Source organism: Pseudenhygromyxa sp. WMMC2535 (assembly GCF_011083025.2).
Genome location: NZ_JABJWV010000001.1, coordinates 6,736,110 through 6,793,780, shown reverse-complemented (window position 1 = coordinate 6,793,780; position 57,671 = coordinate 6,736,110). Strand labels below are relative to the sequence as shown.

The window sequence follows — 57,671 nt, the reverse complement described above, 5'->3', positions numbered from 1 at the left end:
CAGGCCGCCCTCGCGGCCTTCGTCCCAGCAAGGGGAGAGCAGCAGGCCCTGGTACTCGTAGGCCGACAGCCGCGGCGTGCCGTCGGGCCAAAAGCGAGGCGCGAAGGGCTGGGCGTCCGCGGCCCCGTCGAGGCCCGCGACCCCGGGGATCGTGGTCTCGGCGAAGATCGGACGCGAGACCTCGGCGAGGGCGTCGCCGGGGACGAAGCCGTCGCCGTGGGCGAGGATCCCCGCGATATCCCGGCCCACGCGCTGCCCGTGACAGCGGCCACAGATCGCGCTCTCCCGCGCCGGGGCGAGGTCGCCGGGATCGGTGATCGAGCCGTCCTCACCGCGCGCGAGCAGCCGGCGGAAAACGTTCTGGTGGCGGGCGACGTGGGCCGTGGCCGGGCCGTGGCAGGCCTCGCAGCCGATGCCGAGCTCGCCGACCTCGCTGGCGAAGGCGGCCGCGTCCACACGTCCCGGCGAGGGCTCGGTGTTGTGGCAAAACAGGCAGTTGTCGTTCCAGCGGCTCAGGTGGCGCTCGTAGTCGGCCAGCGATCCCTGCTCGCCCTCGGGTTCGACGAAGGCCCCGTTCATGTGGATCCACCGGCCCTCCTCGCGGTGCCAGGCCACCGGCAGGCGCCACAGCTCCCCGGGCCCGCCGCCGCGATCGAGGTAGGCCACATACTGCTGGTAGCGGTGGCTGCCCACGGTCAACGCGACCTCGGCCGTGAGCACCGCCTCGCCCTCCCGCGTCCCTCGCCCTTCCCCGCCCCCGTCCTCGCCCCCGCCCCCGTCCTCGCCCCCACTCCCGTCCTCGCCCCCACTCCCGTCCTCGCCCCCACTCCCGTCCTCGCCCCCACTCCCGTCCTCGCCCCCACTCCCGTCCTCGCCCTCGAGGCGCACGACCCGGATCCGCATGACCCCCTCGGGGCTGCGATCCATGGTCGCGCGAAAGCCCAGGTAGTCGAGCTGCTCGCCGGCGAAGGGCGCGAGCACGACGGGCTGCGCCCCCGGGGCATCCGCTCGCGTGGCGATCGCCAGCGGCCCCGCGGCCGCGGGATCGGGCCGCTGCGTCATCGTCCGGTGCCAGCTACGCTGCCAGCTGCGGTGCTGATCCGGGTGGCAGGCCAGGCACCCGTCCGAGCCCGCGACCGGGTCACCGTGGCGCTCGACCGGCGCCCAGGCGCGCTCGTCGGTAGCCGTCCACACCAGACCTGCGCCAGCCGCCACCGTCCAGGCCAGCGCCGGACCAAAGAGCAGCGCGCTCGCCCCGATCGCCGCCCGCATCGCGCCTCACTCGACGCAGCGGACCAAGACCTCTTGGTCGTAGAGGCGGATCGAGGCCGCGGTCCCGTCTAGGGGCAGCGGCACCGGGACGCCCGGCGTCAGGCTGCGGCCCTGAAAGACCGTCCCGTTTTGGCTGTGCAGATCCGCCAGCCACAGCTGCCCGCGGTGGGAGTAGATGCACGCGTGCAGGCGGCTGAGGCGGCGCGAGGACACCTGGAATTGGCTGGCCTCGTGGCGCCCCAAGACGATCGGCCCGCGCGAGACCACGAAGCGCTCGGTCTTGTCTTCGCGGGTCGCCGTGAGCTCGACCGCCGGCAGCGGGAGCAGCGGGAACAAGGGCTCGGGCTTGGGCGGCGGCGACCACAGGCGATCGGCCATCGCCGCCTGGCGGAAGGCCTCGGACTGCTCGCGGGAGCTCGAGAAGCGCGCGCGCGGATCCTTGGCCATGGCCTTTTGCATGAACGCGTCGACGTGCAGCGCCGACGCGAACTCGCGCTGGCTGCCGTGGAGCGTGGCCTCGTCCTCGCCGGCCTCGACCACCGTGGGGATGCGCAGCGGCGGGACCGGGGCGTTCATGTGCAGGTGCAGGAGGTCCGGCAAGCTGCGCCCGTTGAAGGGCGGGCGCCCGCACAGCAGCTCGTAGGCGACGACAGCGAGGGCGTAGCGATCGGTGGCCGGGCCGACGTGCTTGGTGTCGCGGAACTGCTCGGGGCTCATGTAGTGGGGCGTGCCGAACACCGAGCCGGTGGTCGTGGCCGCCTCCTCCGAGAGCCACTTGGCGATGCCGAGATCGATGATCACCGGCTCCCACCCGTCGGGGCGGTTGCGCAGCAGCACGTTGTCGGGCTTGAGGTCGCGGTGGAGCACGCCCTCGCCGTGGAGCTCGTCGAGGCAGTTGCCGACCCCCTCCATCAAGCGGTGCACGGCCCAGCCGTCACCGGGACGGATCACCGACGAGGGCAGGAGGCCGTCGACGAACTCCATCGCCATCCACGTGCGCCCGTAGTCGTCGACGTTCCAGGTCTCCACGCGGATCAGGCCGTTGGCCCGCATGCCGAGCATCAAGTCGGCCTCGCGCGTGAAACGAATCGCCGCCTCGCTGTCCTCGTGGACCTCGGCGCGCAGCCACTTGACCACGACCAGTCGCCGCTCGAACACGTCGACGCACAGATGCACGTCTCCGACCGCCCCCTCGCCCAGGGGCCGTATGCGCTTGTGCGGGCAGTCGACCATCGTTTGCATGCTATCGCGCGTCCGGCCCTGGCGCGACCGCGACGGCCGCGCGACCATCCCCCACGTGAGCGGGGTCCGACTGCGACGCGCAGGGATCTGCGTGGCCATCAGCGCGGCCGCGATCGCCTGCCTGCTCGCCGTGGTCGCGCTGATCGACTGGCGCTACCCGATCGCCGGCGATGCCCATTACCTTTTTGCGGCCGCTCGAAGCCTGGCCTTCGACGGCGACCTCGACCTGAGTAACCAGTACAGGGTGATGGGTGACCGCTGGGGACTCGGTCGGGATCCGGCCGCCGACGGCTGGCGCCTCCCGCCGCGGGAGCTCGGCCCGAGCCTGCTGATGGTCCCCGGCCTGTGGCTCCACCACGGCCTCGGGCTGGATCCACGCTGGGAGCCCGCCTGCGCCTGCCTGCTCGCCGCCGCCAGCATCGGGCCAAGCTGGCTGGCCTGCGTCCGCGTCGTCGAGCGCAGCGGCGCCAGCAGGCCAGCCCTCGCCGAACTCGTGGCCGCGGCCACCCTCTTCGCCTTCGTCGTCCCCTACTACGCCCTCGGTCGCGCCGGCTACGCTCACGCCCCAGACGCGCTGGCCTGTGCATGGCTGAGCGCGGCCTGCTTCGCCGAGCGCGACGGCCCTGGCGCGGAGCTCACTGCGAGCCGCGTCGGCCCCCTGCTCACCTGTGCGGTGCTCATGCGCCTACAAAACCTGCTGTGGCTGCTGTGGCCGGTGGCCGAGCTGCTCGCGGCCCTGCGCCGACCCACGAGCGCGCGCCCCAGCCGGGCGGCCCGGCGTCTGGGGATCCTCTGCGCCTTCGCCTGCCTGGGCCTCGCCCCTCAGATCTGGCTGGCCTGGGCCCACCCCGGCAGCGTCCGCGGGGCCGTGCGCTGGGACCTGGGCTTCTTCGACCTCGGCGAGCTCCACCTCGATCTCCTGCGCGTGCTCTTTGGCGTCCACGGGCTGATCAGCTGGACAGGGATCGCCGGGCTCGCCCTGCTCGGCCTCGCCTGGGCGGCCTGGCGTGGCGACCTCCGGGCCCGCCGCGGCGCCCTCGTGTTCGCGGCGATGATCCTGCTGATGGCCTGTGTCCGCGACGTCGACGGCGGCGACGCCTTTGGTGCGCGGCGCCTCGCCGGGATGGTCGGCCTGCTCGCCGCCGGCCTCGCGGCCTACCTCGAGCCGCTGCGATCGCGCCGGCCGGCCGCGATCGTCTTCGCCCTGGCCGTGGCGGTGGCGACCCTCGTCAACCTCGGGCGCAGCGTCCACGCCCTCGTCGAGCCCAGCTCCCTGCGCGCCGGGCCAGAGTAACGAGCCGTCAGCGCGTGCCGATCGTCCTGGCGATCTCCTGGATGAACCAGGCCCAGCCCTGGAAGCCCAAAAAGGGGCTGTCGTGGATGGCGTGGCAAAAGAAATTGGGGAAGCCAAAGTGCAGCCGCCCGATCTTCTCTCGCTCGCTACCCTGCCAAGGGTCGGTGTCCTTGGGCACCGGCAGCTCGTGACCGCCAATGATCAGGTCGAGGCCGAGCGAGGCGCAGATCCCCTCGAGCTGTCGCCTGACGACGCTCTGCCCGGGCGCGAAGAGCACCGGCGGCGTCGGTGGGTAGTCGCTGTCGAGGCGAACGCCGTACTCGGGGCGCAGGGCCGGGGCGCTGAGGTGCAGCGGCCGCATGCCGAGCTCGCCGAGGCCCTCGAGCAGCCCGTCGAAGAGGGTCGGATCGCCCGAGAAGGCGACCCGCTTCCGCGCCAGGAAGCTGGGGATCAGCCACTCGAAGCGCGGCACGATCGCCCGAAGCTCGCGCTCGATCACCGCCCGGGCGGCCCGCTCGCGGCCGCTCGCCTCGCCCAGCGCCATCAACATCCGCGCCGTCGCCTGCAGGCCAAAGGGCTGCTCGACCTCGATCACCGTGGCCCCGCTCCGCCGCGCCAGGAGCCGCGCCGCGTCGACGCCGTGGGGGAGCGCGAGCAGATAGCGGGCGGTCAGCGCCCGGCGCAGGTGGGCCAGCGGCCGATCGCTGAGCCAGGTCGAGACCGGCCGCAGGCCCACGTCCGCGACCAGACGCTCGAGCTCGGCGACGTTGCCGAGGTGGTCGGCCTCCGTGCGGTCCATGAGCAGCCCGATGATCGCGACCTCGTCCTCGACCAGGCCCTCGGCTTCGGGCGGCGGCGCCAGGCGGCGGGCCAGGGTCGAGAGCACCTCGGCGTAGCCGCCGAGCCAGTCGGACTCGAGCGAGCGGCTCGGGACCTCGTAGATCGGCAGCGGGAGCTCGCCCTCGACGCTGGCGATGAGCGCGTCGTACTGCGTGCCGATGATCTGCACGTGCGGCATGCTGCAGACCAGGGCGAGCTCGGCCTCGGGCAGCTGCGCGACACGGCGCAGGCGCTTGACCACGGCCTCGCCCTCGGACTTGATGACCTCGCCCGAGTGCATCAGCGTCGACACGACCCGGTGCCGCCCGCCTGCGTCGAGCAGGGTCGAGCGCAGATCGTGGCGACCGTGGATCCACTCGGCCTTGCGATAGATGCAGTCCGGGCCGTCGATGACGACGAAGCAGCCGGGGATGGCGTTGACCGCCATGAACAGCCCGAGCTGGTAGGGGAAGCGGTAGGGAAGATCGAAGCGGTCCTCCCGGCGCGGCTCGAAGAGCGCCGGATCCAGGCCGAGCGCGTGCAAGTTGGCGAGCTCCGTGAGCGCGCGGGCGTCCCCGCGCGAGCGTCCACCGTCGATCATCGCGCCCCCCGATCGCCGGCCTCGAGGAAGGCCGAGCCCAAAAAGCGCGCGTAGCTGCGATAGAAAGGCAGCTCGACGGCGTCGAGCATGGCCTCGAGGCTGTTCAGCGCGCCGCGGGGGCCCATGTTCAGCGCGCGCATGGAGAAGGTGTTGCAGCCCTTGCGCGTCAGCCGGCGGTCGTAGTGCATCTCCGAGTACCAGGCCGCGACCTCGCCCGCCCCGAGCAGGGCGTCGAGCTCGTCGACGTCCCGATACCAGCGGATCCGCAGCTCGTCGTAGCGCTCCTCCGGCGGCGGCTTGGAGCGCGTGCCGGCGTAGGCCAGCACGTCGACGCCAAAGCCCATCTCACCGAGGATCTCGAGCAGCGGCACCCCCAGGCTGCGGCGGGCGCTGAGCACCGAGCGCCAGTGGGCGTGCTCGATCACGAAGCCCACGCGAATCCGCCTGGCCCGGGCCTGGAGCGCGGACCAGCGCTCGCGCAGGCCGGCCTCGACCGGCTCGAGCACCTCGGCCATCTGCGCGCCCCGGCCGAGCGCCCGCGCGATCGTCATCAACCACCGCCGGCTGCCCTCGAGGCCGAAGGGCGCAGGCGGGCGCACGCGACGAGCTGGGACCAGGCGCTCGCCGATCCGCGCCATCGGGACCTCGTAGCGCTCCCAGGGATACTCGACCAGCAGCCCGGCGCGGCACAGCTGGTCGATGCTGTCTTCGTCCATCTCTGGGAGCACCGTGGCGAGCACCGAGATCCCCGCGGCCTCGAGCAGCGCGACCAGCTCGTCGCGGCCGATGAAGGCCGGCATGCCCATGAGCACGACCCCGGTCGCGTCGAGGGGGCGGCTGCTCGAGATCTCCCGGCCCGCGAAGCCCTCGCCCAGGGCCTTTGCGCTCGGATCGTTGTGCTGGCCCACGGCCAACACGGGCAGGCGCAGCTTGCCGCGGGTGCGCGCGGCCGAGGCCTCGAGATCGTCGCCCGTGACCTCGGGCAGGCAGCCGCCCTGGACGACGACCGAGTCCGGGCGCTCGCTCTCGGGCAGCTCGGCGAGCAGCTCGAGGGCCTCGTCGACGAGCCTGTCGGCCCCCTTGATCACGTCGACGTCGCCGATGTCGGTGAACAGCATCCGCGCCCGCCCCTCGACGTGCGCGACCCTGTCTTCGTCCGCGCAGGCCGGCGTATTGAAGAACGAGGGCAGCCAGTCCTCGCTGATCGGCGCGTGGAAGAAGCACTCGATATCCGTGTGATCGACGATCGCGACCTTGCCCTGGCGCGCGCTGCATGTCCCGCGGTAGAGCTCCGTGCCCTCGAAGAAGCGCCGCCAGCCCGAAGCGGGCGCGAAGGCGTAGAAGAGCGACTCTTGGTAGTCGTTGGCCAGCATGTGCTCGTCGCCGGCCTCGGGGCGGATCTGATCGAGGATCTGCTCGAAGGGCACGCCGTCGTAGCGCGCCATGAAGCGCGCCAGCGCCCTGGCGATCACCGGGTCGAGGGCCTTGCCGCGGTAGCTCGCGGTGAAGCTCTTGCCCTCGCGCCAGGCCGGGACCCCGGGCGGGCCGAGCACCCCGCAGGCCAAGCTGCCGCGCTCGTCGACCTCCGCGACGAACTCGACGGTCCCGTCGTCCGTGCGCTTGAGGCTGCGCAGCTTGCCGACCAGGCCAAAGGCCTGCTCGAAGCGGCGCGTGGCCTCGACGCCCGCGGCCAGGCCGGGCCGAGACAGGCGGACCTCGTGCTGCTCGTAGACCGACTCGGGGTTGCTCGGCAGCTCTCCGCGCAGCTCGGCGAAGAGCGCCTCGGTCCGCGGGTCTCGACCTTGGCCAGCGCCTCGATCCGCGTCTCGACCCACGTCATGGTCCGCGCCTGCGGGGCCGCGCCCCTGCCCCGCCCCGCGCCCACGAGCCCCGCGCTCGCTGCCCTCGCCCGGGTGCTGCCCGCCGCGCTTTGCCTGCGCCGATGGCTGCGGCCCGTCCCTGCCCTGCTCCTGCCCCCCACCCTTGCCGTTGCGAGCCAAGGACGCGGGCGAGACCAGAGCCACCGGCGCGAGCACGGCGTCGGCCTGACGCTGCTCGGCCTCGAGCTCGGCCGCCGCGGCCGCCTCTCGCTCGCCGCGAAAGCGCGCCCGCGCGGCGACGTGAAACTCCTGCTCGCTCATCGGCGTGGGCAAGGGACGATCGTCGACCCGCTCGTCGAAGAGCTGCTCGGCGAGGCCCTGCAGCGCGCGGGAGATCGGGGCGCCGGGGAAGGCCTCGACCACGGTCGTGCGCGCGAACTCGGCCTCGCGGATCAGCGGGTCGCGGGGGATCCACGCCAGCACCTGGGTGTTCAAGCGCGCGGCGAAGCGCTCGACGACCTGGCGATCGGCCTGCGGATCCTTGAGGTTGACGACCAGCCCGGCCAAGGCGATGCCGTTTTGCGCGTAGTGGACCACGGCTCGGGCGATGTTGTTGGCCGCGTAGAGGGCCATCAGCTCCTCGGAGGTGACGATCACCACCTTCTCGCCGATCCCCCGACGCAGCGGCGCCGCGAACCCGCCGCAGACCACGTCGCCGAGCACGTCGTAGAGCGCGATGTCGTAGCGCGCCTCGTCGAGCAGGCCGGCCTCACCGAAGATCTCGAGCATCCGCGTGATGCCTCGACCGCCGCAGCCGACCCCCGCCGCCGGGCCACCCGCCTCGACGCAGTCGACCCCCAAGGGGGAGCGCACCACGATGTCCTCGGCGGCCACGCCCCGGACCCGCTCGATGCGATCGACCACGGGGTCGACCAGCTTGCCGCGGAGCAGCGCGGCCGTGGAGTCGTGCTTGGGGTCGCAGCCCACATGCAAGACCCGCTTGCCGGCGGCCGCGAGGCTCGCAGAGATGCCGCAGGAGATCGTCGACTTTCCGATACCCCCCTTACCAAAGATGACTACGCGCTCCAAAACGCGAAGACTATACAGCTAGGTCAAGGCGATTCGGTGATTGTTTTCATTCACCGAATGCCATCAGTGCACGATGCAGAAGTCTAGCCAGGGTTCGACTGGACCCCGACCGAACGCATCCGCCCCGAGCCCACGCCCGGCCGCTCTCGCTGGCCCTTGGACATCAGCTGGACCTCGCTGACATACCAGTCACCCCACTCCAGGCGCATCTGAACGGCGACCTTGCGGCCGCCACCAATGTCCACGGCGGCGACGGCCTGGGGCGCATAGAGGCCGGGGATCAGCTCGACGTCCTCGACCTCGGCGCGGACGCCCGCGAGCGACTCGATGGTGTCGACCAGGACCATGGAGCGCGCCACGTCCAGGCTGTGGACGCGCTGGTAGGCGACCATCAGCGCGTCGTAGCGCTCGAGCTCGCCGAACCACCGCGCCGCGAGGTAGGAGCTGCCGACGGCGAAGAAGAAGGTCTCGACCGCGTCCTCGGACATGGTCCCCTCGACCCCGAGCTCTCGCATGAATTCCCGGCTGCCCGTGTGGGCAACCATGCGCTCGAACTTGGGGAAGGGATCGACCCGCTCGCCGGCGGCGTCGCGCACGAGCTCGTCGATCGCCGCCAAGAAGCCCTGGAGGATCGAGTGCTCGGTGCTGCGCTCGAGCAGGACCTCGACGGTGCGCCCGCGGACCTCGCGGGCGAGGCTGGGCGAGGTCAGCCGGCGCAGCTCCTCGTCGGAGCCGGTGCCCAGGGCGGCGAGGTAGCTGCGCACGCGGTCCTCCGCGCGGGCGCGCTGGTTGACGTCGCTGTCGAGGCGCGGGCGCTCCTCGAGCATGCGCGCGGCCTCGGAGATCGGGATGGCAAAGCCGCCCTTTTGGCCGCGCCAGGTCCAGGTGACCACCCCCACCGCTCGCCCCCAGCGATCGAGGACCGGGCCGCCGCTCTGGCCGCGCTCGACCTGGGCCGTGACGCCCAGGTAGGGGCCGGGCCCCATCGAGGGGTTGTAGACCTCGAGGCGCTCGACTCGGCCGAGGTGGGCGAGCAAGCCGGGATCTTCGTCGAGCTCGGCGGCCTCGGCCGGGTCGACCTGGCGCTCGAGCAGGACCACGTCGTCGCGCTCCGCCACGTAGTCGCTCACCGGCACCCGCTGCCCCGTGGCCAGCTCGATGTGCGGGAGCGGCTCGTCGCTGCGGATGTGCAGCAGCGCGAGGTCGCGGACGGGGTCGATGTAGACGACGTCGACGCTGGTGTACTCGGGGGCCGAGTCCAGCCCGGGGAAGCTGACCATCTCGACGTGGTCGGCGTCCTCGATCACGTGGCGGTTGGTGATCATGTAGCCATGGGGATCGACCACGAAGCCCAGGCCACGACCCTCGTTGGTCACCACCACGCCGACCGCGCCGGCGGAACGCTCGGCGACCTTGGCGGGGTCGAAGGCCCGCCCGCGGGCGCCCTCGACGACGTGAACTCCCCCGAGATCGCGCGCGGTGCCGCAGCCCGAGGCGGCGCCCGCCGTCAGCGCCAGCGCAGCCATCCCGACCAAGGTTCGGGCGAGTCGAAGAGCCCCTGAAGCCACCGCAATGCAGCTTACGCCCAAGCGGGTCCGGCTGCCACCACTTCGGCGACGCGGGTCGCCCTGCACGAAAACGCCACCATTTCCTGGGTTCGGCACAATTTTTGATGCGCACTTCGGGCGGTGCAAGGCGATCAAACATGTCAACGTTAGCGGGCCCGTGCAGGTCGAACTCAAAGACGTCGGCAAGACCTATGACGGCGACAGCTGGGCCGTCCGCAACCTGGACCTCACCATCCCCAGCGGCAGCATCTATGGGCTGATCGGCCCAAACGGCGCCGGCAAGTCGACGACCCTGCGGATGATGGCGACCACCATGTCCCCGACCGAGGGCGCGGTCCGCCTCGACGGCGAGGACTTCAGCCAAGACCCGCTCGCCGCCCGCAGGCGCATCGGCTTCCTGGGCGACGGCAACCCGCTCTACAAGCAGATGAGCCCGGCCGAGTACCTGCGCATGTTCGGCCAGTGCCACCGCATGCCCGCCGCGGCGCTCGAGCAGGCCATCGACGAGACCATCGAGACCTTCGACCTGGTCGGCAAGCGCGACACCGAGTGCGGCGCCCTGTCCAAGGGCATGCGCCAGCGCGTGCTCATCGCCCGCTGCCTGCTCCACAAGCCGGGGCTGCTGATCCTCGACGAGCCCGCCGACGGCCTCGACCCCCGGGGGCGCAGCGACCTGCGGCGGATCATCGAGCGGATCCGAGCCACGGGCGTGACCGTCGTGATCTCCTCCCACATCCTACGCGAGCTCGACGACCTGTGCGACGAGGTGGCGATCATCCAGCGCGGCAAGCTGGTCGTCGCCGGCCCCGTCGAGGGCATCATCGACAGCCACGAGGTCAGCCGCTACGTCTACGAGCTGCGTTTGCACTCGGGCTTCGACCAGGCCCTCGCGCTCTTGGCCCACAAGCCCGCGCTGATCGAGCACAGCGACGCCAGCTTGCAACAGATCCGACTCCAGGTCCGCGGCGGCGAGGCGCTCATGGCCGAGATCCTCGCCGAGCTCGTCACCGCCGGCGTCCGCCCCGTGACCTGTAGCCGCGTGCGCTCGCGCCTCGAGGACGTGTACGATCGCATCTCCGAGGACCAGGTCAACTGAGCCCCCGCAGCTCCCGCCCTGAGCCCCCGCAGCCCCCGCCCTGAGCCTGAACCTTCGCCCGCGTCATCCGTCTCCTCTCCGAGCACGCTCCGCGCGACCTCCCGCCCTCCAGACTGGACCGGCCCCATGAACAAGCTCCTCAGCAAGCTCCCCGCCTTCGCCCTGCCCTTTGTGACCCGATCGCTGCGCGGCGGTCGGGCGCGACGCTACACGGTCCTCAGCCTGGTGCTCGCGTGCCTGACCATGATCTTTGGGCTGTGGATCGCCCTCGGTGATGGCGACTTCGAGCGAGACATACGCGTCGAAATGGGGCTCGAGTCCCCCACATACGACCGCGAACACCAGGAGTTCGTGCTCTTCGCCAACAGCGAGATCGAGTACCGGGCGCTCCAAACCGCCACCCAGCAGCTCTCCGACAGGGTCGACCCGAGCGACGACCCCCGCGCGATCGACTACTACCGAGAGCAGGCCCTCCAGCTCAAATCCGAGGGCAACGCGGTGCTCTACATGTTCGCCAACGCCGAGGTTCACACCCCCGAGCAGGCGGCCAAGCGCGAAGAGGTCCAGGCCCTGCTCGCGTCCTCGCCAGGCACCTCCTACCTGGAGGTCCCCGATCCCGCTCGCTACGTCCCCCACGATCGCGTGTGGACCGACCCCACGCGGCGAGCGCTGCTCGACACCATCCTCGCCAAGGGCGGCGTCCCCTCCGTCGAGTACTACCGCTCTCCCCTGGGTCTGCGCGAGGCCATGCTGCTCGCTGGCGCCCTCGCCGGCCTGCTGCTCCTGGCCATGGGCACCGTGTTCGCGCCGATCCTCGTCGCCATGCAGCAGGCCCAGGAGCGCAGCGAGAACACGCTCGCGCCGCTGCTCGGGACCGCCCTGAGCCCGCGCGAGATCGCCTTGGGCCTGGCCGCGGGTCCGCTGTGTGTCGTGGGGATCTTCGCCGCGCCGCAGGTCCTGCTCTATGTCCTCGGCGCCGTGATCGCCGGCTTCCCTCTCTTCGCCCTCGCCACCCTCGCCGCCCTCGCCGCGACCATGGCCACGCTGGTGTTCGGCACGCAGCTGCTCGGGCAGCTCCTCGGCCGCCGGCGCTCCCCGGGGATCATCGCCCTGGGCCTGATGATCCTCGCGTTGATCACCTGGAGCCTCGGTGTGAGCCTGGCCGTCGAGACCGGGCGAGAGACCCGGACGCTCGCGGCGCTCTTGCCCCACATCGGCCTCACGGGTCTGTTTGGGGCCACCTGGGTCGAGCTCTCGAGCTACGCCACGGCCATGTTCTCCGCCGCCTTCGCCAACGCGGTCGGCTGCGGCGTCGTGGGCTGGCTGCTGCTCACGGCCCTCTCGCGCAAGCTAGAGGACCGCGAGGGCCCGCTGCTTCGCGCGGGCGAGGCCCTGGCCGGCGCGCTGACCTTCATCGCCCTGACCAGCGTCGCGCTCTCGCCACTCGCCAATGGCGGCACGGGTGAGATCCAGTACGCGGGCCTGGCGATCCTCGCCCTCCCCCTGGCCATTCTGCTCATGCTCCGCGTGCCCTCCGGCGAGGGCCCCGCGCAGCTGCGCGTGATCCACCTCTCCCGCCTCCTCGCCGAGTTCTCCGCCTGGTTTGCGGCCTACATCCTCATCGCCAACGTCATCAACGGCTTCGACGTCCACGCCTTCCACCCCGTCGCCCTCGCCTGGTTGGCCTGGACGGTGCTGGTGCTCGGGCTCATGGCCGTGCGCAGCGTCGCCCTCCCGGTCACGATCGCCAGCGGCCTGTGGGTCTCGTTTTGCGGCCTCGGCGTGCTCGTCGGCTATGCCCACGCCCTCGCCTGGACCTTCGAGCACAACGCCCGCAACAGCTCGATCTTCGTGTTCTTCGAGGTCAGCCCCGTGCTCGGGCTGCTCCAGGTCGCCTTTACCCTGTGGTTCCCGATCTCGCTGGTTCTCGCGCTGCGCAAGGGCCTCGCCAGCGTGAAGGGAGCGCTCCCCGCCAAAGACGAGGCCTGAGCGCAGATATGGATTCGGAGCAGCCAGTGCTCTAGTCTTCGGGGATGAACGCACCGCGAGTGCTCCTGTCTTGCGCGGCTGCCTGCATGGCGGCCGCGCTCTTCGCATGCGTCCCCCCGCCCGAGCGCGCCGACGATCACCGCCAAGCCGACGCATCCGCGTCGAGCGAGGTCTCTCCTGCCGAGGAAGGCGACATCCCGCCGCCCCCGCCCGCGGCCCTGCGCCCGCGCAAGCCCGCCGGGCCGCTGACCGCGGAAGAAGAGCGGCTGATCGCCGCCGACCCCTCCACGCTCTCCCGCGAAGAGAACCGCGCCCGCGCCTACGCCCTGCGCAAGCGGATCATGCAAGACCCCAACTCTCCGGCCGCCAAGGAGCTCGAGGAAGCCCGCGCCGCCGTGCTCGCTGGAGAGGTCGACGCCGCCTTGCCCAAGGACGCCGAGAAGGCGGACCAAAAGTCCAAGCACGACAGCGGCCTGGTCCTCCAGGCGCCCCTCTAGCAGCCCGTGGTGAAAGCCAACCTGCCGCGGCCATGACCACTACACCTCCGACACCGCCCGGGCTCCGCGAAGAGCACCCCAGCGAGGGCGTGCTGCGCTGGGTGCTCGACAACCAGGCCCGACGAAACGCCATCCACCCGGCGGTCTTCGCCTGGATCGTCGAGCGCAGCGCCACCCTCTCGGGCGAGGTCGTGCTCCTGCGCGGCGCCGGCGAGGACGCCTTCTCGGCGGGCTTCGACCTCAGCGCCCTCGACGAGCAGCTCGCCCGCGGCGACGGGCCCCCGGACCAGGCGCTGATCGCCGCGACCTCGGCCATGCAGGCCGCCGACGCCACCTTCGTGGCCGTGATCAACGGCTACGTGATCGGCGCTGGCGTCGAGTTGGTCGCTGCCTGTGACCTCCGCCTGGCCCGCGCCGGCGCGCGCTTGCGCCTGCCAGCGGGGCGCCTCGGCGTCGTCTATCACGCCGCCGGCCTCGCCCGGGTCCACGCCGCCTTTGGTGGGACCGTCGCCCGGCGCCTGCTCCTCGCCGGCCAGGCCGTGCCCATCGACGACGCCCAGGCGAGCTTGTCGGCGCTGCTGCCCGACAACGCGGCCCTCGACGCCGCCGCGCTCGAGCTCGCCGCGGCGATCCGCGAGCAGTCCGCTCTCAGCGTCGCCGGCAACCGGCGGATCCTCCGGGCTCTCGACGCTGCCCAGGCTCTGCCCGCGGACCTGCTCGAGGCCCACGAGCGCGCGCGCGTCCACGCCTACTCGAAGCTCCGTCGCTGAACGACGCGCCGCCCGAGGCTCGGCCCCGCCTCGGTGGCGCGATGGCTCGCGCCAAGCGACAAGGACCACGGGTCCGCCCAGATGTGCCTGAGGGTGTGAATCCAAACTGATTGCCGCTCTAGGAGCCCGTGGTGAAACCCAACACGACACCTCGCTTGGTCTTTTCGCCGATGGCGTTGTCGCCAAAACTTGCGGTACGCCCGGTACAGCGGCGTTTTGGCTTCGCGCCCTCGACGAAAACCCCGGCGCGAGGAGCCGCGCTGGGTTCCACCACGGGCTCCTAGCCGGGTGAGGGAGCAGGTGTGACCTCGATGGCAGCGGGCGCAGCTGGGACGGGGGCAGGCGGCTCGCTCGGCGCAGGCGGCTCGCTCGGCGCAGGCGGCACGGCGGCCGGGGCTGGGGTGACCACTGCGGGGGCGGGCGCGACAGCAGCGGGCGCTGGGGTGACCGCTTCGGGCGCTGGCGCGGCCGCTGCGGGAGCAGGCGCAGCCGGGACGATGGATGGCGAGGGCACGCGACTCGCCGGGGGGACCACGATCGTCGTCGGTGTCGTCGGCGTGGCCGTCCGGGTCGTCTTCTTCTCCACCACCTGCACCCGCTTGTGCGACGCCCTGGCGTGCGCCGAGTTTCCCCTCCCCACGGGCACCCCAAAGCGGATGCCCGTGACGATGGTGAAGCCCTCGTTGGAGAAGTCGGGCAGCTTGGACACGCGCCGCTTGGCGCTCCACAGCTGACGGACCTCGCCAAACAAGGTCACGTAGTTGGTCAGGCGGATGTCGACGCCAGCGTGGAGCTCGAAGCCCACGCGCAAGCTGACGTCGACGAGGTCCTCGGCCATGAAGCGCTCGTAGTGGACGCGCAGCACGTCGACCCCCGCCCCGAGGCCGCCGTAGGGCCGCACCGGCCAGCGATGCGGGAAGTAGAAGTTCCCGCCAAAGAAGAGCGGCACGCTCATGTAGTCCAGGCGCGTGGCGTTGCCGATCGCGTAGCCGTCCTCGTCCACCTCGGGCTGGAAGGTCGCGTGGCCCTCCGTGTAGCCGCTGCGGAAGTAGCCCTCGGCGAAGGGATAGTCCCGGGGATGGTGGCCCGAGAACGCGCCCATGCGAAAGTCGATGCCGCGCAGGGCCGAGGGTACGCCGTCTTCGTCGAAGCCCGTGAACTGGTTGGCGCTCACCCGATCCGCGGGGTGCCGCAGGCGACCCGAGGGCGACAGCGGGTTGAACTCGGCGCCCACGCCCAGGGACAGCCAGGTGCGATCCCAGCACCAGTCGCAGCCATCCTCGATCTCGACCTCGGTGATCACGACCTCCTCGAGATCGTCGTCATCATCGTCGTCTTGCACGGCCGGCTCGCGGACCTCGACGCTCGGCGCGGGCCCTTCGCCCTCGACGCGGGTGACCTCGATCATCTCGCCGGTCTCCGGGTCGCGCTGCCACACGTGCACCTCCCAGTCCGGGTCGGCGACGGCGAGCAGCTGCTGCGTGTCGGTGTAGCCGGTGTAGTAGCCCTGGCCGTACTCGACCTTGAACAGGCCCGTGCGCAGGGCGTCGTCGAGCGGCCCGCGGGCGTCGAGACCCGCGCTCGCGGCCTGGAAGTCGAGGGCGACGAGGTCGACGACCCCCTGGCTGCCGGCGTCGAGGACCGCCTCGGCCTCGCGGGCGCCGTCACGGCCGTGGCGATAGATGTAGATCGGGCCGTCGGGCAGGCGCAGGTAGGCCGGCTGGCGCGGGGCGTGGTGGAGATCGGCGATCCGCACCCCGCGGGCGTCCTCGAGGCTGTAGCGCCCCGCGACGGCGCCGGCGAGCAACAGCACGCGCTGATCCGCGACCTGATCGTGGATCAGCAGCGGCGCCCGCTCGTCACCCCGGGGCGGGCGCACGGCGACCTCGAGGTGGGCTCGCGGATCCCCCACGCCGCTGTTGGCCGCCGACACGAAGGCTCCGAGCTCGGAGTACTCCACGGCCCCGTCGCCGTTGAGATCCGCGCCGCCGCGCAGGCCGCTGAGCAGTTCGTGGGTGAACACCCCGCCCTGCCAGCGCTCCCACTCGTGGGTCTGCTGATCCTCCGAGTGCGCGAGGATCACCCCGGTGTTGGGGTGCGCCCCGAGGTGGTTGCCGTCGAGGTACTCGCGCACGCTGTCGCCGTAGTCGGCGGGGCCCCGATCCTCGCGCCACTCCCCGCGCGAGAGCACGAATTGCTCGCTGCGGCAGGCGTCGACGATCACGTGGTTGTGGTCGGCCGGCGAGGTGCCGATCAGCGTCTGAAAGAGGTCCGCGCGGGTCAGCCGATCCCCGCCGGCGAGGGTCAAGAAGCCCTGGCCGTCGGGGCCGACGTCGCCGTGGCCGGCGTAGTAGATCGTCAGCTCGACCTCGCGCCCCTCCGCCGCGGCCGCCTCCATGCCCTCGCGCAGCCGAGCCCAGGCCGCGTCGAGCTTGGCCCGGGTCGGCTGGGAGGCGCGCTTGACCAGCTTGGGGAAGCGCGCCTGGCTGTCCTGATCGAAGACCGTGAGCAGCTCGACCTCGGCGCCGAGCTCGAGCCACAGCTCGGCCATGCGCGCGCCGTCGTCGTCGGCGAAGCGCAGCGGCTTTTGCTTGCTGCTCTGGGTCTCGTTGTTGGCGATGATCAGCGCGAAGCGGGCCACGGGCTGCTCGTCGGCCGCGCGCGCCTGCCCCTGCTCAGCCAGCGCGTTCGGAGGGCGAGCCGGGCCTTCGACGCGGCCCGCGTCGGCGACTTGCGCGGCCAGGGCCGCGGCGAGGGCCGCCACCCAGGGCAGCGCCGCGAGGGCGCCGCGACGCGCGAGGTTGCCAGTGGCAGAGGTTCGGTGGTGCTTCACAGGGGTCATGGCAGGTTCACTCGCTCGGGGTGATGTGCAAGAGGGTCTCGGCGCTGGCGCAGCGGCTGCGCGGGCCGGCACAGACCGGGCCCAGCTCGTCCGCGCGCAGGCGCAGGTGCCAGGGAGGATCGTCGACGCTCGCGGGCTCGGCCTCGCGCAGAGCCTCCGCCCAGCGCTCGACGTCCGCGGGCGCCACGGGATCGGGGGTCGCAATGGCGAACACCCGCAGCGTCCCGGGGCGATGGTTCACGTCCAGGCGGATCGACAGCGGCAGGGCTCGCCAGCGCGCCTGACCCGGATCGGCGACCAGCTCGAGGCTCGGCTCACCGCCGGGGTTGGGCGCGTAGTAGAGCAGCTCGCCGCGCTCGTCGACGCCGAAGAGGCTCAGCGCCTGGTCGCGCAGGTCCGCGTCGGCGCGGTCCTTGCTCGCCGACAGCCGCGCCGAGAAGCCGAGCAGCTCGTCCTCGCCGCAGCCGCGCTGGCTGGCGGGGCGCGAGGGCTGCCCGCAGGCGAGGTCGATGGCCAGGGGGCGCGGCCACACGAGGCCGCCGCGGGCCTGGAGCTCGCCCTGTGTGACGATCGCCGCGACACCGCCAGCGCTCACCGAGGGGTCCGAGCCCGCTTCGGACCGATCGGCGGACCGATTGTCGGACCGATTGGCGGACCGATCGCCGAGCCCGGCAGGCCCGACGATCACCGCCACGGCCGCCGCGCTCACGGCCACGGTCGAGAGCGCGGCGATCACCGGCCGCAGCCAACGTCGACGCGACGCGCCGCGGGCCTCGCCAGCGAGCTGACCTTGGTCCTCGAGGTCCTCGAAGAGCCAGCGCTCGACCTGATCGATCTCCGCGCGCGAGACCGGGCGCGCCTCGAGGACGCGCAGGGCCGCGGCGGCGCGGTCCCAGGTCCGCCGCGCGCCCGCGTTGCCGCGCAGGCGCTCGACCAGCGCCCGCCGGCGCTCGCGGCCCAGGCCCGCGATGAGCTCGCGCTCGACCTGGCGCTCGAGCTGACGCCCGCGGCTCACGAGCTCACCTCCCCGAGCAGACGCAGGGCCTCGCCCACGAGCACCGGCAGGCCGACGCTGGCGATCACGCCCTCGACCAGGCCGACCTCGCCCTGCTCGCGCAAGAAGTCCAGCAGGCGCCGGCGAAGCTGCTTTTCACGGGTGCGCAGGCGCTGGCGGCCCAGGCCCAGGGCCTCGGCCGCGTCGCGCTGGGACATCCCCTGGCGAAAGCGCAGCTCGATCAGCTGGCGCGCGTCCTCGTCGAGGCCGTCCACGAAGCGCGCGACCAGCTCGGCGACCTGGAGGTCGTGGACCTCGCGCTCGGGCGAGGGCCCGCCGTCGGCGATCACCTGCGCGCCTCCACTCTCCTGTCCGCCCCCACCACCGACACCCTCACCGTCGACCGAGAACAGGCGCACCCGATCACGAAAGCTGCGCAGCACCAGGTTGCGGGCGATGGTCTTGACGTAGGGGCCGTAGGGCCGGATGCCGTCGTAGCCCGCCCGGGCGCCGGGCTCGAAGGCCCGCCGGAAGGTCTCGTGGAGCACGTCTTGGAGCTCGAAGCCCGAGCCGTAGCCCACGAAGCGCCGCCTTCGACCGCCGCTCTCGAAGGAGAAGCCATGTCGCAAGAGCAGCGCGACCTCCTCGGCGTGGGCGCGGTAGACCTCCGTCAGCGCCTGGCGCTCGCCGGCCTTGAAGCCCGCGAGGCGCTCGCGCGGCCAGCCGTTGGGGGCCAGCTCGGGGTCGGTCGATGGGGTCGAAGGAGCCACCGCCCTTCCCTATCCGACCGCGGCCGCGTTGGGTTGGCGCGGGTAGAAGTTTTTTGGAGGCCAGAGGCGTCATTCGCGCAGCCGAGACCCCGCATGCCCAGCTCGCCGGCCACCAGGCTCAGCCCATGAGCATCCCCCTGACCACCCCAGGGATGGCCCGCAGCCCGAGCAGCGAGGACAGCGGGCGCTGCATGTTCATGATCTGGAGGAGCTGGCGGTGCAGCGCGCTGTCCCTCGCGCCTCCACGGTAGAGGCGATCGGTGAACCACAGCAGCGGCCTGGTCAGCGGCGGCCGATACCCGCTGACCTGCGGCCAGCGCTGGGCCTCCGTGGAGGCCATCATCCACGGCGCCCAGGACACCTCGGCGAGCACGCGCTGGAGCGCGTCCACGGAGCCCCCGCCGCGCAGGTGCTCGCGCGCGCTCACGGCCTGCAGCGCGGCCACGGACATGCCCTGGCCAAACACCGGATCGAAGCCGCAGGCCGCGTCCCCCGCGACGACGAAGCCCCGGGGGACGCAGCCCGCGTAGCTTCGCCGGACCTGACGCGGGATCTTGAAGACCGCGATCTCGGACACCGGCCGGGCGTGGACGAGGGCGTCGTGAACATCGCTGGTCGCAAAGCTCTTCGCCCACGCGCGCCAGGCCTCGAAGTCCCGCGGCGGCTCGTCGCCGTGGTAGCCGAAGAAGGTCGACATCCAGCGCTCGCCCTCGAGGTGGAAGAGCGAGCCGCCGCGGCTCAGCGAGGGCGGGCTCGGGTGGACGAGCATCGCCTCGAAGCTCGGCTCGGCCCCCGCCGCGAAGCGCAGCTCGGCGGACGCGTAGCTCAGGCCAATCTCGATCTTTTGGGTGGGCGGCTCGGGGAAGCCCCACTCGCGACACCAGCGCGGGCTTCGTGAGCCGCGGCCGCTGGCGTCGATCACCAGGTCGGCGTCGAGGCTGCGACCATCCGCGAGCCTCACCCCAGTCACGCGACCTCGCTCGCGGTCATGGATCGGCGTCTCCACTCCTACCCCATATTCGATATCCACATTCTCGAGGGCCCTGACGCGCTTTGTGAGCACACCATCGAGGAGCGCACGACTTTGCATGAGCAGGCTCAACCCCGAATGAAAGCGTGGCCGCCAGCCCCCCGTGGTGTGCCAGCGAAAGTCCTCGGCCATGTCTATCTTCCGCGCCCCAGCCTGCTCGAGCGCGACCACGGTCCCGGGCACGAGCGCCTCGAGGGCCTCTTCCCCCGCGCGCAGCAGCAGATGAAGGTGCGCCGCCTGCGGGAGCGCGCGGCGCACACCACCCTGGTTCGGTGGCTCGTCGCGCTCCAAGACGAGCACCTGCCGCGCGAGAGGGTGAAGCGCCGCGGCGTGGGTCAGACCTGTCACGCTCGCGCCGATTACAATGACTCGATCGAATGTGTACATGTCAGCATCTTGGTTGACGCTGACTCGCGATGAAATGACATTCTGCGCGCGGCACGCAAATTTTTAATCAGACACACAATGTCGTCCCACCCGCGTCGCCTGCCCGCCCCCCCTCATGGGGTCGGCCGTGCTCGTTCGCGCCCGTGACGGCGAGGCTGCTACAATGTTCGCGCTAACACTCGCACTCGTCTTCGATGAGGTCGAAGCGAACCTCGAAATTCAGCTGATATTCGAAATCAGCCTCCGCCAAGCCGTAGATCTGGACCACGATGTCCTGGCCGTAGATCGGACCGACTCCTTCGAGGTCGAGGCGCCCCTTCGACGAGACCTTCTCGTGCAGCAGGGTCATGTCCGCGGCGGAGTAGATATTCACGCCGATAGTGTTCTCGGGGGCAGCCGGAAGCGTCGACTCCCCACAGCCCGCCCCACACCAGCTCGAGCCATCGACGATCACGTCGAACTTGAAGAGGAAGCTCTCACCGTCCCCCTCGAGCTGGTTGACGTCGAGATCGAAGTAGTACCAGTCGTCGTCTCCGCCACACAGTGTCGCGTCGAAATGCGCGCGGATGCTCCATGTCTGGTTCGCGTTCCAAGAAGGGACAGCGGCTGTTTCGAGGGTGTCGTTGTCCTCATGGATGTCGGGCGCGAGCAGGCAAGAGGAGCCGCCCGTGTCGGTCTCCGTGTCCGTCGTGTCGGACTCCGTGTCCGTGTCCGTCGAGCTGTCAGTGCTCTCGCCGCTCTCCGTCTCCGTCTCCCCGCTCTCCGTCTCCCCGCTCTCCGTCTCCCCGCTCTCCGTCTCCCCCTCCCCAGTCTCCCCCTCCCCAGTCTCCCCCTCCCCAGTCTCCCCCTCCCCAGTCTCCGTCGTGGTGTCCGTGCTCTCCGTCGTCCCCGTCTCCGTCGTGGTGTCCGTACTCTCCGTCGAGGTGTCGGTGCTCTCCGTCGTGGTGTCGGTTGCACCGCTCTCCTCGGTCGTCTCGCTCCCCCCACCAGCGCCATCATCACCACCATCGCCGGGGATGCACGCAAGAGCAAAAACCACAGAAAACGGAAGAGCGACCGAGTGTTTCATGCGCTAGGAGTCCGTGGTGAAACCCAGCGCGGCTCCTGGCGCCGGGATTTTTGTCGAGGGCGCGAAGCCAAAACGCCGCTGTACCGGGCGTACTGCAAGTTTTGGCGACAAAGCCTTCGGCGAAAAGACCAAGCCAGGTGTCGTGTTGGGTTTCACCACGGGCTCCTAGGCGTAGCAGGGCTCATGTTCCCTCGCCATCACGCATTCATATAGCTATCAGGTGCCACCCATTCACAATCAATGTAGTTTCCAATGACAAAGCTCGAGGCAGCTCACCACGCTCCAGCGCCCCGAGAATTTCCGACGTCCACGGCTCACACTGCGCCGCCGCCCGCTGTATCTGACTTTCGCAGCGGGCGGGGCAGCCGCGCTCACTCGTGTCCGCGCTAGTGTGCGCGCCAGAGGACTTGAAGGGTCCCAGGCGCCGGACCGCCGGCTGCTGACGAGGCGCGAGGAGGGAGTTTGTCGGGCACAAATGACTGACGAGCAACGAAGTCAGCGGCCGGTGCTCCAAGCCTGGGGCCCTTCAAGTCCTCTGGTGCGCGCACTAGCCCATGCTGGCAGCGAGCGAACGGGATCCTAGCACTCGCACTCGTCTTCGACGGCGTCGAAGCGGACCTCGAAGCTCATTTGGTATTCAAAGTCCGCCTCCGGGAGACCAAAGACCTGGACCACGATGTCCTCGCCATAGATGGGGCCACTGGCGTCGATGTTGATACGCCCCTTCGTCGAGATCTGCTCGTGCAGCAAGGTCATGTCCGAGGCCGAGTAGATGTTGACCCCGATCGTGTTCTCCGGGGCGTCCGGCAGCGCCGGATCCCCGCAGCTCGATCCACACCAGCTCGATCCGTCGACGATCACGTCGAAGAGGAAGTAGAAGAACTCGCCGTCGCCCTCGAGTTCGTTGGCGTCGAGGTCGAAGTAGAACCAATCTTCGTCCCCGCCGCAGAGCGTGGCGTCGATGTTCGTGCGGATCGACCACCAGCTGTTCGCGTCCCAGACGGCCTCGGCAGCCATGCCGAGCAGGTCGTTCTCCTCGTAGATGTCGGGCGCGAACAGACAAGAGAAGCCGCCGGTGTCGGTCTCCGTGTCCGTCGTGTCGGACTCCGTGTCCGTGTCCGTCTCCGTGCCCGTCTCCGTCGAGCCCGTGTCCGTCTCCGTGCCCGTCTCCGTCGAGCCCGTGTCCGTCTCCGTCGAGCCCGTGTCCGTCTCCGTGCCCGTCTCCGTCTCCGTGCCCGTCTCCGTCTCCGTGCCCGCCTCCGTGCCCGTCGACTCGCTCTCGGTCTCCGTCGACTCGGTGCTCTCCTCCGTCGACTCGGTGCTCTCCGTCGTCGACTCGGTGCTCTCCTCCGTCGTGTCGGTGCTCTCCGTCGTCGTATCGGTCGCGCCGCTCTCCTCGGCGCTCCCGCTGCTCTCCCCGACCTCGTCGTCCTCTCCGTTGTCGGGGACGCAGGCGCAGGCGAAAACCAAGGTGATCGGGAGCAGGGCCGAGGGCTTCATGGGCTAGGCGTAGCAGGGGCCAAGGACCCACGCCAGGGGCCGAGTCCTGCTCTCTCGCGCCGCCGACTCGCGCTCGCTGCACCGAGGCACTAGGCTCCGCGACATGTCCGATCATCCAGTCCTGATCGTTGGCGGGGGACCCGGAGGCCTGACCACCGCGCTTGCCCTCCAGCATGTCGGGATTTCCGCTCGGGTGCTCGAACGTGCGCCTGCGCTGCGCACCGCGGGTGCAGGGTTGACCTTGCAGATCAACGCCATGCGCATGCTCGAGGCCCTCGACGCACGCGCAGCCGTGGCCGCCGCCGGCGAGCCCCTGCGCAGCCTGAGAGTCGCCAACGCCCACGGCCGCGTGATCACCAGCATGGAGATGGCGAGCTTCGCCCGGCGCTTTGGCGGGCCCGGCGTGATGATCCACCGCGGCGCCCTCTCCCAGCGCCTGGCGGACGCCCTCGCCCCCGAGACCCTGCGCTTTGACAGCAACGTAGTCTCGTTCACGCAAGACGCCGACGGCGTGACCCTCACCCTCGAGGATCAGACACAGCTGCGCGCTCGCGCGGTGATCGGCGCCGACGGGATCCACTCGCGGATCCGTGCGGGGCTGTTTGGCGAGCGCCCCCTCCGCTACGCGGGCTATACCTGCTGGCGCGGAATCGCCTCCTGCTCTCGCCCCCTCGGCGAGGGCGTCGCCAGCGAGCGCTGGGGCCGTGGTACCCGCTTTGGCATCGTCCCGATCAGCGCGACCGAGACCTACTGGTTCGCCACGGCCAACGCCCCCGCGGGCGGCAGCGACGGCGACGATCCCCAGGCCGAGCTGCTCGCGCGCTTCGCAGAATTTGGCGACCCCGTAAGCGCGCTCATCGAGTCGACACCTGCGCCGGTGATCCTCCGCAACGACATCGTCGATCTCGCGCCGCTCTCGCGGTGGACCACGGGGCGCGTCGCGCTGCTCGGCGATGCCGCCCACGCCATGACCCCGAACATGGGCCAGGGCGCCTGCCAGGCCATCGAGGACGCCGTGGTCCTCGCCAGCTGCCTCGCCGAGCGCGGCGACCAAGACACGGCGGCGGGCCTGGCGGAGTACGAGCGCCTCCGCATGGCTCGCGCACGCAGCTTCGTGGACCGCTCGCTCCGCCTCGGCGCCGCCGGCCAGTGGTCCAACCCGCTCGCGGTCTGGCTGCGAGAGCTCGGCGCGCGCCTGGCTCCTGCGGCGATCGTCGAGCGTGGTCTCGAGGCGGCCTGGCAGGTCGAGGTCCCGAAGCTCGACGCGCGCCGAGCTCTCGCAGCCAAGCATCGCAGACCCGAAGTCCGAGCTCGCTGGCCACAGTGGGCGGGCCAGCGGGCCGCGCACGGCGGCTTGGCCTATTGAAGATGTCGAGGAGAAAAGGGTGGACGGCCGCAGAGGACACGCTGGCGAGGTCGCCACGATCCCACCTGGGACACGGTAGGCTCACCGGTTTCCGGCCCCGTAGGGCACCGGAGCGGGTGCTTGAACCGCGGTTGCGTGGTAGCCCCAGCCAAGCACCCGCTCCGGTGCCCTACGGGGCCAGGGAAACCACGAACAGCCTACCTTGTGGAGAATGTCGGGAGAATATGCCCGGGCGGCGCGACGCCGCCCTGTGCTGAGCACGGCTGATGATCCCGTCGACGAACCTCCACGGCCGTCCAAAAATGACTGGGTCGAGCGCGCGTGAGGCAGGAGCGACCGAAGTCGCCACGATCCCACCTGGGACACGGTAGGCTCACCGCTTTCCGGCCCCGTAGAGGTCGTAGACGACCTCGTGAACCGCGGTTGCGTGGTAGCCCCAGCCACGAGGTCGTCTACGACCTCTACGGGGCCAGGGAAAGCACGAACAGCCTACCTTGTGGAGCATGTCGGGAGAATTTGCCCGGACGGCGCGGCGCCGCCCTGTGCTGAGCACGGCTGATGATCCCGGGGCTCCTACTTCTCACGCGCAGTGTTGCTTGCTCGACCTCCGAAGGAAAGCTTGCTCGGTGATTGTATGAATCTTCTCGGGCTTTGAAAAGTGCGATCCGCTATTCAGCGAGCTTTTCGAGCCGCGCGATGAAGGCCCTGCCCTTGGACGGATCGCACATGTGCACATAGGCCGCCCACCCACGCAGCTGCTCGAGGCTCTCGCCCTTGCCGGGCTTGCCGAGCTCGCGGTTGCGGATCGCCGCGCGCAGCTCGCGAACGAGCTTGCGCGGCACTCGGGCCGTGGGCACGCCCTCGCCCGCGCCGTTGACCACCAGGCCGGTGACCTTCTGGCGCCCGCCGCTGCGCATGACCCGGGTCTTGCCCTCGTGGACGCGAAAGCCCTCGCTGGCGACGATCTCGGTCACGGCCTTGCGCAGCCGCGCGACGGGGATCTTGCCGGTCTCTTGCTCGCCCTCGCCCCCCTCGCCACGGTGATAGCTGAAGGTCAGGTCGTCGGCGTAGCGGGTGTAGCGAAAGCCCAGCTTGCGCGCGAGGCCGGTCAGCCGGGCGTCGAGGCGCATGCACAAGGCGTTGGTGATCGAGGGGCTGGTCGGCGCGCCCTGGGGCAGCGAGCGCGGCCCGGTGGCCACGTGATAGGTCCGCCCACCGATCTCGATGGTCTCGCGCGGGCACTCGGTACACAGCAGCGCGAGCACGATCGCAACCTGCTCGCCGTAGCCGGCCTTGCGGAACAGGCCCTTGACCCGGCGGAAGGTGACCGTGGGGTAGAAGTCGCGGACGTCGAACTTGACCACGACCTCGGCCCCGGCGTGGGCGGCCGCGTTGGTCAAGGTGCTGCGCCCGGCCAGGAAGCCGTGGGCCGCCCCGTGGACCGGGAGGTGCTCGCTGATGTTGCGGGCGATCCAGGTCTGGCAGCGCTTGAGCTCGGGCTTGGGCGCCGAGATCAGCCGCACCCCCTTGCCGCTGCGCTTGGGCACGGTCCAGCGGTGGTAGTGGGTCCCGGAGTCGACCTCGCGGTGGTAGACGAGCCAGCGCAGCCGCGGCATCGCGAGCTCGAGCACCTTGGCCAGGGCGTGCACGTCTTTGAGCTCGGGGAGCTCGTTGAGCTGGCGCCGGCCGTCGAGGTCGGCGATGTCCCAGCGGTCGATGTCGGCGGTGTCGTGGTACCAGACGCCGACGCCGACGTGGACGAGCTTGTTTTGGCGGTAGCACGCCCAGCCCTGCGCCATGAGCTTGCGCCGGAGCACGCGCTCCTCTTCGCGCTTGGTCTTGTAGGCCTTGCGCTGCTTGTCGCTCATGCGCGAGGTGTCGGCGCCGTCGTCGAGCAGGCCGCGGCGGTCGAGCTCGGCATCGACCCAATTGCGGATGCTGCCGGCCGCCTCGATGTCGGCCCACTCGGGTCCGTCGGCGGTGGTCGCGGTGGTGGAGCTGGTGTCGTTGGCCATGGGGTTCGCCTCTCGAAAGTTGGTCAGACCATCTCGGCCGCGGAAGCGTCGATGAAGCCCTTGTCGCCCAGGGCCTCGAGGCGCCCGAAGTACTCCTCGCGGGCGTCGTCGGCGGTGGCGAAGCGCAGCCTGTGCATGCGCATCTGGTCGGGGTGCGAGCCCCAGCGCACGACGACCTCACGATCGTCGAGGGAGAGGCGGTAGGTGATCGAGCCGGTGTTCGCGGCGCGGCCCAGCGAGCCGCCTCCACTCGCGCCCTCGCTGGCGGCGCGGCGCGAGCCCTGGCGACGGACCAGCACCCGGGTCTCGGCGCGGATCAGCTTGCGCCCGGCCTCGGTCTCGCGCGCGCGCTCGAGCTCGGCCTGGCGCCGGGCAAAGAGCAGGCGCAGGGCGATCATCGGCACCGTCGGGCCCTCGCGCAGGCCCGAGCGGCGAAACTGCGGGCTGGTGCAGGTCGCGTCGACGGTCCGCCCCTCGCGGTCGATGGTGAACGAGGCCCGGTAGGTGCGGTGCGCCTGGGGATCGACGACCTCACCCTCGATCCGCGTGCCCTCGCCGCCGAGGTCGTGGACCTTGGTCAGCTGCACGGCGTCGGTGATCTCGAGCAGACGGTGAGCCTGCTCCTCGCGGGCGTCGCGGAAGCGCATATCCTCGGCCGAGGGCGGCTCGGCGAGGAGCGAGCGGGCAATGTAGCGGTCGTTGGCCAGGTCGTGGACGACCGTGCCGCGCTGCATGTGGTGGAGGATGACCTGGCGGATCTCGTCGACCTTGCGCTCGAGCGAGCCCGCGAGGGCCTCGAGCGTCGCCCCGCCCTCGCTGGCCACCAGGGCCTCGTGGACCTTGTGGGCGAGCAGCTCGTCGACCTCGCCGGCGACCAACAAGTCGAAGGTCGCGATCCCCGCCCAGCCGCTGTCGGTCCAGCCCGAGAGCGCCAAGGTCAGCTCGGCGTCGCCGAGATCGAGGATGTAGTAGGCGGGCAGACCGGCACCGACGAGGCGCACGCGCACCGACTTGCAGTGCGGGAGCAGGCGGGCGAGCACGGCCAGGCGTCGGCGCCCCCAGGTGCGCACGACCACGGGCGAGGCGCCCTCGTAGGCCGGGCCGGTACCCTCGACCACCAGATCCCAGGGCTCGAGCACCATGCGCGGCGCCTCACCGGGGACGAGCTCGTAGCGCAGCGCCCGGGGAGAGGTCTTGGCCCGGCGCATGCGCAAGGTCAGCAGCACGTTGTAGAGGTCGATGGGCGCGAGCTCGAATTCACGAGCGGGCAGCGTGGACGCGGCTTGGACCTGACCGAAGGCCCGCAGCCAGCGCAGCGGCACTCGGATGTCGCGCTCGCGCACGCCCTCCCCTGCCTCGGACTCGGCCGGACCCGGCCCGAGCTCGAGGGTCGACTGCCGATAGGAGCGCAGCCGACCGATGCCGCGGATCAGCGCATCATCGAGGGCCAGGTAGCTGGTCCCCGGCTGGACCGAGTCGGCCGCGTAGCCCTCGCCCGCGCGGAGCACCAGCCGGGCGTAGGCCGACTCGTCGGCCGAGAACACCTCGACGGCCATGCCCTGGGCGTCGACGCTGACCACGGGATCGAGGGGGCTCTCGCTGGCGCCGGCCTCCTCGTCGCCTCCGCTCGCCCCGCCGTAGGTCTCGGCGAGGTACTTCTTTTGCGCGTCCCAGACCTCGTTGCTGACCCGCTTGCCCTGGGCGATGAGGTAGGCCAGGTAGTCGGCGCGGTCCCGGGCCTTGAAGCGCAGGTCCGAGGCCAACACGTCGGCCACGGTGAGCAGCGCGTCGCGGGCTACCCCCGGCCGCGCGAGCTTGGCGACCAGGCCGGCGCCTCGGTGGGCGTCGGTGGGCAGGTGCAGGCGGAAGCTGTCATCGTCCGTGACCGGCTCGCTGGCGGCGGCGTAACGGAGCTTGACCTCGGCGACGTCGGTGGGGCTCATGACTGGGCACCTCGTTGGGTGGCGGTGGTGGTCTTGCCGCGTTGAGCGCGGCGCAGGGCCTTGAAGGCGACCTTGCGGACGGCCTCGTCCTCACCCTCGCGGTCGAGGATCGCCTGGAGGGCGGCCGTGGCCCGCTCGCTGCCGAGCCGGCCCAGGGAGGCGATGGCGGTCAGCCGCTTGGGATCCTTGCCCGCCGCCTCGGCGACGGTGATCAGGGTCTCGAAGCGGGCGTCGCCGAGGAAGACCGAGAGGCTCAGGCGGCGACGCTCGGGGGTGTCGAGCAGGGACTCGCCGGCGCCAGCTTCGAGGGCCGCTTCCACCAGAGGCGCGACGGCGACCTGGTCGGCGACGCTGAGCCGGTCGACGACCGCCCCTGCCCCGCCACCGACGAGCTTGGCCACGGCCGAGCCGGCGGCCACGCGGATCCCCGCGTCGCGGTGGCTGAGCGCGGGCTCGATGCGCGCGACGTCCTCTGGCCCGCCGCGGCGCCCGAGGTAGCGGATGGCCGCGGCGAGGACCTCGAGCGGTGGGCTCTCGCCCTCGACGACCGCCCGGGCGTCGGCGTCGGCGTCGACGCCGACCTGCGCGGCCGCCCACAGGCAGGCGCGCCAGGCCTCGCGCGCGTAGGCTTCAGCCTCGCGCTCGCCGGCCGCGGACGCGGCCCGCCACTGCTCGGCCGAGCTGGCGACCGCGCTGGACAGGGCCTCGCCGACGGCGGCCTTGGCCTGCTCCCCGGCGGCGCCGGCGATCCACGCCGCGTCGGCGCGCTGGGCCGCGGCCTCACCGGTGAGCAGCGCGGCCAGCGAGGCTGGGCACTCGCCGCGGCGGATCAGCCCGCGGCGCAGCTGCTCGCGGACGGCGTCCTGGCTGACCTCGGTCATGCGCGCGACGAGGATCTCCGGGTCGCCGTGGGTCGCCAAGAAAGCCGCAGCCGGCCCGCTGATGGCGCTGTGTTTGCTGCGCAGGGCGAGCAGGGCCACCCGCGTGCGCTCGCCGGCCAAGGTGCGCTCGAGCGCCTTGTAGGCGGCGTTCGCCAGGCTCATGTCCCGGTCCGAGAGCAGGCCGGCAAAGACCGCCTCGGAGCTCCGCTCGCCGAGCTCACCGAGCTGCTCGATCGCCGCCCTGCGCACGGCCTCGGGCTCGAGGCGCTCGCCGGCGATCTTCTCGAGCAGCCCGCGGCTGCGCGCGTCGCCGGCCGCCCGCAGGCCCGCGAGGGCCCCCTGGCGCAGGGACTGCGAGCCCTGGATCGCCGCCCGCTCGACGGTCTCGCGCACGCGGTCACGCTCGTCGGGATCCTCGAGCTTGGGGATCAGCGCCCCGAGGGCCTCGACGGCGGCCGGGGCCAGAGCCCGATCCTCGTCGCTGAGCTCCGCCTCGGGATCGAGCAGGAGCTCGAGATCCGCGAGCGCCCGGCGGTCGCCGAGGCGCCCGAGGGCCTGGATCGCCCGCCTGCGCTCCTGGTCGAAGCCAGCCTTGAGCACGAGCAGCAGCGGCTGGAAGGCCTCGCGCTTGCCCCGGGCGGCCATGCCCTCCGCGGCCGGCAAGACCAGCTCGCGGCGTCCGGCCTCCAAGGTGGCGAGCAGCGCGTCGAGGGTCGCGCCCTCGACGTGCTCGGCGCGGAAGGCCAGGACCTCGCAGGCCGCCACGCGGACGGACTCCTCGCGGTCCTCGAGCAGGCGCGCGAGCAGAGCCTCGGCCCCGGCGTCGTCGACATCCCGCAGGATCCCTGCGACGCGCTCGCGCAGCCCGGCGTCGGTGCCCGCGACGATCTGCTCGAGCCAGCCGAGCAGCGCCTGCTCGTGGTAGCGAGCCCGGCGGACGCCATTGGCGAGCACCTGCGCGGCCTGCCCACGATCCTGGGCGATCGCCACCAGGGCGTCGAAGGCCCGGGTCCGCAGGCCGGCGTCGTCGCCAGTCGCGAAGCCGAGCAGCACGGGCGCGCCCTCGAGGGCGCCCACGCGCTTGAGCGCGCCGATCAGCGCGCCGCGGTCGGCCGTGCGATCGGGGTCGTCCTCGAGGCGAGCGGTGATCGCCTCCGCGGCCGCGCGCCGGGCCGCTGGGAGGTCGTGGCCGACGCCCTCCTCGTCCACGCGGCGGACGTTGGCCAGGGAGACCAGGGCCTCCACGGCGCGGTTGACCACCCGCGCGTCCTCGGCCCGCAAGAAGCCGGCGAGCACGTCGAGGGTCCGCAGATCCCCGCGCCGCGCCAGGGCGCTGGCGGCCTTGAGGCGCAGATCCTCGTGGTCGCTCTCCATCGCCCGCAGCAGCGCCGCGCTGACCCGCTCGTCTCGCGCGTCGACAAGGCGGTCGACCACCGACAGGCGCAGATCCGCGTGCTGGCTCTCGAGGGCCACGAACCACGGCTCGAGGCTGTCGGCCTCGAAGAGCTTTTGGATCTGCATCAGCGCGTAGCTGCGGACCTCGGCGTTGGGCGCATCGACGCCGAGCAGCGCCATCGCGCGCGCGGCCTCGGCCTGCTCGCCCCCGCTCTTGGCGAGGGTGATGAGCTCGTCGATGGCCGACCGTCCCACGTCTGCGGCTGACGACTGCAAGCACAGCGCCAGCGGCGAGACGGCCCCCTCGCCATAGAGCCCGCGCAGGGCCGCGGCCGCCGCCCGGCGGACCAGGTGGTGGGGGTCGCTCAAGGCCCGACGCAGCACCGGCAGCGCCGAGTCGAGGCCGACCTCTTCGGTCACGGCCAGCTTGCCGAGGCGCTCGATGCTGTCGCGGCGGACCCGGTGGGTCTCGTCCGAGGCGCCCGCGGCCGGGGCCTGACGGACCAGGCCCGCGTAGGTCCCGAACACCAGGCGGTTGATCTCGGCGAGCTCGGGGGCTGCGGACTCGCCGGCCTCGCCGCCCGCGGCCTCGCCCTGCTCAGCGCCCCCGTCGGGGCGCAGCGGGGTGACCTTGTCGCTGGCAGCCCGCGCCGCCTCGGCGGCGATGTCCCGGGCCGTGCCGACGATCCGACGGATCCACCCGGCGCGCCGCGACTGCGGGCGCTCGTCCTCCCAGTTGGTCTGGGGGACCGTGGCCTCGCCCTCCTGCTTGGGCCCCGTCAGCCGCCCGGCTTCACGCCAGAAGGCCAGCGGCTGCGTGCGCAGCGAGAGCACCCGGGCCGCGGCGTAGCGCAGCGAGGGGTCGTCGCTGGCCAGGGCCTCGACGACCACGCGCAGACGAGACGCGCGCTCGTCTTCCTCGGGCCACTTCTTGAGCTCGGCCGCGCGATCGGGCTTGGGCGGCCCGACCAGCTCGGTGGCGAAGGCCAGCAGCTGCTCGCCATCGCCGCGCTCCTCGAGGGCGCGCGCAGCCACGAAGCGGGTCTCGGGCTGCGAGGCGGCCAGGGCCGCGAGCATCAGATCCGGGGCCAGGCCGCGGCGGGCACGGACCACGTCGCGGGCGACGACGATCGCGAACACCAGATCCAGGATCTCGCGATCGCTGTCCTCGAGGCCGCGCAGCAGCCCGCGCGAGCCCTCGGCCCCGAGGGCCGCCAGACTCAGGATCGCCCCCAGGCGGATCGGCCGGTGGTCGTGGGCCAAGGTCCCGACCAGCACCGGCACGGCGCGCTCGTCTCCGAGGCGCGCCAGGCCCTCGGCGATCCAGCTGCGCACGGCCAGGTCGGCGTGGGAGAGCGCGGCCAGCAGGATCTGCGTGTCGCGCCCGTCGCAGGCCGTGGCCAGACCGCGGCTGGCGTGCTCGCGGACCAGGGGATCGCCGTCGTCGAGGAGCTCGACGAAGAAGCCGATGGTGCCGCGATCGCCGACGTCTGCCATGGCCCGGCAGGCGCGCTGACGCAGCTCCGCGCTCGGCCGGGTCACGTCGTGCTCGGGCACGCTCAGCAGCGTGCGCATGGTCGACAGCGCCTGATCGTCGCGGCGCTTGCCGCAGAGCTCGGCGGCGCGCACCCGCAGGGCGTAGAACTTGCTGCCCAGAGCCGTGGCCCAGGCGTGCTGGTCCTTGGGCAGCAGGCGATCGATGGACTCGATGGCCGCCGTGTGCACGGCGCTGTGCTCGTCCTCGAGCAGCTCGATCAACCGCTTGCGGACCTCGTCCTTGGGCGCCCGGCGGGCACCGGCGGCGCCCAGAGCCCGGACCGCCGGCCGCGGCGAGCCCATGGCGGCGAGGTAGACCTCCCCGCGCGGCTTGTAGCGAGCGACGCGGTCCTTGTTGCCCTTGGACTTGGTCAGGGCCTCGAAGGCCGCCTGACCCACGCCGGCGTCCTGGTCGGGGACCAGGCCCAAGAGCAGCTCGTCGGCCCAGGCGTCGGCGACCCGATCGAGCTCGGCGACGACCTTGGTGCGGATGTCGGCGTGGCGCGAGCGGGCGCCGCGGGTCAGCGGGGTCTGGGGCTGCTTGGCGTGCCAGGCCCACAGGGTGCGGAAGGCCTCGCCGCGGACCTTGGTGGCCTCGTCGTCGAGGGCGTCCCCGAGCAAGCGATCCGCTCGCCGTGCGAGCTGCTCGTCGCCGCTGCGCTTGCCGGCGCCGCCGAACTCGACCAACACCTGAAGCGCGCGCACGCGCATGTCCTCGCTCGCGGCTCCGAGGGCGAGCTCGGCGAGATCGAGGGCGCCCGCGTCCCCCCGCTCCGAGGCGAGGATCTCGAGGGCCTCGAAGACCGCCGCGCGGACCGAGCCGTCGGCGTCGTCGAGCAGCCACTGCAGGCGCGCGGCCAGGCGATCGTCCTCGGGCATGGCCAAGATGCCCGTCGAGATCGCCTCGACGACCAGCTTGCGGACCTTGGCGTCGCGCTCGCGCGAGAGCTGCAAGAGCGCGCCCGTGGCCCGGCTGTCGCCGAGCACCGCCAGGCTCTTGGCCCCGCGCAGGGCCGTGTCGGGGTAGCGGCAGGCCATGGCAGCGAACAGCGGCTCGAGCTCCCCCTCGCTGGGCTCGCCGCCGCTGGGGACCAGCTGGCAGCCGAGCTTGGCCAGGCGCTCGACCTCGGCCTTGAAGCTGTCGTGGAGCTTGCCGAGGAGCTTGGGGTGGGCGCCGATCGACAGCAAGAAGGCGACCTCGCGGACCTCCTCGTGCTCGTCGTCGAGGGCGTCCTCGAGCAGGTCGCGGCCCGTGGGATCCCCGGGACCTTCGACCTTGCCCTGGATCAGCGCGAAGCGCCGGAGCAGCGCGGCCACGCGCACGTCTGCCGGGCCGTGCTCGTAGGCGGTGCGCAGCGGCACCTGGGAGCCCTTGGGCTCGAGGGAGCACAGCGCCTCGAGGGCGGCCTCGCGGACCTTGGCGTCGCCGTCGCGCAGGCGATCGGCGACCAACCCGGGGACCAGCGGCGAGACGGCGCGCAGGCTGGGGAGCTGCTCCACGGCGTGGCGGCGCAGATCGGCGTGCTTGCTGGCCAGGGCCACGCGCACCGGCGCCAGGGCCTTCTCGCCCTCGATCGAGCGCAGCGCAGCCAGAGCCGCGAAGCGGACGACCTTCTCCTTGTCGTCCACGGCCTCGCGCAGGGCCGGGCGGCTGCGTCGGCGGGCGCCCGCGGCCACGGCCTCACAGGCCAGCTTGCGCAGCTCGGGCTTGCGATCCTTGCGGATCACGCGATCGAGGAGCGAGCGCGCGGAGTCCTCGGGGATCTCGCGCAGCGCCTCGACGGCGGCGCTGCGCAGCTCGTCCTTGCGGGCCTTGAGGTCCTCCGCCAACTTGGCGAAGTGCGAGGGCACGCGGTCGTAGTCCTCGCTGGGCGCCGACTCGGCGTCGAGCTTGACCAGCCACAGCTTGCGCTTGTCGTCGACGAGCAGCAGCGTCCCGCCCTTGGCGTCGTCCTTGGCCCGGTAGGGGCGCAGCCAGGCCATGGCCCGGATCGTGATCTTGCCGAGCTCGAGGGTCCTGGGCTTGCGACGGGTGTCGTGGATCCAGGCCTTGAGCAGGCCGTCGTGGCCCACGGAGATCAACCGGCGCGTGAGCTCCCGGCCGGCCTCGTCGCTGAGCTGCAGGCCGAGGACCAGGCCGCTGACCGGCCCGGTGTGGGCCTCGTCGCGCGAGCGGTCCTCTTCGTCGGCCGCGCCCTCGAGGTAGCTGACGCGGATCGAGCCGTCGCCGCAACCGGCGATCACCCGGCCGTCGCCGGTGAACTCGAGGGCGGTGATGCCCTTCTCGCCCGTCGGCATCTCGCGCGGCTCGGCGTCGAGCTCGGCTCCGTCGAGGACCCGCACCACGCCGTCGTCGCCGCCCGCGGCCAGCTTGCCGCTGCTCGCGTCGAAGCGGACGCAGCGCAGCGCCCGGGGGCTGAGCCGCTTCCGCGCCAGCTCGCGCAGGCCAGCCCCCTCGAGCTCGTAGACCGCGAGGTGACCGCTGTCGTCGACCACGGCCAGGCGGCTGCCCGCCTCGTCGCTGGCGATGGCGGTGATCGCCACGCCCACGCCGTGCGCGTGCTCGAAGCTCGGCTTGGCGTCGTCGCCCTTGCCGACGACAAAGGCGTAGAGCCGGCCGGCGTCGCCGCCGGCGACGAGCAGATCCTCGGCCGCGAAGTCGAGGGCAGCGATCGCGCCTTCGACCGCGAAGCTCGCCAGGCAGTCGAGCTTGCTCTTGGAGTAGATATGGACCTTGGAGGTCGTGATCGACTCGGCGTCGCGCTCACCGGCGACGGCGACCAGCCGGCCAGAGCGCGAGCCGGCCACGGCCCACAGGTGCTCGAGGTGCGTTCCGAACTTTTTGGTTCCCATCTTCGCGTCTCTCGAGGTTCGGGTCAGGCGCTCTTGCGCTCGACGGCGGGGGGCAAAAGCGTCTCGATATCAGGGTGGGCCGCGCGGATCCGGGCCAGCGCCGCCACGCAGGCCTGCCACTCCCCGCGGGCGAGTGAACGCATGAATTCGTCGAGCACGGCCACGGCGATGCTCGCAAAGCCGCGGTCCTCCACGCCGAGGTCGCGCACGACCTCGATCAGCCGGCGCTTGGCCGCGCTCGCCGAGAGGTGGCGGCTGGGCAGGCCGGCGATCGGCTCGCGCCGCTCCATGCGGCCTGGCGGCAGACCAAAGAGCACCGTGCGCAAGAACTGGCGCAGGGCCTCGCCGTCTTCGAAGCGCTCGTCCGCGGCGGGGACGGCCATGGCCTCGGCGCTCTCGGCCGTCGGGCGCGGGCCGGGGCCCTTGGCGGGCTTCCAGCTGGTCGGGATCGTCAGCGGCCGGTGCTGCTCCCACAGCAGGCGGACCGCGAACAGCCGGACCTCGCGATCGGGGCTCTCCATCAGCCAGGCCAGGCGCGCGGCCCCGCCCAGGCGGTGGTAGTGCCGGCGGATCAGCGCCGAGGCGACCTCGCGGCTCGACTTGACCGTGCTCTCGGCGAGGGCAAAGACCCGCGCCGGGACCAGCCAGTCGAGGGGCGCGCCGCCCTCCTCGTCCTCGTCCTCGCCGATCTTCAGCAGGGCCTCGCTGCCGATCTTGCGCGGCTCCTTGTACTCGCTGGCCGCGAGGGCGTAGACGAGGTCACGGTCGCCCCAGCGGATCAGCTCCTTGGCGCCGATCGCCGCGGCGAAGCGGCGCACGTCCGGGCGCGCCTCGAAGAACAGCCCGCGCAGGCGCTCGAGCGTGTAGTCGCTGGCCGCGAGCTTGGACTCGAGCACGCCACGCAGCGGGTCCTCGGCGTCCGGGCCGATCTCGGGGTGGTGATAGAGCAGGTAGGTCTGCGCGATCTGACGCACGGCCTCGGGCTCCTGCTTGCCCGTGGCCATGGCCCACAGGCGATCGAGGCCCGCCGCGCGATCGCTGCCCTCGCCCGGGGCGTAGTCGCCGGGGTCGAAGTGCTCGAGCAGGTGCCCGCGCGCGAACGCATAGATCTGCGGATCGCCCTGGCGCGCCATGGCCAACAACCAGGCCAGGCCCACGCGCCGCGGCTTGACCAGCTTGGTGTTGCCGAGCACGTCGAGGGCGATGCCCCGCAGGCGCGAGTTCATGACCAGGCCCTTGATCCACTCGACGTCGAGGGCGTCGCCAGACAGCATCCCCCGCCGCAACCAATTGCCGATCTCGTCGGAGAACTCGGGCTCGAGCAGCTTCTCCTTGATCCAGGCCACGCCGATCTCCGCGGCCTCGTAGCCGCCGAGCTGGCGAAAGACCGTCTGCTTGTCCCAGTAGCTCAGGCGCGGGCTCTCGACCGCGTATTTGAGCTGGGCCGCCGACGGCTTTTGCTTCTTCTTGGAGAAGAAGCCGTCCATCCACTGGCGCTGGCGCCAGCCCCCGGTCAGCAGGTCGACGTAGAGCTCGGGGCTCAGGTCCTTGGGCTCGAAGGCCTTCTCGATCTTCTTGATGGCGAAGTCGTGGGCCGAGCTCCCGAGCAAGCTCGCGAGGTTGGCGAGGCCGATGTCCTGGCCGGAGAGCGCCTCGAGCTGGCCCTCGGCGAAGCTCCGCGCCTTGCTCGTGCCCTCGCGCATCAGCTCGAGCAGGCGCTCGACCGAGAGCGCGCCGCCGTGGACCTTGGCGTACTCGATGGCGTACTTCGCCGCCTTCTCGCTGGGCGAGGTCAGGAGGTCGAGGACCATGTCGTGCAGGCCGAGGCCCGCGAGCTTCGACTGGTGAAACTCCGGGCTGCGCTCGAGCAGCGAGATCACGAATTCGTGGACCGAGCCGGCGCGCTTGCGGCCCAGGCGGCCCAGCCACGCCGGGTCGACCTCGCGCAGGGTCTCGGGGAAGTCCTGCTCGAGGGAGCGGGTCGCGAAGCGCAGCACGCCGTCGTTCTCCGAGTCCTCGATCAGCCGCAGCAGCGGCTCGGCCGAGACCTTCCAGGCCGCGTCGAAGGCCCGGTTGGCGAGCTTGTCGGGCGGATCGCCCATCCACACCGAGCGCGAGCCGATCAGCGAGGTGTAGTTCCAGATGTGGTGGATGATCCAGCAGCCGTAGGGCGTGTAGCCGGCCTCGTAGTGGCGCATGACCTGGACCGCGAACTGCGGGTAGAGCTCGGGGACGGCCGTGCCCAGGTAACGCAGGTATCGCCAGGCCCGGCGGCGCATGTAGGCCTGGGTCGCGGGGCTGACCTCGCTGCTGTTGTTGGGCTTGTTCGAGAACACGTCGAGGCGCCAGGCGAGCACACCAAAGAGCTCGGCGTCGTGGCGCTGCTCGGACAGCTTGTAGATCCGCTTGAAGGCCTTCCAGACCCCCCAGCAGATCTTGGCCCTGCTGAAGATCTCGACCAGGGCCGCGCGCGCCCACTCTTCGTCGCGCTCGTAGAGATCGATGAGCAGCTGGCCGAGGCGCAGGCGCGGCGGCGGGTGGGGAGCGGCCATCAGCGAGTCCCAGGCGTCGGCGCGGATGGCCTTGATCTCGTCGGCGCTCTTGCCCCACAGCGAGTAGGGGCCGAGGGTGCTGCGCAGCTTCTGGAGCGTCCAGGCGTCCTGGCCCAGCGGCCGCGCCTCGCTCTGCTCCGCGCCCTCGGGCCGGTCTTCGGGGGGATCCGCGATGTTCAGATAGAGCACCACGAGCCCCGCCAGCTGGGGGTCACGATTCTCGACCGCGCGAGTGATATCGGCGAAGGTTACTTCCCGGTTCAAGACGGCTCCTCCCGCTCATGGCCTCGCAGACGAGGCCGGGCTGGGAGTGTTGATCAGCAGGCGCGACGGCCGCAAGCGCGAAATAAATCGCGCAGTCCGAGCCCCGAATACGAGACTTCGAAAAGCGGGCGCGCCTGCCACCAAAGCGCGCCAATCTTGCGCCCCCGACCACGCGAAAGCTGTGTCCGCCCCAAATGGGCGATCCCACCAAAGCGCCCCGCGGCGCCAGACTTCACCCCTCGACTGCCGGCTCGCTGCGCTCGCAGCTCGACGCACCGCGAGCCCCCGCCAGGGTTTTTGCCCGCGCGTCCATGCTCTCGAGCAGACCCGCGGACTCGAGCTCCTCGCGAGTCACAGCACCGTCACCATCGCCATCGCCCGCCGCGATGGCGGCGAATTCGAGCTCGCCCCCCTCGCCGCGGAGCAGCTCCTCGGCGGCCAGCTCGATGGTGGTGACCAGAGCATCCTCGTCGCCGATCTCGACGGCGCCCAAGGTTACCGGCTCATCGAGGGCGCAGCGATAGCGCAGATCGAGGTCGAACATCCAATCGAAGCGGAGCGTATCGACGCCGTCGCTCGCCTCGCCGACCACCCGCAAGGCGCGATCGGCCGCTGTCATGGCCGTGACCACCGCCGCGTCCACGTTCCCCGGCAAAGCCTCGTAGTCGCTCGCCCCTGGGTTGGCCACGCCGAAGATCACGCCGTCGTACTCGGTCGCGCGGATCAGCCGGCTGAGCACGGGCTCCCCCTCCCCTTCGGCGTCGATCGCCGCCACGTCCCAGACCGTGACGCTGGGCTCGCGGACCCAGGCTGGAGCCTCCCCCGCCCCGTCCTCGTAGCCCTCGATCACCCCTGGGTGCTGAAGGACCACCACCACGCTGTCGAAGCGAACCGTCCAGCCGTCGGCAGTCTCCGCTGAATCCGCGCGCACGGCCTCGCTGCCCTCGATCCGGATCTCGTTCGCCCCGCGCTCGCTGCACGCGGACAGCGAGGGCAGCGCGAGGGCCAAGGTGAAGAGCGAGACGAGACAAAAGGAGGGCGCGTGGGAGTGCTGCATGGCCAACGCGTCCTTGATATCACGACGCCGAGGGTCAGTGGCGCGCGTCTGTGCCTGCACGCGCAACCTGTCTCCAGGGGGTGCGCAGCCCCCGACACGGGCCCCCGATGGCCCAACCCTCGCGCGGCGCCCCGACCCTTGCCTGCCCTCGAAGCTCACTGGCACCATGCCCCCATGCGTCGCCTCTGCTTAATCGTGCTCGCGTCCCCACTCGTCCTCGCCTGCAACTTCGACAGCTCTGGCGCGGGCTCGACCTCGACCGACTCCAAGTCCGACGACTCGGGCTCGGACGAGGTGATGGAGGAGAGCGCCTCCGAGATCGGCGACGGCGAGAGCGCGGACTCGAGCAGTACGGACTCGACCAGCTCCTCCTCCGAGTCCGAGTCTGCGGACGAGGAGACGACCACCGGCGACACGACGACGACGGAAGAGGGCACCGCGGACGGCATGGACACGAGCTCCGAGGAGTCCAGCTCCGAGGAGTCCTCCGAATCCAGCTCCGAAGAATCCAGCTCCGAATCCAGCTCCGAATCCAGCTCCGAATCCAGCTCCGAATCCAGCTCCGAAGAGTCCAGCTCTGAAGAGTCCACCTCCGAGTCGAGCTCCGAAGAGTCGACCTCCGAATCCAGCTCCGAGGAGTCCTCCTCCGACACGGGCATGATGTCGGACTACTATGGCGCCTGCGTGGAGGAAAACGACTGCTTCGATATGGAGCACTGCCTCGACCCGAACACTGCCCCGGGCACTGTATGCGGTGAGGCCTGCGGGATGGACGCAGACTGTGAAGCTCTCCCGGGCTTCACCATCGAGTGCACGACCTTCGACAGTATCCTCTCCGATCGTTGCTTCATCACCTGTAGCGACAGCACCGACTGTCCCGACGGTATGAGCTGCGAGACCGTCAGTTTCGAGAGTGTCTGCCTGTGGCCCTGATCCATCCCCCCACACTCGCTGACCTCTCATGGCCTTCGCCCCCGAGCTCGTGTCCGCTGGCGCCGAGCTCGGCGCGTCGGCCACGGGCTGGCGAGCCTTCCTCGAGCTCGACTTCATCCTCGACGCGATCGTGATCCTGGTGATCGCCGTGGCCCTCGCCGCGGTGATCGCCTACCACCCGGTCGCGCGCGCCAGGGCCACCACCCTCGAAGCCCTCGAGCAGCCCAAGACCCTGCTCACCTACGCCCTCGTCGGCGCCCTGATCGCGATCATCGTCGAGATCCAGCCCACCATGGCCCTGGTCGTGTTCGGCATCGGCGGGCTGATGCGCTTTCGGACCAACGTGGGCGAGGCCAAGGACACCGGCCGGGTGATCTTGGTCGCGGTGATCGGCCTGTGCTGCGGCCTCGAGCTCTACGTCGTCGCCTTCCTGGCCACGCTCCTGGCCTGGGCGCTGATCTTCGCCCTGGAGCGCCACCGCTTCGGTCGGGTGACCATCCAGGGCCTCGACCCCACGATCCTCGACGCCGCCTCCGAGGCCCACGCCGAGGCCCTGCGCGAGCTCGGCTGCGAGGTCTTGGGCGAGGACAGGCGGGTCAGGAAGGGCAGCGCGGCGCTGACCTACAAGGCCCCCCGCGGCCTCGATCGCGCCCGGCTCGCGGACCGCCTCGCGCAGCTCCCCGAGGACCTGCGCGGGACCTTGGCCTGGGAGCCCTAGGAGCGATCAGTTTGGAGGCGCGCGCTCAGATGCGTGGGCAGGGCAAGGTCAGCGTCGCCAGCGTCCCTCCGCTGTCGTCGAGGGCCAGGCGCAGGTGACCGCCGTGGCGCTCGACGATCTCGCGGGCGATGGCCAGGCCGAGGCCTTGGCCCGGGCGCCCGCGATCGCGGTCGGCCGCCCGCCGCCCGCGTTTGCCGCGCTCGGCCAGCGTGGGCAGCTCGGCGAGATCGAGGGCCCCGCCGTCGTCGCGCACGCTGATCACCACCTCCTCGCCGAGCTCGAAGCAGCCGAGGGTCACCTCCTCGCGCGCGAATTTGACGGCGTTGTGGACCAGGTTGCCCACGGCCTGCTCGAGGGCCACGGGGTCCGCGTCGATCACCGGGCCCTCGTCGGGCAGGGCGAGCTCGAGGCGCAGGCCCTTGTCCTCGGCGATCACCGACAAGCGCAGGGCCACGCGCTCGAGGATCGAGTCGAGGCGGGTGGGCTCGCGGGTCAGGGGGATCGTCGCGGTCTCGAAGCGCGCCAGGGTGTCGAGGTTGGCGAAGAGCGCGTCGAGGTGCTCGACCTCCGCGCGCAGGGCCCTGCCCTCTTGGGGATCCAGGTTCGCGGCCCCGAGCCCGAGCTTGAGCGCGCTCATCGGCGTGCGCACGTCGTGAGCCAGGTTGGCCAGAGTCTCGCGCAGCGCCCGATCGCGCTCGTGCAGCAGCTCCAGCCGCTCACGGGCCGTGCGCGTGGCCTGGTTGAAGGCGGCCGCGAGCTGCCCGAGCTCGTCGCCCGACTCGGGCAGCTCCTCGTCGAAGCCCCCGGCCGCGCTGCGCTCGGCGACCACCGCCATCGATCGCAGCCGCCGGATCAGCGGCGCGCTGATCAGCAGCACCAAGAAGACCACCGCCACGGCGTCGATCAGCACGCGGACCAGCAGCACGGGGCGGCTCTCGGCGCGGAGGATCGGCGGGAGGTCCCGCGAGCGCAGGACCAGCAGCCGCCGGCAGCGACCCGCGCGGCCCGTGTCGTAGACGAAGAACTCTCGGCCCAAGCTGCGCGGAGACTCGAGCTTGGGCGGACCCAGCGGCCCGACAGGCTCCGCGCGCTGCTCGTCGCTGGCGTAGCCGCGGCCGTCGTCGCGCAGCGCCGTCGCGACGCCGAGCATCTCGTTGCTCGCCCGCCAGCTGCGCGGATCCGCCTCGCAGCGCGCGAGCTCACCGTAGTGATCGAGCTCGCCCACCCAGGCACGCATGTGCTCTTCGTAGTGGTAGTCGACGAAGATCCACGACACCCACAAGACCGCGAGCAAGGTCTGGATCAGGACCACGCAAGAGCCGGCGATCGCAACCTTGGCCCGCAGGCCGACCCCACGCAGCGGCCCACCAGCCTCGAACGAGGACGACTTCGCTGGCGCCTCAGACATCGTCGACCTCGCGCACGCGGTAGCCGACCCCGCGCACGGTCTCGATCACCTGGGCGTCCTCGCCGAGCTTGGCGCGCAGCCGCGACATGTGCTTTTGCAGCGCGTCGAGGGCCTGATCCTGGCGCTGGAGCACCGCGACGTAGAGGTGCTCGCGCATGACCACCCGCCCCGCGCGACGCAGCATGTGCAGCAGCAGCTCGTACTCCGTGCGCGTGAGCTGGAGGTCTCGATCACCCCGGCACACGCTGCGAGCGGCCTCGTCGATGACCAGGCCGCCGACCCGACGCAGGGTCGAGGCTTCGGTCTCGACCCGCGCGCTCCCTGGCCCCCCGGCCACGCGCCGAAGCACCGCCCGCATCCGCGCCTCGAGCTCCTCGATCCAAAATGGCTTGGTCAGGTAGTCGTCCGCCCCGAGGTCCAGGGCGCGGACCTTGTCGTTGCCCAGGCTCCGCGCCGTCAGCACGATCACCGGCAGCCCACGCTCGGGCTGCTCCCTGCGCAGCTGCTCGAGCAATTCGAAGCCGCTTTGTCCGGGCAAATTGAGATCGAGCAGCAGCAGCTCCGGGGCCTGGTCACGCAGCGCCCCGAGCCCAGCCTCGGCGTCTCGCTCCCAGCGACAGTCGAGGCCGCGGCGCTCGAGCTGAGACTGGAGCCGAGCGGCGAGTCGCTCGTCGTCTTCGATGAGTAGCACGCGGGTCATTGGCGGCCTCGGTCGCCCCAGGATAGAGGAATGCGCCGGGTGACTCGGCTCAGCATGCACCTCGAGCCTGACTTTTTGCTGACATCACGATCCGACCCGGCCGACGTCAGACCAAGGTCAGCTTCGCGCACTAGCTTGACCGCATGCAACGCACCTTTGTTGTCGCGCCTGGAGCCATGGCCCTGCTCGCCCTCACCTTCTTCGCTGGAGATGCCCACGCCTTCGCCGAGGACCTCTGCTACCTCGACGAGGCCAACGTCAGCGAAGGCGAGAGCCGCCTCGTCCACTGCGCCCCCGTGCCTGCGGCCTGCGCCCCCGGGGAGAGCACCGCGGTCTGCACCACGGGCGTGATGGCGGCGATGGGGGTCATCCGCGCCCAGCTCGACGACGAGGGCAACAACGGGCGCAGCATGGTCCACACCGACGCCACCTACTACCTCGCGGCGCTCGTCGGCTTCGACATCGACAGCGCCTACTGGGTCGCGGCCTACGACGAGGCCGCGGATCTCGGCCAGTACACCCCGCGCGACCGCAACGGCGACCTGATCGCCGATCCCACGCTGGTGACCGCGACCATCGACGGCGTGACCCGGACGAACCGCGACAGCGGCGGGGTCTTCTATCACATCCACCCGCCGCACACGGGCACCACCCAGGCCCCGATCGCCGTCGACGGCCTCCACCCCGAGGTCAACGATCCGGACGTCGAGGTCACCCTCGCCAACATCCGCCGCTGGGTCTACGACTTCGGCCTGGCGTGCACCGCCGGCCTGACCGAGGTCAGCAGCGCGGGCGACTACGCCACCGGCGAGGACTGCTTCAGCGCGCTGATCGGCAACAACCGCGTGCGCTCCTCGCTGAGCCTCTTCGGCGACGCCGAGCTGCCCTTCAGCCCCTTGCTCGGCGAGCAGATCGTCGAGACCTCGACCGGGCTGCTGGCCTCGGAGATCGACCAGGTCGTCGACCCCGAGGGTCTGCACCCCGAGCGCGTCGGCCTGGCCAAGCTCGGCATCTACCTGCACACCCTGGCCGATCGCGTCTCGCACCACATCTGCACCGACGACTCCTACCTCGCGGGCCCCTACCACGCCCTCGCCCAGCCCAACTTCTACAGCATGATGGACGGCCCCGAGTGCTTGCAGACCCTGCACCTGATCCGCCACGCCTGGGAGGTGGGCGTGCCCCAAGATCAGCTGCCCGCGGCCGACCAGACCACCCAGGCGGCGCTCACGGCCGTCTACGACGAGCTCTTCGCCTACGCCGAGTACAACGGCTTCGCGGCCCAGGGCGCCGACGACACCGTGCTCCGAGACGACCTCGTCGCCGATCTCGTCTATGCCCTCGAGTACACCGACCCCGACGAGCGCGTGGACGCGATGGTCGAGTTCGGCTGCCTCAACGGCATCGAGCCGATGCCCGGTCACGGCAGCTGCTAGCCGCTGCTCGCCGCCAACACGCAGCGCGCGGACAGGGCCGGCGTCCAGCTCGGCGCGCCGGCCTGCCCGCGTTCACTCGCGCGCGATCACGGCTCGACCGAGCCCGCGGCGCAGCTCGCCGTGTCGCGGGTCTCGCCGCGCTGGTCCGTGGTCGGACAGTCTGCCCCCACGCCCGCGGCGGCCCCGTCCGCGGCGGGCACCGCCGTCTGCGTGGGTCCGCCGTTGTCGCCCAGCGCTCCGAGCTCGGGATCCCCGTAGCTCACGCCCTCGACGCAGTCCTGGCCGCCCTCGGGCCACTGGAGGTTGTTGCTGCCGACCAAGGTCGCGTTGCAGGTCGTGTCGACGAAGAGGCTGTTGGACACGCTGAAGTCCCCGCCCGGGCGGCTGTCCACGAAGGTCGCGTTGACCACCGTGCCGCCGGAGCCCTCGACGTCCAGGCCGCTGGGCTGGTTGTCGTAGAAGGTGCTGTTGACCAGGTCCACGGAGCCCGAGTTGATCCACAGCCCGCCGAGCGGCCCGCCGAGCTCGTCTCCGGCCACGTTCACGCCGCTGCGGTTGTGGGCGAAGGTGCTCCCACGGACCGTGACGCTGTTGTCCTTGATGAACGACACCCCGCCCAGGCGCGCGGTGTTGCCCTCGAAGGTGCAGCGGTCGAGCAGCATCTGGCGCGGCTCGACGTTGGGCGTGCGGAACAGCGCCCCGCCGAGCTCGTTGGCCTTGTTCTCGCGGAAGGTCGAGCCACAGATCTCGTAGGTCCACTCGGCGTCGTTGAGGCCGTCGAAATAGACCGCGCCGCTGTTGCCCCCGGCCCCGCCCTGCTCGTCGTGGTTGAACAATGGGCAGCCGGCCTCGACGTAGTTTTGGCCGATGCCCTCGGCGGTGTTGCCCTCGAACAGCGAGTTGTAGATGCCGGGGTTGGCGAAGAGCATGCCCACGGCCCCGCCGTTGGCGGCGCGGTTGTTCACGAAGCTGCTGCCCGAGATGATCACCTCGGGCACGCCGACCACATAGATCGCACCGCCGCCCACGTCCGGGCCCTCGAGCGCGGCGAGGTTGCCCTCGAATTCGCTGTCGAGCACGTGCAGCACCCCGTTTCGCATGTAGATCGCCCCGCCCGAGCCCTCTTTGTAGCCATAGGCGCAATCGGGGTTCTCGGGATCCTGCTCGAAGTACTCTCCGGGCGGGGCCGAGCCGTTGATCAGGCGCAGGCGCTGGAGCACGACCTTGGTCGGGTTGTTCATCCAGTCCGGGTGCTCGAAGTGAAACAGTCGCACCGCTCCGCCGCCGTCGAAGGTGATCGTCCCCTCGCCGTCGAGGATCGTGTCGGTGTTGATGGGCAGCTCGATCGTCGACTCGAAGGTGATCGTGTGCGAGTCGGCGCCGCAGTCGAAGGTGATCGTCCCGCCGGCCTCGGCCGCGGCCTTCAGCGCGCTGAAGGTGCAGCTCTCTGGGCTGCCGTCACCGATCACCGCCGTGGGCGAGCCCGTGTCGTAGAGCGCGATCGGGGCGTCGCAGATCGCCTCTGGCGGATCCCCGCCGGTGTCGGTCTCGCCGCCCTCCGTCTCGCTCTCACCTTCGCTACCGCTGTCGCTCTCGCTCTCACTCTCACTCTCACTCTCGCCTTGGCTCTCGCCCACCGAGTCCATGCCCCCGGAGCTCGACCCGTCCTCGTCGATGTCCGTAGACCCGCTCTCGTCCGATTCGCCGGCCTCACCTTCGTCGGAGAAGCCCGAGGGGCATGCGGCCAAGAGCAGCCCGAAGGCGGGGAAGAGCAGCCACGAAGTGCGCGCGCAATCGTCCATTGGCGCGAGCATAGGTCAGGCGCGGTCGGCTCCGCGAACACGGCGCACGCACACGGATTCGGCTCACCGAAATTTCATCGATCTTTCCCACCAACGACCCCCCATTCATGCTCGCCGCCAGGGACCGAAATCGACGCGTCGCGTTTATCTCTCGCCGTGCGCGGCGCCCTGCCCAATTGGGCGGCCCCACCCGGACCCGGCTCGACCCACGATCGTGCGCGCCAGCACTGGACCCACCCCCACCTCGCTGTGTAATCCGGCACCATGCGCCGGCGTCGCCTGCCGCCCCGAGAGCCGAGCGAAGCGAACAAGCGAAAGGTCGATCTGGCCACGCGAGCATTCATGCTTCCCAGCCGGATCATCCTCAATCGCTTCGCTCGCCTGAGCCGCTCGGGGGTCGAGAATCTCCCCGACGGCCCCGCCCTCGTACTCAGTAACCACGTCAGCCTCTTCGACCCGTGGTTCACGATCACCGCTGCGCGGCGGACGATCCACTTCATGGCCACCGCCGTGGCGATGCAGCACTCGCTGATCGGGCCGGTGCTGCGAAATTTCGGCAGCGTGCCCAAGAAGAAATTCGTGGCCGACGTCGGCGCGATCCGGATGATCAAGAAGTGGGCGGACCTCGGCGATCTCGTCGCCTCCTACCCCGAGGGCCAGCGCAGCTGGGATGGGGAGCTGCTGCCCCTGCTCCCTGGCGTCGAGGCCCTGGTCCGGCTGCTCAAGATCCCCGTGGTCCCGGTGCGGGTGCTCAACGCCGATCGCGTCATGCCCCGCTGGGCCGAGCAGCGCCGCCACGGCACCGTGAAGATCGAGTTTGGCCAGGCCAAGAGCTTCGCCCGCAAGACCCCGCCCGCGGAGATCCGCGCGTGGCTCGAGCAGGCCCTGCGCATTGATCAGAGCGACGAGCGCAACCACTTCCCGGTCCGCGGCCGCCGGCTGGCCATGGGCATCGAGAACCCGATCTTTCGCTGCCCGAGCTGCTTCGCCTGGGACAGCCTCACCCCCAGCGAAGACCACGTGCGCTGCGGCGCCTGCAGGGCGACCTGGCGCGTCGACACCCACAACTGCCTGATCGCCGAGTCTGGCGGGGCGCGCTCCATGACCATCGTCGAGGCCCGCGCCGCGCTGCGCGCCCGCAACCTCGAGGAGGACTTCATCGTCGATCCGGCCCGCTTCGCGCAGACTGGTGAGATCGCCCGCAGCGAGCCGGCCGAGCTGCTCGACATCCGCGGCGAGCAGCCGCGCACCATCGCCCGCGGGCAGCTGGCCCTCGACGCCGAGCGCCTGCGCTTCATCGACCCCGCTGGCGAGGATCGGCTGAACCTCCCCCTCCACGCGCTCCAAAACGCCAACGTCGAGCTGCGCCGGCAGCTGGCGTTTCGGACCAAGGACGAGGCCCACTACGAGGTCGTGCTCCCGCGCCAGTCTCCCCTCGAGTGGGCCGAGCGCGTCGAGCACTGGCGAACCGCGAGCACGCGCGACGCGCCGTGATCCGCCCCCCTCTACCCAGCTTTCACCCCAGGGCATCGAGGAACATTTTTTTGCTTCGCGCGTCTTGAAATGAGCCGGCGCCCTCGCGCGTTGGTCGAGCGAAGCGAGCATGTCACCCCGCGCGCAGCCTGGCCGGATCCCCCTTCCCCCCGTCGAGATCGTAGAGGTCGTCGGCGGGGAGCCGCGGATGGTCGCCAAGCTCGAGCCCTCCCCCGGCCGGATCGCCAAGCTCTTCGCCCTGCTCACGGGCGCTCGCCGCAAAGACCGCTTCTTGCTCGACCGCCGCTCGCTGCCGCCCGAGATCCTCGCCGGCCGCGAGCAGCTCTCGCTGCTCGAGCTCGACGCCGACGGCCGCCCGGTGCTCTGGGTGCTCCCCGGCATGGCCGGCGAGCTGCACATCGGCGTCAGCCGCATGACCGTCGACCAGATGCTCGCCGATCCGGCCCTCGCCGAGCCCAGCGGCGGCGCCCGCCTGCCCCTGCCCTACGGCGCCCGCCTGCACATCCGCAGCAAAGAGCGCTGCTTCCACGTCCGCGTCGGCGGGCCGCCGCTGATCCAGCCGCCCCTGGGCGAGGTCCGCTGCGAGCCCGCCCTGGCCGAGCCCTGATCGCCCCGGACGAGCTCGAGATCCCATCAGCACCCGACCACGACGCGTCCCCCCGACGCGTCGCCGTCGGCCCATGAGCGCGTCGAGAGCACAGCGAGCGCTCCGGCCTCGAGCCCTCGCCATCGCCCAGCGCGAGCGCTTGCTGCTACCGTAGCCGGCGAACCGCGATGCTGATCGTCACCGGCACCAAGCGCTCCGGCACCTCGATGTGGATGCAGATCCTGATCGCCGCCGGCTTCCCCCCCTTCGGCGACGCCTTCCCCTCCAACTGGGGCGAGACCATCCGCGCAGCCAACCCCGCCGGCTTCTACGAGTCGCTGCTGCGCCAGGGCATCTACTGGCGCACCAACCCGCACCCGCGCACGGGGGCCTACTTCTTCCCCGAGCAGGTCGAGCGCCACGTGGTCAAGGTCTTCATCCCCGGCCTGGTGCGCAGCGATCGCGCGTTCATCGGCAAGGTCGTGGCCACCGTCCGAGACTGGCGCGAGTACGATCGCTCGATCACTCGCCTCTACGCCATGGAGGACGCGGCCCGCCGCGAGCGCAAGCCCGACAGCCCCGATCCGGTGCGCTTCGCCCCGGCCCTCGAGTGGTGGTCCGAGAACTTCGCCCTCGTGCGCGACATCGCGATCCGCCGCTACCCGGTGCACGTGCAGAGCTACGACGGCCTGCTCGCCGATCCGCCGGCGGTGATCCGCAAGACCCTGACCTGGCTCGACGATCCCCGCGCGGACCTCGACGCGGCGATCGCTGCGGTCAAGCCGGAGCACCGCACCCAGCGACGCGACCAGGACCAGGACCAGGACCAACGAGACCAAGACGCCGCGTTCGAGGCGGGCGCGGGCGCGGGCGCGGACCGAGGTGAGCTCGAGCCCGAGTACGCGGCGATCTTCGACGCGCTCTACCAGACCATCCACGCCAGCCGCGGCCTCGAGCGCGGCTTCATCCAGCGCCTCAACGAGATCAACCGCGAGCTGGTCCCGCGCATCCACGCGGCCCAGCAGGCCGTCCAAAACGATCAGCTCCGCCGCCAGGCAGCTCGCCTCGCCTCTGCCGAGACACGCGACGATCCCGACGCGGCCCGCCGAGACGAGTCGCCCTGAGCCGCGGCGAGAGCCGCGGCGAGAGCCGCGGCGAGGCCCGAGGCGTCAGGGCTCCCGAGGCTGAAAGTCCTGCCCGTCCCAGACGTGCAAGGTCCGGGCGATCTCCCCGCCTTCGGCCTCGTAGAGCGCGAACGCGGCCTCGCGGCCAGGGTGGCGCGAGAGGTTCGTGCCGGAGCTGATCCCGTGCACGGCGACCGGCCCCTCGGGCCCGGGGATCGAGCCGGCGATCTCCACGTGCTCGTGGCCGTGGAGCACGAGCTCGGCCCCGCACTGGGCGATCACCTCGCCGAAGGCCTCGAGATCGAGCAGATTGTGCCGCGGCAGGGCCACGCCCGGCATCACGGGGTGGTGGATCAGCACGATCCGCGAGACCCCCTCGTCCCCGAGGGCGCGCAGGATCTCGGCGAGGCGGACGAGCTGCGGCGCGCCCACGGTGCCCACGGCATACAGAGGCATGCTCGCCTGGGCCGTGGACACGCCGATCAGCGCGACCTCGCCGTAGCGCTGGACGAAGGGGTAGTAGGTGTCGTCGCCATCGCCCAGGCGCTCCCCCGCCATGAACTGGCCGAGCATGGCCTCGAAGCGCCGGCTGCGGACGGCCCCGCGGGTGTAGGCGTCGTGGTTGCCGGGGATCACCGTGACCGGCAGCCCCGCCCCGGCGAGCTTCTCGCCGATATGCTCGAATTCCCGCTCGAGGGCCAGGTTACTGAGGTCGCCGGTGATCACCAGGCGGTCGACCCCGAGCTCGTGCGCGCGCTCTACGGTGCGATCGAAGAGCGCCTCGCTGTGGTGCTTGCCCCGCTTGAGCATCAAGTTGACGCCGCCCGTGAGCCGCTTGTTGAGGAAGCGGTGCGGGCCCACGCCGCGCAGGCTCAGCAGGTGAATGTCGGAACAGTGCAAGAAGCGCAGGGCCATGGGGCAATCTCTGCCCAGCCTAGCCGGGCCGCTAGAGATCTAGCACGTGGGAGCCGGCCCGAGGCCCTTTCAGACTCGCAGGCCACGCACTACAGTTCGGCGACATGTCCGCCCTCCTCGACACCGGTCGAACCCACAGCTGCAACGATCTGCGCATCGATCACGCCGGCGAGCGCGTGGTCTTGTTTGGATGGGTCAACTTCCGCCGCGACCTCGGCGGCCGCATCTTCATCGACCTCCGCGACCGCGAGGGCATGACCCAGGTGGTGTTCGGCCCCGACGTCGACGCCGGCACCCACGAGGCCGCCAAGGTCCTGCGCAGCGAGTACTGCATCGGCGTCGCCGGCAAGGTCGTCGCCCGCGTCGAAAACGAAGGCGAGGCCAACCCCAACCTCGCGTCGGGCGAGATCGAGGTCGAGGTCGACACCCTCGAGATCTTCTCCAGGTCCGAGACCCCGCCCTTCGACATCTCCAAGGACGATCGCCTCGACACCAACGAGAACCTGCGCCTCCAGTATCGCTACCTCGATCTGCGCCGGCCCAGCTTCCAGCGCAACTTCGTGCTCCGCTCCAAGGTCGGCACGCTCACGCGCACGCACCTGTCCGAGCTCGGCTTCCTCGAGCTCGAGACGCCCTACATGGTCAAGTACACCCCGGGCGGGGCGCGCAACTTCCTGGTCCCCAGCCGCCTCAACCCCGGGACCTTCTACGCCCTGGCCGAGAGCCCGCAGATCTTCAAGCAGCTGTTCATGGTTTCGGGCCTGGACAAGTACTTCCAGATCACCCGCTGCTTCCGCGACGAGGACCTGCGCAACGATCGTCAGCCCGAGTTCACGCAGATCGACGTCGAGCTCAGCTTTGCGACCCCCGAGCGCGTGTTCTCGCCGATGGAGTCGCTGATGGTCCGGCTGTGGTCCGAGCTGCTCGGGACCGAGATCCCCACCCCCTTCCCGCGCCTGACCTGGGCCGAGGCCATGGCCCGCTACGGCTCCGACAAGCCCGACACCCGCTTCGGCCTCGAGTTCGCCGACCTCGGCGCGCTGACCCGCGACTGCGGGTTCGCGGTGTTCGAGGGCGCCGACTACGTCAAGGGCATCTGCATGCCGGCCGAGCACGCCGCGGGCTTCGGCCGGGCCAAGATCGACAAGCTCACGGAGTTCGCCAAGAAGCGCGAGAGCGGCGGGGCCAAGGGCCTGGCGTGGTCGCGGGTCGAGGACGACCTCGGCTGGAAGGGCGGCACCGCCAAATTCATCGCCCCCGAGCTGCAAAAGCAGATCAGCGAGGAGATGGGCGCCACCCCCGGGTGCCTGCTGCTCTTCGTGGCCGACGACTTCGAGACCACCCACGCGGTGCTCAACGCCATCCGCCTGCGCCTGCGCGACGAGCTCGGCCTGGTCGACCCCGCCGCCAAGCAGTGGAATTTCCTGTGGGTCACCGACTTCCCGCTGTTCGAGAAGAGCCACGACGGGCGCTGGGTGTCCTCACACCACCCCTTCACCTCGCCGCGCGACGAGCACGTCGAGCACTTGATCAGCGATCCCGCCAAGGTCCTCGCCAAGGCCTACGACCTGGTGCTCAACGGCAACGAGGTCGGCGGTGGCTCGATCCGTATCCACCGCTCCGATGTCCAGGCCAAGGTCTTCGAGGCCCTGGGCATGAGCGACGAGGAGAAGCGGGCCAAGTTCGGCTTCCTGCTCGACGCCTTCAAGTACGGGCCCCCGCCCCACGGCGGCATCGCCCTGGGCCTCGATCGCCTGGCCATGCTGATGTCCGGCGCCGAGAGCCTGCGCGACGTGATCGCCTTCCCCAAGACCCAGCGTGGCCAGGACCTGATGACCAACTGCCCCACGCCGGCCGACGATGCCCAGCTCGCCGAGCTCTACATTCGTCACCGCCCCCTCCCCGGCGCCGAGGACTGAACCCCGCGCCCGCGCCCACGGCCCCCCGCGCAGGCGGGGGAGCGCTGGCGCTGCCCCCTCCCCTTCGGTAATCTCCCCTGCACCCCGGTCGGAGCCCACGTGAGCAGCGAACACGAGGACAACGAGGACACGGCGGCCTCGAGCTCCGGGGTCAACGACATCACCCACACCATCGACGACGACACGACCGAGGAGGAGCGAGCCGAGCTGCTCGCCGCGGTCGAGCGTCGCCGACGTGAGGGCAGCGCGGCGCTCAGCGGCTCGCTGCTCTCGCGCGAGCAGGGCGGCCCCAGCCGCGACCCCTCGAGCAAGCGCATCCCCACGGTCCGGGCCGCTGGCGCGACGGGCACTGCCGTCGGCAAGCCGCGCTTTTTGGATCCCTGGCGGATCCTCGCCGCGGCCGCGACCGGGGCCTCGATGTGGATCTCGGCGCCCAACATGGACGTGTGGTGGCTGGCCTTCATCGGCTGGGTCCCGCTGCTGTGGGCGATCCACGGCAGGTCCCCGCGCCAGGCCTTTGGCTACGGGCTGATCTCCGGCTTCGTCTCGGTCTTCGTCGGCTTCTTTTGGATGTCCGAGCTGCTGACCCGCTTCGCCGGCTTCGGCACGGCCGGGGCGGCGGGGATCACCGCGCTCTTCGCCCTGTGGCTCGGGCTCCAGTGGGCCATCCCCTCGGCGATCAGCAATTTCCTGGTCGCGCGCACCGGTCGCTCGACGCTGCTGATCTTCCCCATGGCCTGGGCCGCCGTGGAGTTCCTGCTGCCCAGCATCTTCCCGGTCTACATGGCCCTGAGCTGGGCCTGGCACCCGCTGTGGATCCAGGTCGCGGAGATCGGCGGCGCGGTGACCGTGAGCTTCGTGATGGTCGCGATCAACGCGGCCGCCTGGGAGGTCCTGCGCGTCTACCTCGACGAGGGTCGCCTCGCCTCCCTGCCCGCGGCCACCCTCGCCGCGTGGCTGATCGGCGTGCCCAGCTACGGCGCCCTGCGCATCCACCAGGTCGAGGCCCAGATGGAGGCCGCGCCCAAGCTGAAGGTCGGCATCGTCCAGGGCAACTTCGGCATCGAGACCTACTCCACGCCGGCCATGAAGCCGCTGCTCCTGCGCGAGCTCCAGCAGCAGACCGCCGAGCTCCAGCAAGAGGGCGCCCAGGTCGTGCTCTGGGGCGAGACCGCCTACCCCTACGGCCGCTTCACCCGGCAGCACGAGACCGACCTCCCGATCAAGGACCGGCGCCGGATCCAGCGCGGCTTCGACGTCCCCGTGATCGTCGGGCTGATCACCCGCGACGCCACCCGCCAAAACCCCTACGCCTGGAACACGGCCTGGGTCCTCGACGCCGAGGGCCGCTGGGGCACGCGCTACGACAAGAACTACCCGCTGATGTTCGGCGAGGCCGCGCCTCCGGGGATCGACCCCGAGTGGTACCTGCGCGTGATCCCCTCGGCCTCGCACCTCAACCGCGGCGACGGCCCGGCCCGGCTCGAGGTCGGCGACTACCAGTTCGGCGCGCTGATCTGCTACGAGGACATCCTCCCGCGCTTCACGCGTGAGGTCGCCAATCAGGGCGTGCACGCCATCGTCAACCTGACCAACGACTCGTGGTTCGGCCAGACCCGCGAGCAGGCCGAGCACCTCGGCCTCGGGGTGTACCGGGCCATCGAGCACCGCAAGCCGCTGCTGCGCTCGGTCAACGCGGGGATCTCGGCCTACGTCGACCCCACCGGCCGCGTGGTCCACCAGACCAAGACCACGGACTCGGACAGCGACGGCTACCAGGGCGCCGAGGGCTTCGTCGCCGAGGCCCCGATGATGGATCCCCAGCGCCGGACCCTCTATGGCGTCACCGGTGACCTCTTCGCCTGGCTGTGCATCAGCGGGCTGCTGGGGCTGTGGGGCTGGGCCAAGTATCACCGCGCCCGGCAAGACGCCTGAAGCCGATCGGCTCGCGTCACGCTCGCTGCGTCGAAGCTCGCTGCGTCGAAGCTCGCTGCGTCGAAGCTCGCGGGCGAGGCGCGGCTGAGCGCCTCAGGCCTCGCCCTCGCCCCAGGCCTGGCCGTCGTCGTCTGCGTCTGGGGCCTCGAGCACGAAGCCCACGGGGCCCGACTCGAGCCCGCGCTTGGCTCCCCCTCCGCGCGTGCGCTCGGACCCGCGAGCGGGCGCGGAGCGAAGCCGCTTCGTCGACGCGCCGCCGCGCTCGCGCAGCCGCCGAGCCCGGCGCTCGGCGATCACCTGCCAGGGCTGGGCGTTGAGCACGTGCTCGACCGCGAGCCCGCCGCGGCGCGCCATGGCCAGGCCGAACTCGAAGCGCCCGAGCTGCTCCGGGGCGTGGGCGTCGGTGTTGATCACCACCGCGACCCCGGCCTCGCGGCAGCGCCGGCAGCCCTCGTCGTCGAGGTCCATGCGCTGCGGACCGCCGTTGCACTCGAGCGCGACCTCGAGGCGCGCGGCCGCGGCGATCAGCGCGTCGAGATCGAGGGCGTAGCCATCGCGCTTGCCCGGCCGGCGCCCCGTGGGGTGACCAATGCAGTCGACTACCCCGCTCTCCATGGCCCGGATGATCCGCGCCGTCATCTGCTCGCGGCTCATCCGCGTCCACTGGTGGACGCTGGCCACGACCCAGTCGAGCTCGGCGAGCAGCGCCGGGTCGAGGTCGAGGCTGCCGTCTTCGAGGATGTCGACCTCGATCCCGGCGAGCAGCCGCGGGCCGTCCTCGCCATGCTGGCGATCGCGGGCGCGGATCCGCCGGAGCTGGGCGGCCAGGCCGGCCTCGTCGAGGCCGCCGGCGACCGCCAGGGCCCGCGAGTGATCGGTGATCGCCACGTAGCGCAGGCCCAGCTCGGCCGCGCGCGCGAGCATGTCCTCGACGCTCCCGCGGCCGTCGCTGTCGCGGGTGTGCATGTGCAGGTCGCCGAGCAGATCGCTGGCACGGATCAGCCGCGGCGAGGCCCCGCTGGCCGCGGCCGCGAGCTCCCCTCGTCCCTCGCGCAGCTCCGGGGGGATCCAGGCCAGGCCGAGGTGGCGATAGGTCGCCCGCTCGTCGGCGCCAGCGTCGATCTGCCGACCATCACCGTCGAACAGGCCCTCGTCGGTCAGGCCTAGCCCTCGCGCGGCCGCCCGCTCGCGCAGGGCCTGGACGTGCGCCTCGACCCCGGTGGCGTCGACGAGGGCCGCCGCGAAGGCCGGCGGCCGGACGACGCGCAGCCGCGCCTGGTGCCCCTCGCCGAGGCTCAGCGTGCAGCGTGTCGTCGGCGAGGGCTCCCCCTCGTTCCCCTCCCCCTCGGCGAGCGTCCCGAGCGTCCCGAGCACCCTGATCGCAGCCACCGCCGCGGCCGGATCGACCGCCGCCACCACCACGTCCACGCCCTCGACCAGGTCCACGCCCCGGCGCAGCGCCCCCGCCAGCTCCGCGCGCAGCACCAGCGGCTGCTCGATCAAGGTTGCGAGCAGCCGCTGTCCCCGGCGCAGCGCCTCCGCGTGGGCGAGCTTGCCCCGACGTCGGCGATAGGCCGCGAGGCCGGCGAGGATCTTGCGAGCGTGAGACAAGCCCATGCGCGGCAGGGTCTCGATCAGGCCCGAGCGGGCCGCGTGCTCGAGGGCGTCGAGGGTGTCCACGCCCAGCTGCCGATACACCGCGCGGACCGTGGCCGGGCCGACCCCCTCGATCTTCATCATCTCGCGCACGCCCGCCGGCAGGGCCCCGCGCAGGGCGTCGAGGTCGTCACAGCTGCCGCGCTCGATCAGCTGCTCGATGCGGCGCAGGGTCCCTGCGCCCACCCCTGGGAGCTTGGCGAGGCTGCCGTCGCGCAACATCTCGGCCGCCGGCCGCGGCAGGCCGTCGAGGATCCGCGCAGCACGACGCAGGGCCGAGATCCGGTGGCGATCACCAGCTTGGATCTGCGAGAGGTCGGCCATCTCCGCGAACGCGGCCGCGAGCTCGGTGTTTTGCAGGCTGGCCATTGGACTGGGGGATCTGGCGGCGATCGGGGGGCTTGGGTGCGGAGTCGATGGTGGTATTGTGCGGGCCGCGCCAGCTCAGTCTAGCGCGTCCACGACTCCCCCTCCCGATCCAGATCAGAGCACGAGCGAACATGGCCAACGACAACCAAAACCCGCAGAACCCCCAGATGCCCGGCATGCCCGGTATGCAAGGCATGCAGGGCATGAACCCCATGATGATGCAGATGATGCAGATGATGGGGCAGATGGCCGGGGGCATGGGCATGGCCCCGCAGTTCGACCCCGCCGCGGCGCCCTTCCAGGGCGAGGTCAGCAAGGACGAGGATCCGGGCCTCGAGGCCGAGCTGATCCGCCCGGCGACCTTCGACGATCTGATCCGCAAGCAAGAGGCCCTGCCCACGGGCACCGTGCTCGACTACCTGTGCCTGAGCGAGGACAGCAAGACCTCTCTGGGCGGCCTGCCCAAGGGCTGCACCATGGCGCTCGTCGGCCCCCCCGGTAAGGGCAAGACCCGCACCACCTTGGGCACCCTCGCCCGCGTCGCCCAAAGCGGCACCAAGGTCGCCTTCGTCGTCGCCGAGGAGGGCTTCCACGACAAGGCCGGCTCGGGCCGCGACGACCTCGGCTCGCGCATGACCAAGATCGGCATGAAGGCCACCGGCCTCGGCGAGGACGAGTTCCGCGAGCAGGTGCTCGAGAACATGTGGGTGATCGAGTCGCAGTATCACCGCGGCCAGACCTGGGACGACTTCATCGCCAAGTACCGCTACCTGGTCGAGAAGGCCGGGATCGGCTTCGTGGTCATCGACTCGCTCAACATGCTCGACCCCAGCCGCAGCAAGACGGCCGACCACCTGAGCACGCTCAAGACCTACAACCACGAGCAGGGCGTGACCTGCCTGTGCGTCGGTCAGATCAAGGACACCGGCGCCCCCGTGGGCGGCGAGGCCATGGTCCACACCGCCGACGCCGTGTTCCTGATCGAGGAGATGGGCCTGACCTCCAAGGATCAGGCCGCCGAGTGGGGCGGCAAGTACCGCGAGCGCATCGACATCATCCGCGCGGTCAAGAGCGTGACCACGCCGACCTTCCCGCACCCGATCCGCATCGAGCAAGACGAGATCGGCGAGCTGGGGGTCAGCGACGCGCAGCCGGCCGACAAGGCCGTGCTGCCCCTGCCCTGATCCAGTTTGATCAGGCTCGATCCAGCGCGCGTTCGAGCGGGGCAGCGAGAGCTCGCCCCGCTCTTTTTGTGCCCGCTCAGTCGACCGAGAAGCTCGAGCTGACCTTCATCACCGGGCCGTCGAAGGCCGGGAATTTGTGGCCGTAGACCGCCTTGCGCACGCAAGGCACGATCCCCGCCTCGGACAGGTTGCTCGGCGCGTTGACGTTGACGCCGGTGACCTTGCCCTTGCCGTCGACGCCGAATTTGAAGCGCACCTGACCCTTGCCGAGCTCGGCCACGCGGGCGTTGGCGTCGAGCACACAGCGCTGGAAGCTCGAGTCGAGCTTGGCCAGCTCGCGGTCGATCTGCGCGTCGCTGAGCCGGCCGCTGCCGTCGGACATGGAGATGGTCTGGTCGGCGTTGGCGTCGAAGCGCGGGATCCCGGCGTCGTTGTCGATCGGCGGCCCGGCGAGGCCCTCGCCCGCGTCCGCCGATCCGCTGGACTTGCCCCTGCCCCGCTTGCCCCTGCGCCCGCGCTTTTTCTTGCCCGCGGCCTCGTCCACCGGCGCCTCGAGCTCGGGCGCCTCGACGACCTCGACCACGCAGCGCTCGCCCTCGCAGATCGTCCCCGTCCCGCAGGCCCCGGCGCACGGCTCGGGGGCGAGCACGGTCTGCTCGGCGACATAGAGGGCCCCCGCCCCGAGCAAGACACCGAGGACGAGACCGCCGAAGACATGGGATCCGGACACGGACGCCATGCTACCCTGCGCCCTGCGCCATGCACATCGTCGACGACGCCACCGTCCGCCGCTGGTTCCACGCCGGCGACAACCTCGAGCAGCTGACTGGCGCCCTGGGCAGCCACCGCCCCGGCAGCGAGTACATGCAAGAGGTGCTCGGCCTGCCCCTGCACGTGCAGTTTTGCGTGCAGCGCCTGTCGGAGGAGGGCCGCTCCCTCGACGAGCTCCAGTCGATCCCCTTTTACTCGCTGTGCCGCGGG

38 protein-coding genes (2 of these 38 cut by a window edge) are annotated in these 57,671 nt (G+C 71.2%); 16 read left to right on the top strand and 22 right to left on the bottom strand.

The genetic code is table 11. The annotated features are described in order from the left end of the window. Together G6O69_RS26365 and G6O69_RS26360 are read right to left on the bottom strand one after the other, a co-directional pair. On the bottom strand, window positions 1-1,272 hold the 5' portion of the coding sequence (locus G6O69_RS26365; protein WP_172306266.1) for an ammonia-forming cytochrome c nitrite reductase subunit c552. 801 nt of this gene lie to the left of the window's left edge; only the first 1,272 of its 2,073 coding nucleotides appear in the window; it begins with the start codon at window positions 1,270-1,272; its stop codon lies beyond the left edge, outside the window. Between the two features lie 6 nt (window positions 1,273-1,278). Continuing rightward, window positions 1,279-2,505 (bottom strand): FHA domain-containing serine/threonine-protein kinase, encoded by a 1,227-nt coding sequence (locus tag G6O69_RS26360; protein WP_172306265.1) that lies wholly within the window; start codon window positions 2,503-2,505, stop codon window positions 1,279-1,281. 7 nt (window positions 2,506-2,512) lie between these two features. On the opposite strand from G6O69_RS26360, the gene G6O69_RS26355 reads away from it, so the two are divergent. Then, the gene (locus G6O69_RS26355; protein ID WP_172306264.1) at window positions 2,513-3,808 is read left to right on the top strand and encodes a hypothetical protein; all 1,296 of its coding nucleotides are present in this window, start codon (window positions 2,513-2,515) and stop codon (window positions 3,806-3,808) included. A gap of 7 nt (window positions 3,809-3,815) precedes the next feature. On the opposite strand, the gene G6O69_RS26350 is transcribed toward G6O69_RS26355, so the two are convergent. The 3 genes from G6O69_RS26350 to G6O69_RS26340 form a co-directional block, all read right to left on the bottom strand. Next, window positions 3,816-5,228, bottom strand: a complete 1,413-nt coding sequence (locus G6O69_RS26350) for a nitrogenase component 1 (protein WP_172306263.1) — start codon at window positions 5,226-5,228, stop codon at window positions 3,816-3,818. Continuing rightward, window positions 5,225-8,137: a nitrogenase component 1 gene (locus tag G6O69_RS26345; protein WP_172306262.1), complete on the bottom strand. Its 2,913-nt coding sequence runs from the start codon at window positions 8,135-8,137 to the stop codon at window positions 5,225-5,227. Before G6O69_RS26345 ends, G6O69_RS26350 begins: the two co-directional genes overlap by 4 nt. Window positions 8,138-8,220: 83 nt before the next feature. Then, the gene (locus G6O69_RS26340; RefSeq protein WP_172306261.1) at window positions 8,221-9,663 is read right to left on the bottom strand and encodes a trypsin-like peptidase domain-containing protein; all 1,443 of its coding nucleotides are present in this window, start codon (window positions 9,661-9,663) and stop codon (window positions 8,221-8,223) included. Window positions 9,664-9,862: 199 nt separating this feature from the next. Here G6O69_RS26340 and G6O69_RS26335 point away from each other — a divergent pair, with 199 nt between their 5' ends. From G6O69_RS26335 to G6O69_RS26320, 4 genes are all read left to right on the top strand, one after another. Further along, a complete protein-coding gene (locus tag G6O69_RS26335; protein ID WP_172306260.1) occupies window positions 9,863-10,801 on the top strand; it encodes an ABC transporter ATP-binding protein in 939 nt (312 codons plus the stop codon). A gap of 126 nt (window positions 10,802-10,927) precedes the next feature. Then, entirely contained in the window at window positions 10,928-12,790 is a 1,863-nt protein-coding gene (locus tag G6O69_RS26330; RefSeq protein ID WP_172306259.1) for a hypothetical protein, read from the top strand. A 44-nt stretch (window positions 12,791-12,834) separates the two neighbouring features. Next, window positions 12,835-13,287, top strand: coding sequence for a hypothetical protein (locus G6O69_RS26325; protein WP_172306258.1), 453 nt, complete (start codon window positions 12,835-12,837; stop codon window positions 13,285-13,287). Window positions 13,288-13,319: 32 nt separating this feature from the next. Then, window positions 13,320-14,057, top strand: coding sequence for an enoyl-CoA hydratase/isomerase family protein (locus tag G6O69_RS26320; RefSeq protein ID WP_172306257.1), 738 nt, complete (start codon window positions 13,320-13,322; stop codon window positions 14,055-14,057). Window positions 14,058-14,337: 280 nt separating this feature from the next. Here G6O69_RS26320 and G6O69_RS26315 read toward each other — a convergent pair whose 3' ends face one another. The 6 genes from G6O69_RS26315 to G6O69_RS26290 all read right to left on the bottom strand — a co-directional run bounded on the left by G6O69_RS26315 (window position 14,338) and on the right by G6O69_RS26290 (window position 22,649). Beyond that, complete coding sequence (locus tag G6O69_RS26315) at window positions 14,338-16,899, bottom strand: caspase family protein (RefSeq protein WP_172306256.1); 2,562 nt, start codon at window positions 16,897-16,899, stop codon at window positions 14,338-14,340. A gap of 7 nt (window positions 16,900-16,906) precedes the next feature. Next, window positions 16,907-17,914 (bottom strand): hypothetical protein, encoded by a 1,008-nt coding sequence (locus tag G6O69_RS26310; RefSeq protein ID WP_172306255.1) that lies wholly within the window; start codon window positions 17,912-17,914, stop codon window positions 16,907-16,909. Continuing rightward, window positions 17,911-18,663 carry a sigma-70 family RNA polymerase sigma factor gene (locus tag G6O69_RS26305; protein WP_172306254.1) on the bottom strand — a complete coding sequence of 251 codons (753 nt, stop codon included), beginning with the start codon at window positions 18,661-18,663 and terminating at the stop codon, window positions 17,911-17,913. The genes G6O69_RS26310 and G6O69_RS26305 overlap by 4 nt, the downstream gene beginning before the upstream one ends. 118 nt (window positions 18,664-18,781) lie before the next feature. Continuing rightward, on the bottom strand, window positions 18,782-20,080 hold the full coding sequence (locus tag G6O69_RS26300) for an FAD-dependent monooxygenase (protein WP_255215882.1): 1,299 nt from the start codon (window positions 20,078-20,080) through the stop codon (window positions 18,782-18,784). Between the two features lie 172 nt (window positions 20,081-20,252). Next, window positions 20,253-21,119, bottom strand: coding sequence for a hypothetical protein (locus tag G6O69_RS26295; protein WP_176397100.1), 867 nt, complete (start codon window positions 21,117-21,119; stop codon window positions 20,253-20,255). Between the two features lie 609 nt (window positions 21,120-21,728). After that, window positions 21,729-22,649, bottom strand: coding sequence for a hypothetical protein (locus G6O69_RS26290; protein ID WP_172306251.1), 921 nt, complete (start codon window positions 22,647-22,649; stop codon window positions 21,729-21,731). A gap of 103 nt (window positions 22,650-22,752) precedes the next feature. Here G6O69_RS26290 and G6O69_RS26285 point away from each other — a divergent pair, with 103 nt between their 5' ends. Then, window positions 22,753-24,015 carry an FAD-dependent monooxygenase gene (locus G6O69_RS26285; RefSeq protein ID WP_172306250.1) on the top strand — a complete coding sequence of 421 codons (1,263 nt, stop codon included), beginning with the start codon at window positions 22,753-22,755 and terminating at the stop codon, window positions 24,013-24,015. A gap of 668 nt (window positions 24,016-24,683) precedes the next feature. Here G6O69_RS26285 and G6O69_RS26280 read toward each other — a convergent pair. The 5 genes from G6O69_RS26280 to G6O69_RS26260 all read right to left on the bottom strand — a co-directional run bounded on the left by G6O69_RS26280 (window position 24,684) and on the right by G6O69_RS26260 (window position 38,511). After that, a complete protein-coding gene (locus G6O69_RS26280) occupies window positions 24,684-26,030 on the bottom strand; it encodes a reverse transcriptase family protein (RefSeq protein WP_172306249.1) in 1,347 nt (448 codons plus the stop codon). A gap of 23 nt (window positions 26,031-26,053) precedes the next feature. Then, window positions 26,054-27,973 (bottom strand): hypothetical protein, encoded by a 1,920-nt coding sequence (locus G6O69_RS26275; protein WP_172306248.1) that lies wholly within the window; start codon window positions 27,971-27,973, stop codon window positions 26,054-26,056. Continuing rightward, on the bottom strand, window positions 27,970-34,638 hold the full coding sequence (locus G6O69_RS26270; protein WP_172306247.1) for a HEAT repeat domain-containing protein: 6,669 nt from the start codon (window positions 34,636-34,638) through the stop codon (window positions 27,970-27,972). The genes G6O69_RS26275 and G6O69_RS26270 overlap by 4 nt, the downstream gene beginning before the upstream one ends. Before the next feature lie 23 nt (window positions 34,639-34,661). Further along, on the bottom strand, window positions 34,662-37,454 hold the full coding sequence (locus tag G6O69_RS26265; protein WP_172306246.1) for a hypothetical protein: 2,793 nt from the start codon (window positions 37,452-37,454) through the stop codon (window positions 34,662-34,664). A gap of 232 nt (window positions 37,455-37,686) precedes the next feature. After that, complete coding sequence (locus G6O69_RS26260) at window positions 37,687-38,511, bottom strand: hypothetical protein (protein WP_172306245.1); 825 nt, start codon at window positions 38,509-38,511, stop codon at window positions 37,687-37,689. A gap of 195 nt (window positions 38,512-38,706) precedes the next feature. On the opposite strand from G6O69_RS26260, the gene G6O69_RS26255 reads away from it, so the two are divergent. Beyond that, the gene (locus tag G6O69_RS26255; RefSeq protein ID WP_172306244.1) at window positions 38,707-39,444 is read left to right on the top strand and encodes a hypothetical protein; all 738 of its coding nucleotides are present in this window, start codon (window positions 38,707-38,709) and stop codon (window positions 39,442-39,444) included. Between the two features lie 28 nt (window positions 39,445-39,472). Continuing rightward, window positions 39,473-40,162 (top strand): hypothetical protein, encoded by a 690-nt coding sequence (locus G6O69_RS26250; RefSeq protein WP_172306243.1) that lies wholly within the window; start codon window positions 39,473-39,475, stop codon window positions 40,160-40,162. Between the two features lie 25 nt (window positions 40,163-40,187). On the opposite strand, the gene G6O69_RS26245 is transcribed toward G6O69_RS26250, so the two are convergent. Both G6O69_RS26245 and G6O69_RS26240 read right to left on the bottom strand, forming a co-directional pair. Continuing rightward, complete coding sequence (locus tag G6O69_RS26245; protein WP_172306242.1) at window positions 40,188-41,570, bottom strand: HAMP domain-containing sensor histidine kinase; 1,383 nt, start codon at window positions 41,568-41,570, stop codon at window positions 40,188-40,190. Next, window positions 41,563-42,270 carry a response regulator transcription factor gene (locus tag G6O69_RS26240; RefSeq protein WP_172306241.1) on the bottom strand — a complete coding sequence of 236 codons (708 nt, stop codon included), beginning with the start codon at window positions 42,268-42,270 and terminating at the stop codon, window positions 41,563-41,565. The genes G6O69_RS26245 and G6O69_RS26240 overlap by 8 nt, the downstream gene beginning before the upstream one ends. 143 nt (window positions 42,271-42,413) lie before the next feature. Between G6O69_RS26240 and G6O69_RS26235 the strand changes: the two genes are divergently transcribed. Further along, a complete protein-coding gene (locus G6O69_RS26235) occupies window positions 42,414-43,706 on the top strand; it encodes a hypothetical protein (protein ID WP_172306240.1) in 1,293 nt (430 codons plus the stop codon). A gap of 86 nt (window positions 43,707-43,792) precedes the next feature. On the opposite strand, the gene G6O69_RS26230 is transcribed toward G6O69_RS26235, so the two are convergent. Next, complete coding sequence (locus G6O69_RS26230; RefSeq protein WP_172306239.1) at window positions 43,793-45,508, bottom strand: right-handed parallel beta-helix repeat-containing protein; 1,716 nt, start codon at window positions 45,506-45,508, stop codon at window positions 43,793-43,795. A 264-nt stretch (window positions 45,509-45,772) separates the two neighbouring features. On the opposite strand from G6O69_RS26230, the gene G6O69_RS26225 reads away from it, so the two are divergent. The 3 genes from G6O69_RS26225 to G6O69_RS26215 all read left to right on the top strand — a co-directional run bounded on the left by G6O69_RS26225 (window position 45,773) and on the right by G6O69_RS26215 (window position 48,712). Beyond that, window positions 45,773-47,002: a lysophospholipid acyltransferase family protein gene (locus G6O69_RS26225; RefSeq protein ID WP_172306238.1), complete on the top strand. Its 1,230-nt coding sequence runs from the start codon at window positions 45,773-45,775 to the stop codon at window positions 47,000-47,002. Between the two features lie 109 nt (window positions 47,003-47,111). After that, window positions 47,112-47,609, top strand: a complete 498-nt coding sequence (locus G6O69_RS26220; protein ID WP_172306237.1) for a hypothetical protein — start codon at window positions 47,112-47,114, stop codon at window positions 47,607-47,609. Between the two features lie 167 nt (window positions 47,610-47,776). After that, window positions 47,777-48,712: a hypothetical protein gene (locus G6O69_RS26215; protein WP_172306236.1), complete on the top strand. Its 936-nt coding sequence runs from the start codon at window positions 47,777-47,779 to the stop codon at window positions 48,710-48,712. A 45-nt stretch (window positions 48,713-48,757) separates the two neighbouring features. On the opposite strand, the gene G6O69_RS26210 is transcribed toward G6O69_RS26215, so the two are convergent. After that, window positions 48,758-49,627 carry a metallophosphoesterase gene (locus G6O69_RS26210; protein WP_172306235.1) on the bottom strand — a complete coding sequence of 290 codons (870 nt, stop codon included), beginning with the start codon at window positions 49,625-49,627 and terminating at the stop codon, window positions 48,758-48,760. A 104-nt stretch (window positions 49,628-49,731) separates the two neighbouring features. Here G6O69_RS26210 and aspS point away from each other — a divergent pair, with 104 nt between their 5' ends. Beyond that, a complete protein-coding gene (gene aspS, locus G6O69_RS26205; RefSeq protein WP_172306234.1) occupies window positions 49,732-51,546 on the top strand; it encodes an aspartate--tRNA ligase in 1,815 nt (604 codons plus the stop codon). 99 nt (window positions 51,547-51,645) lie between these two features. After that, window positions 51,646-53,481, top strand: a complete 1,836-nt coding sequence (lnt, locus tag G6O69_RS26200) for an apolipoprotein N-acyltransferase (protein WP_172306233.1) — start codon at window positions 51,646-51,648, stop codon at window positions 53,479-53,481. A gap of 93 nt (window positions 53,482-53,574) precedes the next feature. On the opposite strand, the gene G6O69_RS26195 is transcribed toward lnt, so the two are convergent. Beyond that, window positions 53,575-55,506, bottom strand: a complete 1,932-nt coding sequence (locus tag G6O69_RS26195; protein WP_172306232.1) for a PHP domain-containing protein — start codon at window positions 55,504-55,506, stop codon at window positions 53,575-53,577. A gap of 131 nt (window positions 55,507-55,637) precedes the next feature. Here G6O69_RS26195 and G6O69_RS26190 point away from each other — a divergent pair, with 131 nt between their 5' ends. Further along, window positions 55,638-56,690 carry an ATPase domain-containing protein gene (locus tag G6O69_RS26190; RefSeq protein WP_172306231.1) on the top strand — a complete coding sequence of 351 codons (1,053 nt, stop codon included), beginning with the start codon at window positions 55,638-55,640 and terminating at the stop codon, window positions 56,688-56,690. A 76-nt stretch (window positions 56,691-56,766) separates the two neighbouring features. Here G6O69_RS26190 and G6O69_RS26185 read toward each other — a convergent pair whose 3' ends face one another. Next, window positions 56,767-57,420, bottom strand: a complete 654-nt coding sequence (locus G6O69_RS26185; RefSeq protein ID WP_172306230.1) for a hypothetical protein — start codon at window positions 57,418-57,420, stop codon at window positions 56,767-56,769. Between the two features lie 29 nt (window positions 57,421-57,449). On the opposite strand from G6O69_RS26185, the gene G6O69_RS26180 reads away from it, so the two are divergent. After that, window positions 57,450-57,671, top strand: partial view of an RNA ligase family protein gene (locus tag G6O69_RS26180; RefSeq protein WP_172306229.1) — the 5' end (the start) only. The gene runs 1,701 nt beyond the window's last position; the window shows 222 of its 1,923 coding nt (coding positions 1-222); its start codon is at window positions 57,450-57,452; its stop codon lies beyond the right edge, outside the window.

What these genes read in the sequence shown, in the direction of transcription:
- G6O69_RS26240 (WP_172306241.1), bottom strand. Translation starts at nt 42,270, where the DNA reads ATGACCCGCGTGCTACTCATCGAAGACGACGAGCGACTCGCCGCTCGG.
- G6O69_RS26195 (WP_172306232.1), bottom strand. Translation starts at nt 55,506, where the DNA reads ATGGCCAGCCTGCAAAACACCGAGCTCGCGGCCGCGTTCGCGGAGATG.
- G6O69_RS26285 (WP_172306250.1), top strand. Translation starts at nt 22,753, where the DNA reads ATGTCCGATCATCCAGTCCTGATCGTTGGCGGGGGACCCGGAGGCCTG.
- G6O69_RS26260 (WP_172306245.1), bottom strand. Translation starts at nt 38,511, where the DNA reads ATGCAGCACTCCCACGCGCCCTCCTTTTGTCTCGTCTCGCTCTTCACC.
- G6O69_RS26320 (WP_172306257.1), top strand. Translation starts at nt 13,320, where the DNA reads ATGACCACTACACCTCCGACACCGCCCGGGCTCCGCGAAGAGCACCCC.
- G6O69_RS26220 (WP_172306237.1), top strand. Translation starts at nt 47,112, where the DNA reads ATGTCACCCCGCGCGCAGCCTGGCCGGATCCCCCTTCCCCCCGTCGAG.
- G6O69_RS26275 (WP_172306248.1), bottom strand. Translation starts at nt 27,973, where the DNA reads ATGAGCCCCACCGACGTCGCCGAGGTCAAGCTCCGTTACGCCGCCGCC.
- G6O69_RS26350 (WP_172306263.1), bottom strand. Translation starts at nt 5,228, where the DNA reads ATGATCGACGGTGGACGCTCGCGCGGGGACGCCCGCGCGCTCACGGAG.
- G6O69_RS26245 (WP_172306242.1), bottom strand. Translation starts at nt 41,570, where the DNA reads ATGTCTGAGGCGCCAGCGAAGTCGTCCTCGTTCGAGGCTGGTGGGCCG.
- G6O69_RS26210 (WP_172306235.1), bottom strand. Translation starts at nt 49,627, where the DNA reads ATGGCCCTGCGCTTCTTGCACTGTTCCGACATTCACCTGCTGAGCCTG.
- G6O69_RS26225 (WP_172306238.1), top strand. Translation starts at nt 45,773, where the DNA reads ATGCGCCGGCGTCGCCTGCCGCCCCGAGAGCCGAGCGAAGCGAACAAG.
- G6O69_RS26190 (WP_172306231.1), top strand. Translation starts at nt 55,638, where the DNA reads ATGGCCAACGACAACCAAAACCCGCAGAACCCCCAGATGCCCGGCATG.
- G6O69_RS26340 (WP_172306261.1), bottom strand. Translation starts at nt 9,663, where the DNA reads ATGGCTGCGCTGGCGCTGACGGCGGGCGCCGCCTCGGGCTGCGGCACC.
- G6O69_RS26300 (WP_255215882.1), bottom strand. Translation starts at nt 20,080, where the DNA reads ATGTACACATTCGATCGAGTCATTGTAATCGGCGCGAGCGTGACAGGT.
- G6O69_RS26235 (WP_172306240.1), top strand. Translation starts at nt 42,414, where the DNA reads ATGCAACGCACCTTTGTTGTCGCGCCTGGAGCCATGGCCCTGCTCGCC.
- G6O69_RS26325 (WP_172306258.1), top strand. Translation starts at nt 12,835, where the DNA reads ATGAACGCACCGCGAGTGCTCCTGTCTTGCGCGGCTGCCTGCATGGCG.
- G6O69_RS26270 (WP_172306247.1), bottom strand. Translation starts at nt 34,638, where the DNA reads ATGGGAACCAAAAAGTTCGGAACGCACCTCGAGCACCTGTGGGCCGTG.
- G6O69_RS26315 (WP_172306256.1), bottom strand. Translation starts at nt 16,899, where the DNA reads ATGACCCCTGTGAAGCACCACCGAACCTCTGCCACTGGCAACCTCGCG.
- G6O69_RS26230 (WP_172306239.1), bottom strand. Translation starts at nt 45,508, where the DNA reads ATGGACGATTGCGCGCGCACTTCGTGGCTGCTCTTCCCCGCCTTCGGG.
- G6O69_RS26360 (WP_172306265.1), bottom strand. Translation starts at nt 2,505, where the DNA reads ATGGTCGACTGCCCGCACAAGCGCATACGGCCCCTGGGCGAGGGGGCG.
- G6O69_RS26290 (WP_172306251.1), bottom strand. Translation starts at nt 22,649, where the DNA reads ATGAAGCCCTCGGCCCTGCTCCCGATCACCTTGGTTTTCGCCTGCGCC.
- G6O69_RS26250 (WP_172306243.1), top strand. Translation starts at nt 39,473, where the DNA reads ATGGCCTTCGCCCCCGAGCTCGTGTCCGCTGGCGCCGAGCTCGGCGCG.
- G6O69_RS26215 (WP_172306236.1), top strand. Translation starts at nt 47,777, where the DNA reads ATGCTGATCGTCACCGGCACCAAGCGCTCCGGCACCTCGATGTGGATG.
- G6O69_RS26355 (WP_172306264.1), top strand. Translation starts at nt 2,513, where the DNA reads ATGCTATCGCGCGTCCGGCCCTGGCGCGACCGCGACGGCCGCGCGACC.
- aspS (WP_172306234.1), top strand. Translation starts at nt 49,732, where the DNA reads ATGTCCGCCCTCCTCGACACCGGTCGAACCCACAGCTGCAACGATCTG.
- G6O69_RS26330 (WP_172306259.1), top strand. Translation starts at nt 10,928, where the DNA reads ATGAACAAGCTCCTCAGCAAGCTCCCCGCCTTCGCCCTGCCCTTTGTG.
- G6O69_RS26280 (WP_172306249.1), bottom strand. Translation starts at nt 26,030, where the DNA reads ATGGCCAACGACACCAGCTCCACCACCGCGACCACCGCCGACGGACCC.